This is a genomic window from Bacillus methanolicus, from assembly GCF_028888695.1.
Taxonomy (GTDB): Bacteria; Bacillota; Bacilli; order Bacillales; family Cytobacillaceae; genus Bacillus_Z; species Bacillus_Z methanolicus_B.
Map to the genome: position 1 here is coordinate 1,237,914 of NZ_PNFF01000001.1, position 57,671 is coordinate 1,295,584.

At 39.5% G+C, this 57,671-nt stretch carries 50 protein-coding genes, 1 pseudogene and 4 riboswitches (1 of these 55 only partly in view); of the genes and pseudogenes, 14 read left to right on the top strand and 37 right to left on the bottom strand.

Annotated elements, in window-relative coordinates:
* The 3 genes from C0966_RS06215 to C0966_RS06225 all read right to left on the bottom strand — a co-directional run.
* Positions 1-28: the 5' portion of an ABC transporter permease subunit gene (locus C0966_RS06215; protein WP_274854339.1), read on the bottom strand. 752 nt of this gene lie to the left of the window's left edge; only the first 28 of its 780 coding nucleotides appear in the window; it begins with the start codon at positions 26-28; the stop codon falls past the left edge of the window.
* Between the two features lie 175 nt (positions 29-203).
* The gene (locus C0966_RS06220; RefSeq protein ID WP_274854340.1) at positions 204-1,283 is read right to left on the bottom strand and encodes an acyl-CoA dehydrogenase family protein; all 1,080 of its coding nucleotides are present in this window, start codon (positions 1,281-1,283) and stop codon (positions 204-206) included.
* 186 nt (positions 1,284-1,469) lie between these two features.
* The gene (locus tag C0966_RS06225) at positions 1,470-2,003 is read right to left on the bottom strand and encodes a DUF4242 domain-containing protein (RefSeq protein WP_274854341.1); all 534 of its coding nucleotides are present in this window, start codon (positions 2,001-2,003) and stop codon (positions 1,470-1,472) included.
* 211 nt (positions 2,004-2,214) lie between these two features.
* Here C0966_RS06225 and C0966_RS06230 point away from each other — a divergent pair, with 211 nt between their 5' ends.
* On the top strand, positions 2,215-2,667 hold the full coding sequence (locus C0966_RS06230) for a winged helix-turn-helix transcriptional regulator (protein WP_274854342.1): 453 nt from the start codon (positions 2,215-2,217) through the stop codon (positions 2,665-2,667).
* A gap of 93 nt (positions 2,668-2,760) precedes the next feature.
* On the opposite strand, the gene C0966_RS06235 is transcribed toward C0966_RS06230, so the two are convergent.
* The 3 genes from C0966_RS06235 to C0966_RS06245 all read right to left on the bottom strand — a co-directional run bounded on the left by C0966_RS06235 (position 2,761) and on the right by C0966_RS06245 (position 5,413).
* Entirely contained in the window at positions 2,761-3,525 is a 765-nt protein-coding gene (locus C0966_RS06235) for an ABC transporter permease (RefSeq protein ID WP_274854344.1), read from the bottom strand.
* Between the two features lie 4 nt (positions 3,526-3,529).
* On the bottom strand, positions 3,530-4,504 hold the full coding sequence (locus tag C0966_RS06240; protein WP_274854345.1) for an ABC transporter substrate-binding protein: 975 nt from the start codon (positions 4,502-4,504) through the stop codon (positions 3,530-3,532).
* Positions 4,505-4,624: 120 nt separating this feature from the next.
* Positions 4,625-5,413, bottom strand: a complete 789-nt coding sequence (locus C0966_RS06245) for an ABC transporter ATP-binding protein (protein WP_274854348.1) — start codon at positions 5,411-5,413, stop codon at positions 4,625-4,627.
* Between the two features lie 209 nt (positions 5,414-5,622).
* A riboswitch (SAM riboswitch) is annotated at positions 5,623-5,739 on the top strand.
* Positions 5,740-5,821: 82 nt separating this feature from the next.
* Between C0966_RS06245 and C0966_RS06250 the strand changes: the two genes are divergently transcribed.
* The 5 genes from C0966_RS06250 to C0966_RS06270 all read left to right on the top strand — a co-directional run bounded on the left by C0966_RS06250 (position 5,822) and on the right by C0966_RS06270 (position 15,395).
* On the top strand, positions 5,822-6,934 hold the full coding sequence (locus C0966_RS06250) for a methionine biosynthesis PLP-dependent protein (protein WP_274854349.1): 1,113 nt from the start codon (positions 5,822-5,824) through the stop codon (positions 6,932-6,934).
* Positions 6,931-8,133 carry a cystathionine beta-lyase gene (gene metC / locus C0966_RS06255; RefSeq protein ID WP_274854350.1) on the top strand — a complete coding sequence of 401 codons (1,203 nt, stop codon included), beginning with the start codon at positions 6,931-6,933 and terminating at the stop codon, positions 8,131-8,133. Before C0966_RS06250 ends, metC begins: the two co-directional genes overlap by 4 nt.
* The gene (locus C0966_RS06260; RefSeq protein WP_274854351.1) at positions 8,130-9,995 is read left to right on the top strand and encodes a bifunctional homocysteine S-methyltransferase/methylenetetrahydrofolate reductase; all 1,866 of its coding nucleotides are present in this window, start codon (positions 8,130-8,132) and stop codon (positions 9,993-9,995) included. Before metC ends, C0966_RS06260 begins: the two co-directional genes overlap by 4 nt.
* Positions 9,973-13,428, top strand: coding sequence for a methionine synthase (gene metH / locus C0966_RS06265; RefSeq protein WP_274854352.1), 3,456 nt, complete (start codon positions 9,973-9,975; stop codon positions 13,426-13,428). Before C0966_RS06260 ends, metH begins: the two co-directional genes overlap by 23 nt.
* A gap of 224 nt (positions 13,429-13,652) precedes the next feature.
* The gene (locus C0966_RS06270; RefSeq protein ID WP_274854353.1) at positions 13,653-15,395 is read left to right on the top strand and encodes an AAA family ATPase; all 1,743 of its coding nucleotides are present in this window, start codon (positions 13,653-13,655) and stop codon (positions 15,393-15,395) included.
* 49 nt (positions 15,396-15,444) lie between these two features.
* Here the strand turns inward: C0966_RS06270 and C0966_RS06275 are convergent.
* The 8 genes and pseudogenes from C0966_RS06275 to C0966_RS06310 form a co-directional block, all read right to left on the bottom strand.
* Positions 15,445-15,903, bottom strand: a pseudogene (locus tag C0966_RS06275) (DsbA family oxidoreductase); the annotation flags it as partial.
* A complete protein-coding gene (locus C0966_RS06280) occupies positions 15,828-15,998 on the bottom strand; it encodes a hypothetical protein (RefSeq protein WP_274854355.1) in 171 nt (56 codons plus the stop codon). The gene C0966_RS06280 and the pseudogene C0966_RS06275, both read right to left, overlap by 76 nt.
* Positions 15,999-16,034: 36 nt before the next feature.
* Positions 16,035-16,547 (bottom strand): acyl-CoA thioesterase, encoded by a 513-nt coding sequence (locus tag C0966_RS06285; protein WP_274854356.1) that lies wholly within the window; start codon positions 16,545-16,547, stop codon positions 16,035-16,037.
* 93 nt (positions 16,548-16,640) lie between these two features.
* Complete coding sequence (locus C0966_RS06290) at positions 16,641-17,063, bottom strand: DUF1284 domain-containing protein (RefSeq protein ID WP_274854358.1); 423 nt, start codon at positions 17,061-17,063, stop codon at positions 16,641-16,643.
* Between the two features lie 191 nt (positions 17,064-17,254).
* On the bottom strand, positions 17,255-19,582 hold the full coding sequence (gene metE / locus C0966_RS06295) for a 5-methyltetrahydropteroyltriglutamate--homocysteine S-methyltransferase (protein ID WP_274854360.1): 2,328 nt from the start codon (positions 19,580-19,582) through the stop codon (positions 17,255-17,257).
* Between the two features lie 153 nt (positions 19,583-19,735).
* Positions 19,736-19,934: riboswitch (cobalamin riboswitch) on the bottom strand.
* A 237-nt stretch (positions 19,935-20,171) separates the two neighbouring features.
* Positions 20,172-21,017, bottom strand: coding sequence for an alpha/beta hydrolase family protein (locus C0966_RS06300; protein WP_274854361.1), 846 nt, complete (start codon positions 21,015-21,017; stop codon positions 20,172-20,174).
* Between the two features lie 92 nt (positions 21,018-21,109).
* Positions 21,110-21,277: a Fur-regulated basic protein FbpA gene (gene fbpA / locus C0966_RS06305; RefSeq protein ID WP_274854362.1), complete on the bottom strand. Its 168-nt coding sequence runs from the start codon at positions 21,275-21,277 to the stop codon at positions 21,110-21,112.
* 122 nt (positions 21,278-21,399) lie between these two features.
* Positions 21,400-21,508, bottom strand: a riboswitch (SAM riboswitch).
* 118 nt (positions 21,509-21,626) lie between these two features.
* The gene (locus tag C0966_RS06310) at positions 21,627-23,702 is read right to left on the bottom strand and encodes a peptidoglycan D,D-transpeptidase FtsI family protein (RefSeq protein WP_274854363.1); all 2,076 of its coding nucleotides are present in this window, start codon (positions 23,700-23,702) and stop codon (positions 21,627-21,629) included.
* 322 nt (positions 23,703-24,024) lie between these two features.
* On the opposite strand from C0966_RS06310, the gene C0966_RS06315 reads away from it, so the two are divergent.
* Positions 24,025-24,990: a nuclease-related domain-containing protein gene (locus tag C0966_RS06315; RefSeq protein ID WP_274854364.1), complete on the top strand. Its 966-nt coding sequence runs from the start codon at positions 24,025-24,027 to the stop codon at positions 24,988-24,990.
* Positions 24,991-25,130: 140 nt separating this feature from the next.
* Here C0966_RS06315 and C0966_RS06320 read toward each other — a convergent pair whose 3' ends face one another.
* The 4 genes from C0966_RS06320 to C0966_RS06335 all read right to left on the bottom strand — a co-directional run bounded on the left by C0966_RS06320 (position 25,131) and on the right by C0966_RS06335 (position 29,480).
* Positions 25,131-27,083, bottom strand: coding sequence for a DUF6449 domain-containing protein (locus C0966_RS06320; RefSeq protein WP_274854366.1), 1,953 nt, complete (start codon positions 27,081-27,083; stop codon positions 25,131-25,133).
* Complete coding sequence (locus tag C0966_RS06325) at positions 27,058-27,957, bottom strand: ABC transporter ATP-binding protein (RefSeq protein WP_274854367.1); 900 nt, start codon at positions 27,955-27,957, stop codon at positions 27,058-27,060. The genes C0966_RS06320 and C0966_RS06325 overlap by 26 nt, the downstream gene beginning before the upstream one ends.
* Positions 27,954-28,340 (bottom strand): GntR family transcriptional regulator, encoded by a 387-nt coding sequence (locus C0966_RS06330; protein ID WP_274854368.1) that lies wholly within the window; start codon positions 28,338-28,340, stop codon positions 27,954-27,956. The genes C0966_RS06325 and C0966_RS06330 overlap by 4 nt, the downstream gene beginning before the upstream one ends.
* Positions 28,341-28,511: 171 nt before the next feature.
* Positions 28,512-29,480: a DMT family transporter gene (locus C0966_RS06335; protein WP_274854370.1), complete on the bottom strand. Its 969-nt coding sequence runs from the start codon at positions 29,478-29,480 to the stop codon at positions 28,512-28,514.
* A gap of 242 nt (positions 29,481-29,722) precedes the next feature.
* On the opposite strand from C0966_RS06335, the gene chrA reads away from it, so the two are divergent.
* Complete coding sequence (gene chrA, locus C0966_RS06340) at positions 29,723-30,919, top strand: chromate efflux transporter (RefSeq protein WP_274854372.1); 1,197 nt, start codon at positions 29,723-29,725, stop codon at positions 30,917-30,919.
* 713 nt (positions 30,920-31,632) lie between these two features.
* On the opposite strand, the gene C0966_RS06345 is transcribed toward chrA, so the two are convergent.
* Complete coding sequence (locus tag C0966_RS06345) at positions 31,633-33,552, bottom strand: 3'-5' exonuclease (RefSeq protein ID WP_274854374.1); 1,920 nt, start codon at positions 33,550-33,552, stop codon at positions 31,633-31,635.
* 149 nt (positions 33,553-33,701) lie between these two features.
* On the opposite strand from C0966_RS06345, the gene gltP reads away from it, so the two are divergent.
* Complete coding sequence (gltP, locus tag C0966_RS06350; protein WP_274854376.1) at positions 33,702-34,958, top strand: glutamate/aspartate:proton symporter GltP; 1,257 nt, start codon at positions 33,702-33,704, stop codon at positions 34,956-34,958.
* A 109-nt stretch (positions 34,959-35,067) separates the two neighbouring features.
* On the opposite strand, the gene C0966_RS06355 is transcribed toward gltP, so the two are convergent.
* Positions 35,068-35,658, bottom strand: coding sequence for a DedA family protein (locus tag C0966_RS06355; protein WP_274854377.1), 591 nt, complete (start codon positions 35,656-35,658; stop codon positions 35,068-35,070).
* Between the two features lie 182 nt (positions 35,659-35,840).
* Positions 35,841-36,383, bottom strand: a complete 543-nt coding sequence (locus C0966_RS06360; protein WP_274854378.1) for a histidine phosphatase family protein — start codon at positions 36,381-36,383, stop codon at positions 35,841-35,843.
* A 226-nt stretch (positions 36,384-36,609) separates the two neighbouring features.
* Between C0966_RS06360 and C0966_RS06365 the strand changes: the two genes are divergently transcribed.
* Both C0966_RS06365 and C0966_RS06370 read left to right on the top strand, forming a co-directional pair.
* Positions 36,610-36,738, top strand: coding sequence for a hypothetical protein (locus C0966_RS06365; RefSeq protein ID WP_274854379.1), 129 nt, complete (start codon positions 36,610-36,612; stop codon positions 36,736-36,738).
* A gap of 160 nt (positions 36,739-36,898) precedes the next feature.
* Entirely contained in the window at positions 36,899-37,462 is a 564-nt protein-coding gene (locus tag C0966_RS06370; RefSeq protein ID WP_274854380.1) for an FAD-dependent oxidoreductase, read from the top strand.
* A gap of 119 nt (positions 37,463-37,581) precedes the next feature.
* Here C0966_RS06370 and C0966_RS06375 read toward each other — a convergent pair whose 3' ends face one another.
* Positions 37,582-39,930, bottom strand: a complete 2,349-nt coding sequence (locus tag C0966_RS06375) for an FdhF/YdeP family oxidoreductase (RefSeq protein WP_274854382.1) — start codon at positions 39,928-39,930, stop codon at positions 37,582-37,584.
* Positions 39,931-40,257: 327 nt separating this feature from the next.
* Here C0966_RS06375 and fdhD point away from each other — a divergent pair, with 327 nt between their 5' ends.
* Positions 40,258-41,064: a formate dehydrogenase accessory sulfurtransferase FdhD gene (gene fdhD, locus C0966_RS06380; protein WP_274854383.1), complete on the top strand. Its 807-nt coding sequence runs from the start codon at positions 40,258-40,260 to the stop codon at positions 41,062-41,064.
* Positions 41,065-41,151: 87 nt separating this feature from the next.
* On the opposite strand, the gene C0966_RS06385 is transcribed toward fdhD, so the two are convergent.
* The 5 genes from C0966_RS06385 to modA form a co-directional block, all read right to left on the bottom strand.
* A complete protein-coding gene (locus C0966_RS06385; RefSeq protein WP_274854384.1) occupies positions 41,152-41,991 on the bottom strand; it encodes a MetQ/NlpA family ABC transporter substrate-binding protein in 840 nt (279 codons plus the stop codon).
* A 25-nt stretch (positions 41,992-42,016) separates the two neighbouring features.
* Positions 42,017-42,682 carry a methionine ABC transporter permease gene (locus tag C0966_RS06390; RefSeq protein WP_274854385.1) on the bottom strand — a complete coding sequence of 222 codons (666 nt, stop codon included), beginning with the start codon at positions 42,680-42,682 and terminating at the stop codon, positions 42,017-42,019.
* Positions 42,672-43,685: a methionine ABC transporter ATP-binding protein gene (locus tag C0966_RS06395; protein ID WP_274854386.1), complete on the bottom strand. Its 1,014-nt coding sequence runs from the start codon at positions 43,683-43,685 to the stop codon at positions 42,672-42,674. The genes C0966_RS06390 and C0966_RS06395 overlap by 11 nt, the downstream gene beginning before the upstream one ends.
* 73 nt (positions 43,686-43,758) lie before the next feature.
* Positions 43,759-43,865: riboswitch (SAM riboswitch) on the bottom strand.
* A 198-nt stretch (positions 43,866-44,063) separates the two neighbouring features.
* Positions 44,064-44,675, bottom strand: a complete 612-nt coding sequence (locus tag C0966_RS06400) for a nitroreductase family protein (protein WP_274854387.1) — start codon at positions 44,673-44,675, stop codon at positions 44,064-44,066.
* A 380-nt stretch (positions 44,676-45,055) separates the two neighbouring features.
* On the bottom strand, positions 45,056-45,862 hold the full coding sequence (modA, locus tag C0966_RS06405; RefSeq protein ID WP_274854388.1) for a molybdate ABC transporter substrate-binding protein: 807 nt from the start codon (positions 45,860-45,862) through the stop codon (positions 45,056-45,058).
* Positions 45,863-46,007: 145 nt separating this feature from the next.
* Between modA and C0966_RS06410 the strand changes: the two genes are divergently transcribed.
* Entirely contained in the window at positions 46,008-46,196 is a 189-nt protein-coding gene (locus tag C0966_RS06410; protein ID WP_274854390.1) for a hypothetical protein, read from the top strand.
* 70 nt (positions 46,197-46,266) lie between these two features.
* Here the strand turns inward: C0966_RS06410 and C0966_RS06415 are convergent, their stop codons facing one another.
* Complete coding sequence (locus C0966_RS06415) at positions 46,267-46,887, bottom strand: NUDIX hydrolase (protein ID WP_274854394.1); 621 nt, start codon at positions 46,885-46,887, stop codon at positions 46,267-46,269.
* A gap of 248 nt (positions 46,888-47,135) precedes the next feature.
* On the opposite strand from C0966_RS06415, the gene C0966_RS06420 reads away from it, so the two are divergent.
* Positions 47,136-47,669, top strand: coding sequence for a YceI family protein (locus tag C0966_RS06420; RefSeq protein WP_274854395.1), 534 nt, complete (start codon positions 47,136-47,138; stop codon positions 47,667-47,669).
* Between the two features lie 165 nt (positions 47,670-47,834).
* Here the strand turns inward: C0966_RS06420 and C0966_RS06425 are convergent, their stop codons facing one another.
* The 9 genes from C0966_RS06425 to C0966_RS06465 all read right to left on the bottom strand — a co-directional run bounded on the left by C0966_RS06425 (position 47,835) and on the right by C0966_RS06465 (position 57,578).
* On the bottom strand, positions 47,835-48,845 hold the full coding sequence (locus C0966_RS06425) for an ABC transporter ATP-binding protein (protein WP_274854396.1): 1,011 nt from the start codon (positions 48,843-48,845) through the stop codon (positions 47,835-47,837).
* Between the two features lie 3 nt (positions 48,846-48,848).
* Positions 48,849-49,772, bottom strand: a complete 924-nt coding sequence (locus tag C0966_RS06430; RefSeq protein WP_274854397.1) for a C40 family peptidase — start codon at positions 49,770-49,772, stop codon at positions 48,849-48,851.
* Entirely contained in the window at positions 49,769-50,869 is a 1,101-nt protein-coding gene (locus C0966_RS06435; protein ID WP_274854398.1) for a mandelate racemase/muconate lactonizing enzyme family protein, read from the bottom strand. Before C0966_RS06435 ends, C0966_RS06430 begins: the two co-directional genes overlap by 4 nt.
* Positions 50,870-50,929: 60 nt before the next feature.
* Positions 50,930-51,853 (bottom strand): S66 peptidase family protein, encoded by a 924-nt coding sequence (locus tag C0966_RS06440; protein WP_274854399.1) that lies wholly within the window; start codon positions 51,851-51,853, stop codon positions 50,930-50,932.
* 283 nt (positions 51,854-52,136) lie between these two features.
* Entirely contained in the window at positions 52,137-53,771 is a 1,635-nt protein-coding gene (locus C0966_RS06445) for a peptide ABC transporter substrate-binding protein (protein ID WP_274854400.1), read from the bottom strand.
* Between the two features lie 75 nt (positions 53,772-53,846).
* Positions 53,847-54,848: an ABC transporter ATP-binding protein gene (locus C0966_RS06450; protein ID WP_274854401.1), complete on the bottom strand. Its 1,002-nt coding sequence runs from the start codon at positions 54,846-54,848 to the stop codon at positions 53,847-53,849.
* 5 nt (positions 54,849-54,853) lie between these two features.
* Positions 54,854-55,807, bottom strand: coding sequence for an ABC transporter permease (locus C0966_RS06455; RefSeq protein ID WP_274854402.1), 954 nt, complete (start codon positions 55,805-55,807; stop codon positions 54,854-54,856).
* Positions 55,807-56,739: an ABC transporter permease gene (locus C0966_RS06460; RefSeq protein ID WP_274854403.1), complete on the bottom strand. Its 933-nt coding sequence runs from the start codon at positions 56,737-56,739 to the stop codon at positions 55,807-55,809. The genes C0966_RS06455 and C0966_RS06460 overlap by 1 nt, the downstream gene beginning before the upstream one ends.
* 14 nt (positions 56,740-56,753) lie before the next feature.
* Complete coding sequence (locus C0966_RS06465) at positions 56,754-57,578, bottom strand: M55 family metallopeptidase (protein WP_274854404.1); 825 nt, start codon at positions 57,576-57,578, stop codon at positions 56,754-56,756.
* Positions 57,579-57,671: the final 93 nt, after the last annotated feature.

A 57,671-nucleotide genomic window follows, 5' to 3' on the forward strand; every position in this document is an offset into this window, starting at 1 on the left:
GATTGTTATTTTTTATCTTCTTCCACACAGAACTCTTTCTCCTTTCGCTGCCTTTTGATCTTTGTTTGCATTCTTTTTCATTGAGTTTTAAGACAAAGTAAATCGAGCGTTTTAATAAGTTTTAAAATAAAAAAATTTTGAAACAGTTTGTTGTTTTATAAAAGTTTTCAAGTCTATGGAATATTGAATGCAAACAAGCTAATTTAATTCACAGGGACAAAGCTCTGTATCATTTTTTCCAAGTGTTTTACGGTAGGAGTTAAATTAGCAAGGAAATATGATTCTCTTAATCTTCGGGATGGATCACTTTTTTGTAAATAACCTGCACCGCCATGATGCAGCATTCCGGCTTGAACAGCTTTTAAAGTTAAATAGACAACATCTAATCGAACCTGCAATAATTCTTTCCAATGTTTCGTCAGATCGGAAGATTCAGATAAATGATACACTTTTTCCCGAAGAGGTTTTAATTCACTCAATAACTCATCTGGTTGAATGGCTAAAAATTGATTGCATGCGCCTTGTTTGTTGTACACTTTTTCAATCGTCTGGATGGAAGCTTCTGTTACGCCAAGTCCTAAAGGAATTTGATAGAGAACAAAAACAGGACGGATTTTTTGGACAAATTCGTCTGCCTGTTGCGCAATAATCCATTCATCAGGGATAAACACATCATGAAATGAGCATGCGTAAGTAGCACTTCCATTCACTCCTAAATACTCGAGCTTTTCTTTTAACTTTAAACCTTCTGCATGACATGGAACATACGCCATGATCCGTTCTTGCTCATTAACCGATGCTATGATTCCGAACCAATGATCATGTCCTAAATTGGACACGGACGGCAATTGGCCGGAAACAATATAACCTCCGGCAGTACGTTTCGCTCTTAAATGAAGGGATTCAATGCCGGCATAGTATTTCATCGGGTTAGACAAACCAGTTCCTCCGAGCAATTCTCCGTTTTCAAGCGAAGGTAAGAGTTTATTTTTCAAAAAAGGATTGTCACTTTTCCGTATATAAGTTAAAGAAGCTAAGTGGCACCATAAATTAAACGCTGTCGTCATACATACTTTCGCGATCTCCTCGACTACACGCACTTCCCGGAAACGGATTTCTTTTTCACGCAATCCTTGTGAGTGAAAAAGACCGGATTTTCCAAGTGCTTTTAAGAAATCGCGAGGATAATAGGCTTCACAATCAACTTTTCTTACAAAAGGCTTCAATTGATTTGCGATTAAATCTTCCAAAACCTTTATTTCTTTCAATTCCTTTATTTCCAACTTTCAATCCTCCTCTCTAACACTTTATTGGATCACCTTCACAATAACATACTGGAGGTTTCATTTTATCAATGAAAACTCTAACCCCGATTGAAAGCTCCGGCAATGTGGTTCCGGAGCTTTCAGAACTCTCGCAATAACCTGCAGACTATAACCGACAGACCTTTTTTATGATTCCAAACTAACTTATTTTTGAGGCAAAATTTCTGTAATTGTATCGATTGGAGCTTTAACTGCTTCGCGCGCTTTTTTGACTGTTGTTTCATCGGGAGCATCGTAGAAGCATAGGCACTTTGTCATATCTTCGCATACATATGTTCTCGCGAATGAAACCTCAGGTACTTCAGCATAGTGTACGGAGTTCGTTTTCTTTCTGTCCAAATATTGATCCATTGTCAAATTTTCAGGAAGATTCCATTCTACAAGGTAATTCACTACATCTTTTTGTTTCTTTACTTCTTCTAAATCTTGGCCGACAAGTCGTACTTGTTTAATAAGAGTAATCGGAATCCCTAACTCTCTTAAACTATCATTGACAGTATTTCGATCTTCACTCTCGAAAATGAAAAAAGCTCTAGAAAAGTCTTTTGATACTTGGATTTCAATAATACTCGCATTTTTCTTGCTGACTGCTTCTTGAATGTCAGATACCTTTTTTTCAAAACTCTCCTTATCCTTTACTGCACCGTTTAAAATAGATTCCACTAAGTAAAGCGCCATTTTGATTTCCTCCTTTTCAAATCACATTTTGACCTTCCGATTAATCGATCGGGATTGTCCTAAGAGTTGTGTGGACTTCCTTACTTTTCCGACCGAATTAATGGAATTTTGTTATTGTTAGTAATTTTATTATACTAAGTTCAAAAAAACAACCTTTAAAATAAGAAATATGTTATTATTTTAAAAAATGCGATAATTGGAGGTTTTCTTTATGAAAAAAACGTATCATTTACCATGTAATATTGCCCAAACACTGAACATAATTGGTGATCGTTGGACTTTGTTAATTGTTCACGAAATATTATTGGGTCATACGACTTTTAACGAAATAAAAAAGTCATTGGACGGTATTTCCTCCAATCTTTTATCAGACCGTTTAAAATATTTGGAGGAAACCGGACTTGTCACTTCCACTCTTTACTCTGAACACCCGCCAAGATACAGTTACACATTGACAGAAAGCGGCAAGGATCTTGAGGATGTCTTTAACGCTTTGATTCTTTGGGGAAGAAACCATTTGAAAAAATGCTACAAGAAAATCGTGCACCAATCGTGCCAGCATGAAATAGAAATCGCCTATTATTGCCCGCATTGCGAAAAAAATGTGGACGATCTCTCTGTTGTCGAGATTGAATTCAATGATCGCAAGCCGCTTTCATCTTAAGAAAGGATTACGTGTATTTGGAACAAGCAAAATCGCTTGTTCCTTATTAGTGTTTAACTCATATCATTATTTAAAAAAACAGAGAGTATGCTATTAATGCGACGCCGAACTTGACCTTCCCCATTGCTTTTGGATCCATTTCTCAAATAATCCGATTCCCTTGTCCAGAATCAATCCGGAAACACCGATAAAGATAATACCTGCTAATACAAGATCCAGTCTTAAAGAATTTCTGGAATCAACAATCAGATAACCGAGCCCCGACTGTGCACCAACCATTTCTCCGGCAACAAGGAATATCCATGCTGTACCCACTGCAAGATGAAGACCATTCGCAATATACGGAAATGAAGCAGGAAAAATGATTTTTCTCAATAATTGAGATTGTTTAATTTCAAAATTTTGTGCAACTTTCAAATACATTTTATCTACTTTCCTGACAGCTGATACAGTCGAAAGCAAAACCGGAAAAAATGCGGCGATAAAGATGATGACAATTGCCGGGATATCACCGATTCCAAACCACAGAACAATAAACGGAGACCATGCAATCGGCGAAACAGGCCTCAATACTTGCGCAATCGGATCAAGGATATCCCACAATTTCGTTAACCGTCCTAAAATTAACCCTAATACAACTGCTGCAACAACAGCCAAAAGATATCCAATCAAAAATCTCATTAAACTAACTTTAAAATGAATGAAGATCGTTCCATCTTTAATGAGTGTCATAATGCCTTCCCATACTTTTAAAGGAGATGGAAAGAGAGCCTCGTCATATTTTCCAATAATAATTAACGATTGCCATACTGCGATTAACAAAACAAATCCTATTAGAACATTTGAAAATTTCTTCATTTGATCACATCGCTTTGTCAATTAATGAATTATCTACAAACTCCTCATAGGTTGGAGGATTTTCTGATAGCCCCATTTCAATCATGTACTGTCTCAATTCCTCATACGAGCTTTCGTTTAATCTTAATTCATCATATGAAATCCATTGAAATGACAGATCCATCACTTTTTTGTCCACTTTCATGTATTTTGAAGAAACTTGATGAGTGTGTTCATCTTTCAACTCTGCCATTTCTCCGCCTTTTACATATTCATTCACTAACTCTTGAGCAGCTTCATTCTCTTTTCGAATAAATTCATTTCTTAGAACGAGTGCGCAGCACACGGAATTTACCCATAGCTCTTCAGACTGGAATAATACTTTTCCTTTATCCATCGCAACGGACACAGCTCCAAAAGGCTCCGCCACCACATAGCCGGAAATTCTGCCTTCAGAAAGTGCTGCCGGCATTTCAGCAGGAGGAAGTTCAATCACATTCACATCATCATATGGAAGCCCTTCTTTTTTTAACATTTGATAAAGCAGCATATTATGAGTAGAAAATTTGTGTGGGATGGCAAAATTTTTCCCTTTTAAGGCCTCCACACGGTTTATTTCTTTTGAAGATACGATTACATTTCCATCTCGATGGCCTAATGCGACCGCTTTTAAATCGATTCCTTGTTCTTTTGCTTTCATAGCTAGTTGTACAAGGACGGAAGCTCCATCAATCCTTCCTGTATTGAGAGCGTCCATTAATTCAGGCCACGATCCAAATTTCACAAGTTCAAGCTTGATATTTTTAAAGTTTTTCTTGCCGATCTCTTCTTCTATGTACAATGGCACTGCATGAGTGATTGGCAAGTACCCTATTTTAATTGTGCGTTTTCCGCCTCCGCTGCTATGTGTAGATACTTGACTTGACCCGCAGGCTGAAAGAATAATAAGGTTCATTATGAGCAATGATAAAGTAAAAGCTCTCCTAATTTTTTTCCTCATTGAATTAACCCCCTAATTATTTTTAAAAAGATAAATAAATAAAATAACAGAAAAATTCAACTCGCAATAACTTTCTGTAAATTAAATTTATCTGTATGGCATATTTTCTTACTGAAAAAATTAAATACTGTATTCCATTGGCTGTGCTGGACGGTTAAAATGAAACTCTTCGAAGATAATTTTTCGGAAATGCTGAAAGTCTTGATGACTTCGATCTCTCGGTCTTGATGTGTTGATTTTTATTTCTTTGCGGATACGTCCCGGATTTGCGCTCATGATCAGAATCCGATCAGATAAATAGATTGCTTCATCAATATCATGCGTTACAAGAATAATGGTTGTTTTTTCTTTGTCCTGAAGACGTAATAGTTCATCTTGTAAATAATAACGGTTAAACGTATCCAAAGCTGCAAATGGTTCGTCCATTAAGATTAGCTCCGGTTGAATGACCAGCGCTCTGGCAAGCGCAACCCGCTGCTGCATCCCTCCAGACAACTGATGGGGAAAGAGATTGGCTTTATCATTTAGTCCGACTAATCTTAAATAATGAAAAGCCCGCTCTCTTCGTTCGTTTGCGGGTATATTTGCTTGATCTTCTAATCCTAACTCCACATTTTTAAGAACCGACCGCCAAGGCAGCAGTCCATAATTTTGAAATAACATCACACACCGCCTGCTTGGCCGCTCCACTATATGTCCATCCAAAAGAACCCTGCCGCTGTCAGCTTTTTCAAAACCTCCGATCACATTTAAAAGAGTGCTTTTTCCGCATCCGCTCTCACCGAGTATAGAAATAATCTCCCCCTTTTTTAATTCAAACGAGACTTTATGTAATACTTGTTCTGTTTGCCCTTTGTTCGAAAAACTTTTACTGACACGATCAACTTTAATAATTACAGAATGATCCAATTTTCGCTTAACCTTCCTTTCACCTCGGCTGATTAATTTCATTAAATTCCTATCAAATTAGTGTGATTAATTGGTTGTTAGTAAGTTTAATATACTTTGTTCAAAAATTCAACCTTATAAAATTAAAAAGTTTCGAAAATTATGCAAAAAAGGAATTGACAGAATACAATTTCGTATAGTAAGTTTAAATAAAATTTAATATTGATGATTTCTTATCAAGAGAGGTCGAGGGACTGGCCCGATGAAGCCTCAGCAACCTTCAATGTTTCTACAACATTGAAAAGGTGCTAATTCCAGCAAGTTCATTTGAACTTGAAAGATAAGAAGGCGCTTGTGTTCACTGATTACAAAAGTCTTCTTATCATAGAAGACTTTTTTTATTTTTCCTACATAAAAGGAGTGACGGTCATGTATAAAGTAGACACAAAACTTGCACAAATCGGCAATCGAAGTGAAAAAGCAACAGGAACCGTAAACCCGCCAGTTTATTTTTCTACAGCTTATCGGCACGAAGGCATTGGACAATCAACCGGATATGACTATATCCGCACAGGAAATCCGACAAGACAGATTCTTGAAAATGCAATTGCCGATTTAGAAAAAGGTGATCAAGGCTTTGCCTGCAGTTCCGGAATGGCAGCCATATTTACGATTTTGTCTTTATTTCAATCCGGTGATGAATGGATTGTGAGCAAAGATTTGTATGGAGGAACATACCGGCTATTGGAACAGGGCTTTAAAAAATGGGGATTAAGCTGCAAATATGTAAATACGTGTTGTCCGGAAGAGCTTGAGAGTCATATTACTCCTCAAACAAAAGCTATCTTCCTGGAAACTCCGACAAATCCCCTCATGGAACAAACCGATATTTCATCAGTTTCAAAGATTGCGAAAAAGCACGATTTATTGCTGATTGTGGACAATACGTTCTACACTCCGCTGCTGCAGCAGCCTTTAGCACTTGGTGCGGACATCGTCATTCACAGTGCGACAAAATACCTTGGAGGGCATAATGACGTACTTGCCGGACTCATTGTTGCAAAAGGAAAAGAACTGTGCGAATCCCTTGCACTTTATCATAACGCTGCAGGGGCTGTTCTTAGTCCATTCGATTCATGGCTGTTAATGCGCGGAATGAAAACCTTGTCTCTTCGGATGAAGAAACATGAAGAAAATGCGAAAGCAATTGTATCTTATCTTTCTGAACATGAAGCAGTCATTGACGTTCTTTATCCCGGAAAAGGCGGAATGGTTTCATTCCGATTGAAAGATGAATCATGGGTAAATCCTTTTTTGCAAAGTCTTTCCCTTATCACTTTTGCCGAAAGCCTCGGAGGAGTAGAAAGTTTTATCACCTACCCTGCCACGCAGACTCATGCAGATATTCCTGAAGAAATCCGGCTGGAAAACGGAGTCTGTAATCGTCTATTAAGGTTTTCGGTAGGAATTGAAGATGTTCACGATTTAATAGAAGATTTGGAGCAGGCATTTGTCCATGCCCGGAAGGTGGTTGCAGTATGAATGAACAAGGAACTTTTTCTTTTGAAACATTGCTTCTTCACAATCGGCAAAAAATCGATCCAGTGACAGGTGCGGTAAGTGTGCCTATTCAGCATGCATCTACTTTTCATCAGTTTCACATCGACCAGTTCGGAAAATATGATTACAGCCGCAGCTTAAATCCAACTCGCGAAGCGCTCGAGGAAGTCATTGCGGAATTGGAAGAAGGAACGAGAGGATTTGCTTTTTCATCGGGAATGGCAGCTATATCCACCGCTTTTCTCCTTCTTTCCAAAGGAGATCATGTCATCCTTTCTGAAGATGTATACGGGGGTACTTTCAGGGTCGTAACACAAGTCTTGACCAGATATGGAATCGAGCACACATTTGTCGATATGACGAATCTTTCAGCCGTGCGTCAAGCGGTACGCCCTAATACAAAAGTTTTTTATATTGAAACACCGTCAAATCCTCTGCTAAAAGTGACGGATATTAAAGCAATCAGTCAAATCGCGAAGGAAAATGATGCATTAACCTTTGTTGATAACACATTTTTAACCCCTGCCCTGCAAAAACCCCTTACATTAGGAGCAGATGTTGTACTCCACAGTGCAACCAAATTTTTGTCGGGGCATAGTGATGTCGTAGCAGGTTTAGCAGTGGTTAAAGATGAAATTCTGGCCGAAAAGCTTGCCTTTTTACAAAATTCATTTGGTGCAGTTCTCGGTGTTCAAGATGCATGGTTGGTTTTGCGTGGTTTAAAAACGCTTCATGTCCGCCTTGAACAATCCATCAAATCAGCAAAAAAGATTGCGTCATTTTTGGAAGATCAACCATTAGTGAAAAAGGTTTATTATCCCGGACTGAAAAACCACCCGCAATATGCTTTGCAAGCAGAGCAGGCAAAAGGGCCGGGAGCCGTTCTTTCCTTTGAATTAATCAATGAACAAGTGCTTCGTTCATTTTTATCAAAGGTTCATATCCCTGTATTCGCCGTAAGTCTCGGGGCGGTCGAATCAATTCTTTCCTATCCCGCGAAAATGTCTCATGCGGCAATGCCGCAAGATGAAAGAGAAAAACGGGGAATCAGCGATACTCTTCTTCGTTTATCAGTAGGGCTTGAAAACCCGGATGATCTAATTCATGACTTTACTGTTGCTTTAAATGAACATTGTTACGAAGAAAAGGAAATATACGTAAAACGAGGAGGAAGGAAATGAGCTTCCTGAAAAAACTAGAAGATCAAATATTAATCGCCGACGGTGCAATGGGAACTCTTCTTTATTCATATGGAACAGACTGCTGTTTCGAAGAGCTGAACCTTTCCCAGGCCGAGCAAATCACAAATATACACCAGGCTTATATTGATGCAGGCGCTGATGTGATTCAAACAAACACTTATGCAGCCAATTATTTAAAGCTGAAGCGATACGGTCTTGAGGATTTTGTAAAAGAAATCAACAGCGCTGCTGTAAAAAATGCCAAAAAAGCAGCACAAAACCGGGCTTACATACTTGGAACAATTGGAGGCAATCGCGGCATAAAACCTAATACTATACCAATAGAAGAAATAAAAAGAAGCTTTCGTGAACAATTATATTGCCTCTTGTTAGAAGGAGTCGATGGAATTTTACTAGAAACCTATTATGATCTTGAGGAATTAGAAACTGTTTTGCAGATTGCGAGAAAAGAAACGGACCTGCCGATTATCGCCCAGGTTTCCCTCCAAGAGGTTGGAATTATGCAGGACCGGACACCAATAACAGAAGCATTCAATCGATTAGAGGACTTAGGAGCAGATGTCATCGGGCTTAATTGCCGTCTTGGCCCTCATCATATGCTTGTAACTCTTGAAGAAGTCCCCCTTCCAAAGAGTGCTTTCTTGTCGGCATACCCAAACGCCAGCTTACCGACATATACTGATGGAAAATTCCATTATGAGGGGGATGCGGATTATTTTCAAAAATCGGCTCGATCTTTCAGAGAACAAGGAGTCAGATTGCTTGGAGGCTGCTGCGGAACAACACCTGAACATATCCGCGCCTTTGCAGCGGAACTTCACGATACTCCGCCTGTAACGGAAAAAGCAGTGAAACAGAAACCGAAGAAAATCATCATTCAGCCGGAAGAGGCAAAAAGAGAATATCCGCCCCTGCAGGATATCGTAAAGGAGAGAAAATCCATTATCGTTGAACTGGATCCGCCAAAAAAATTGGATGCGACAAAATTTTTTCAAGGGGCTAAGGCACTGAAAGAAACGGGCATAGACGCCATTACACTGGCTGACAACTCCCTTGCCTCTCCCCGCATCTCAAATTCTGCTTTAGGATATTTGACAAAAACACAAATCGGCTTGCGTTCGGTCATTCATATTACTTGCCGTGACCGGAATATTATCGGTCTGCAATCACATCTGATGGGACTGCATACATTGGGTTTGCATGATATCCTCGCTGTAACAGGGGATCCGGCACGGGTGGGTGATTTCCCGGGAGCATCGTCCGTTTATGATGTGTCTTCATTTGAATTAATTCAAATGATTAAACAATTGAATGAGGGATTGTCCATTTCCGGGAAGGACCTTGGCCAGAAGGCAGCTTTTTCGGTTGCTGCGGCTTTTAACCCGAATGTGCGGTCTTTGGAAAAAGCAGTAAACCGCCTTGAAAAGAAAATAAAGTTTGGAGCGGATTATTTTATTTCTCAGCCTATTTTTTCAGAAGAAAAACTAGTAGAAGTTTATGAAGCTACTAAACATATTAAGGCACCGATTTATGTTGGAATTATGCCGTTAATAAGCAGCAAAAATGCTGAATTCCTTCATCATGAAGTGCCCGGTATAAAAATAACTGATACGATAAGAGACAGGATGGCCAAATTCAAGGATGACCCTCAACAAGCTATCCTTGAAGGCCTTAAGATTGCAAAATCGCTGATCGATGCAGCGCTGGATCTTTTTAACGGAATCTATCTGATTACCCCATTTTTACGATATGAGCTGACTGTGGAGTTAGCGGAATATACCCGAAGTCAAAGTACAAATTTAGTCAGGAGGAACAACTATGTCCAAAGCATCTTTCACTGATCAATTAAATAAACGAATTCTTATCATGGACGGCGCTATGGGAACGATGCTGCAACAAGCCAACCTAACAGCAGATGACTTTGGCGGAGAGCTTTATGATGGTTGTAATGAACATCTCAATTTAACCGCTCCCGAAGTGATTGAATCCATTCATACAGAATATTTAAAAGCCGGAGCGGATATTATTGAAACAAACACATTTGGTGCCACAAGTATTGTACTTTCTGAATATCAACTTGAACATAAAGCCTATGAAATCAATAAAGCTGCCGCACGGATTGCACGGAAAGCAGCAGACCGGTTTTCAACTCCGGAATGGCCCCGCTTTGTTGCCGGCTCGATGGGCCCCACCACGAAGACATTGAGTGTGACAGGCGGTACGACTTTTGAAGCTCTTGCTGATTCATATGAAGAACAGGCGATCGGTTTAGTTGATGGAAATGTTGATTTATTATTATTGGAAACAAGCCAGGATTTGCTTAATGTAAAGGCGGGGTTTATCGGAATTCAAAGAGCTTTTGAAAAAACAGGAAAAATTCTCCCGTTAATGATTTCCGGAACGATTGAACCAATGGGTACAACCCTTGCCGGTCAGTCCATCGAGGCATTTTATATTTCAGTCGAGCATATGAAGCCTATAGCTGTCGGATTAAATTGTGCAACAGGACCAGAGTTTATGCAGGATCACATCCGTTCGTTGGCAAACCTTGCAACGACGGCTGTAAGTTGTTATCCGAATGCCGGATTGCCTGATGAAGAAGGACAATACCATGAAACTCCCGAAACATTAGCACAAAAATTGGCGGGATTTGCAGAACAGGGATGGCTGAACATTGTCGGCGGCTGCTGCGGAACAACTCCTGATCATATTCGAGCAATCGCGGATGTCATGAAAAACTATAAACCGCGATCGCTTAAAGAGGACAACACACACAAATTATCAGGAATTGAACCGTTTATTTACGACGATCCTTCCTTAAGACCGATTATGGTCGGTGAACGGACGAATGTGATCGGGTCGCGAAAGTTTAAACGTTTGATCAGAGAAGGCAAATATGAGGAAGCGGCCGAGATTGCGAGAGCGCAGGTAAAAAGTGGTGCCCATGTTATCGATATTTGTCTTGCAGATCCGGATCGGGATGAGCTTGCGGATATGGAAAATTTTATAAAGGAAGTTGTCAAGAAAGTCAAAGTTCCTCTCGTTATCGATTCAACCGATGAAAGGGTAATTGAGAAAGCACTAACTTATACGCAAGGAAAAACAATTATTAATTCAATAAACCTTGAAGACGGTGAGGAACGGTTTGAAGCAATTGCTCCACTCATCCATCGGTATGGTGCAGCCGTTGTCGTCGGAACGATTGATGAAAAAGGAATGGGTGTGACGGCTGAACGAAAGCTTGAAATTGCCAAACGTTCATACGAACTGCTAGTCAACAAATACAAAATTGCACCGCAAGATATTATTTTTGATCCCCTTGTCTTTCCGGTTGGCACTGGTGATGAGCAGTATATCGGTTCCGCTAAAGCAACCGTTGAAGGGATTCGATTGATTAAGGAGAATTTACCTGAAACACAAACAATTCTTGGGATCAGTAACGTATCGTTTGGCCTCCCCCCTGTCGGAAGAGAAATTTTAAACTCCGTGTTTCTCTATCATTGTACACAGGCGGGCTTGGACTATGCGATTGTCAATACGGAAAAACTTGAACGATTCGCTTCCATTTCAAAAGAAGAAGTAGCGATGGCAGAAAAGCTACTTTTTGAAACAACAGACGAGTCATTAGCAGCATTCACTGAATATTACCGTGACAAAAAGAAAGAAACAAAAAGTACTCTTCCCGACATGACACTTGAGGAGCGCCTTTCCTACTACATTGTTGAAGGAACGAAGGAAGGATTGCTTCCGGATTTGGAGCTGGCGCTTGATTCCTATCCATCCCCCCTCGACATTATCAATGGACCATTAATGGAAGGGATGAAGGAAGTCGGCAGGCTCTTTAATGACAACCAATTAATTGTTGCAGAGGTACTGCAAAGTGCAGAAGTTATGAAAACAGCAGTGTCTTTTTTAGAGCCTTTTATGGAGAAAAACACTTCTACTTCCACAAAAGGAAAAATTATTCTTGCTACGGTAAAAGGTGATGTTCATGACATCGGAAAAAACCTTGTGGACATAATCTTGAGCAATAACGGCTACAAGGTCATCGATCTTGGCATCAAAGTTGCACCGAACGAATTGATTGAAGCGATCAGAAACGAAAAGCCTGATATAGTTGGGCTATCGGGTCTCCTTGTGAAATCGGCGCAGCAAATGGTGATTACAGCCCATGATTTGAAAAAAGCAGGAATTTCCGTTCCAATTTTAGTAGGAGGAGCGGCTCTTTCAAGAAAATTTACAGAAACAAAAATTTCAAAAGAATATGATGGAATCGTATTGTATGCGAAAGATGCCATGAACGGTCTTTCTCTGGCTAACAAGCTCCAAAGCCCGGAAGAGTATGAAAAGCTTCTTGCAGAAAAACAAGAAAAAGCAGTTTCCAAGCCTTTGCAGTCGAGTTACCAAGAAAGGTCTGCTGTCGCAACAGCTGTCAAGACTTTTTCAGCCGTGTCAACGGAAGTTCCGGTATTTGTACCAAAAGATACAAAACGGCATTTATTAACATCTTATTCCCTTTCTCATATTGAGCCGTATATTAATCAGCAAATGCTACTGGGACACCATCTTGGCGTGAAAGGCAACATTGCAAAGCTTCTGGAAGCAGGTAATGAAAAAGCAATCAAGGTAAAAGAAATTGTCGATGGGTTGATTGTTGAAGCGAAGAAAAATCATTGGATAACTCCAGCTGCTGTTTATCAGTTTTTCCCTGCCCAGTCTGACGGCAATAAAATATATATTTACGATCCGGTTGAGCAAAATCAAATATTAGAAGTGTTTGAGTTTCCAAGGCAAGAATTTTCTCCGTTCCTTTGTTTGGCTGATTATTTAAAACCGGTCGATAGCGGACAAATGGACTATGTAGGCTTCTTTGCAGTTACAGCTGGACGGGGAATTCGCGAGGTGGCAGAACAATTAAAACAACAAGGCCGATTTTTAGAAAGCCATGCATTGCAGGCATTAGCGTTAGAAACAGCTGAAGGATTTGCCGAACTCATTCATCGGCAAATGCGGGACCGCTGGGGCTTTCCTGATCCAGTCAACATGACTATGAAAGACCGCTTTTCTGCCAAGTACCAAGGCCAGCGTTATTCGTTCGGATATCCGGCATGCCCGGATCTCGAGGACCAAAGCAAGCTATTCAAACTTATTCAGCCTGAGGACATTGGCATTTATTTAACCGACGGCTTTATGATGGATCCGGAGGCCTCGGTTTCAGCAATGGTATTCGCCCATCCGGAGGCAAGGTACTTTAATGTACTAAACAATAACTAAGATGGAAAGTGATATAGAAACAAACATAGATCAATAATTCTATAAAAGGCATGAGTGTTTGTCGCTCATGCCTTTTATTATCTTAAATTTGTTACTTTGTACCTATTTAAAAAACAACCCCTGGCTTTCCATAAACCACCACGTATTATTCCTTCTATTAATCTATTAATGCCCTTCTATCTTTTTTATAATGGAAGTAAGTCTAAATAAGGAGTTGTCGCTAATTGAAATTACGGTCAAAAAAGATTGCAAAGTTCATTCCGCTGATTGCGGCAATTGTTATCTTAATCTCAAGTTCCATCTTGTTAACGATAAATAGAAGCAGTGAAACAGTGATCCCCTTTTCATCACTGGAAGATATCCTCCAAAAACAAAACGGAAAACCTGTTACATTGAAGGAACAGAGTGATGGTACGATCTATGTTTCGACAAAAGACGGTATGTACGTTACCCATATACCCCCTGGCAGTCAAATGGCAGCTAAACTTGTGGAAACATATAATGTTCATTATTCTTATTCCAATAACAGCCAGTACGGAAAATGGTTATTAGGCGGAATCATAATAGTGCTTATAGCTTCGGCACTCTTAATTCAAAGAAAGACAAAGGGCGGAATTGGAATTACGAATTCAATGAAAAACAGCGTTTCGAAAGCAAAGTCGCTTCCTGATATCACTCTCAATGATGTAGGCGGACTGCCGGAAGAAATGAAGGAAGAAATTTTACAAACGTTGTCGATTCTCAAAGACCCTGAACGGTCGGAAAAAATGGGTTTGAAAGCACCGAAAGGAATTTTGCTGTACGGGCCGCCCGGTACCGGCAAGACCCTTCTTGCCCAGGCAATCGCCCATGAACTTGGAGCCAATTTCTTCTCTACAAGCGGTTCTTCGTTTAACGAATTATTTGTCGGAGTCGGAGCATCCCGTGTCCGGAGTTTATTTCAAAATGCCAGAAAACAAACCCCCGCTGTTATTTTTATCGATGAAGTAGATGCCTTGGCAGGAAAACGGAAACAATATGGCGGTGAAGAAGCTGAAAAAACTCTTACAGAACTTCTTGTTCAGCTTGATGGCGGCCATTCGAATGACGGTATCCTATTTATTGCAGCAACAAACCGGAAGGATATGCTTGATGAAGCATTTTTGCGCCCCGGGCGGATTGATTTCTCTTTCCATGTTCCTCTGCCGGATCGAAAAGGAAGAAGAGAAATCATTGACATTCATACAAAAGGAAAGCGCCTTGCAGCTGATGTATCCGCTTGTTTGGACGAGCTTTCGGAAAGCACATCCGGCTTTTCCGGCGCAGAAATTCAGTCACTTTTTGAAATAGCCAGCAGAAGAGCTCTTCGAAACGGACAGAACGTAATTCAAAAGAGTGACCTTGACTATGCGCTCGACCGAATCATTCTCGGCAGCACTTCCCGCAACCTTCAAGATCCTGCTACGAAACGAAGAGTAGCTATTCATGAAGCCGGGCACGCCCTTGTCGCGGCTGTAACAAAACCCGGTTCAGTAAGAAAAGCAACGATTATTCCGCGCGGCCAAGCTCTCGGTTATGTCGCACCTATTCCGAAAGAACTTCATTTATCAACAACAAGTGAGCTAATTGATCAAGTTTCGATGATCCTTGCCGGAGGCGTAGCAGAACGAATCATCCTTGGGGAACATAGCATCGGGGTCAGCGGCGATGTTATGCAAGCAAAACAAATTCTTGAGCAAATGGTTGACACCGGGCTTCTTCAAGATGGTTTTACATTAACATTTAATAAGACGGAAAAAGAAGCGAAAATGCAGGCTCTTTTTAATGAAGCATTGGAAAAATCGGAAACTTTGATTCGCACGTACCGAAAAGTATTTGAGCAGCTCGTTGAAGCTTTGCTGAAAAAAGAAACGCTTGAAGGCTGGGAAGTAGAAGCAATTGTCATGGAAAGAAATCCTAAAGATTCGAAAAATTTATTAATGACATAAAAAAATCGGCTTTTTTAGCCGATTTTTTTGCTTGACAAGGGGAAACGTGTTAGCAGCCATCTATTCCACAAGCCATTCCTTCCATGAACATATCAGACTTTTGTTTATTTAATTCCTCATCAATGATTTGTTCAAAAGTTTCTTTTGAGCGAACACCGACCACCTTTGTATCACCAATTACAAAAGTAGGAACTGCTTGAATTTTCGCTTCGTGATATGCATGATCTAATGCTTTTTTGTGAGCCTCTTTGTATTTGCGTGTTTCAAGAGCTTCCCGGTACTCTTTCTCATCCAAGCCGATTTCACCTGCTAATTTCGTTAAAACATCAAGATCTCCAATATCCTGTTCTTCTTGGAAGAAGGCTCTAAACATTCGATCATTATATTCGTTGCCTTTTCCTTTTTCTTTTGCATATTGATATCCTTCAAATGCTAAATGAGTATAAGGCTGTGGCGATACGTTCGGCAAGACGATATGAACACCCAATTGTTCTGCCATCGGATAGACGGAATTCGATGCCTTAATGGAAACGGAAAACGGCCCAGTTTTTCTTCTTCAAGCTTGTTCCATATTTGATGGCGGATTTCATCCTTTGTCATCATGATTATTCCCCCAAATACGACTCATCAGGAAAGCTATTACCACGGCAATTTAGTACCAAATCGACTCGCGACGATTTCGCTTTCAATTTTCCGTTTTTTTCGTATTTCCGCTCTTTCTTTTGCTGTCTCGAATAAGCTCTTTTCCTCTTCTGTTTCAGGAATAACTTGTGGTACAGGAGAAGGATTTCCATTTTCATCGACCGCAACTAGCGTTAAAAAGGATAGTGCACAAACATTTCGATCACCTGTGATCAAATCTTCGGCAATCACCTTTACAAACACTTCCATCGATGTTCGCCCGGTATAAGTGACAAACGCCTCCAGGCAGACAGCATTTCCTTCATAAATAGGATGCAAAAAGTCGATTGAATCGGTAGAAGCTGTTACTACTGGTTTGCGCGCATGGCGCATTGCAGCCATAGCGGCGATTTCATCTATGTAAGCCATCAACTTCCCCCCGAACATTGTCCCATAAGTATTTGTATCCGGAGGTAAGACAATGCTTGTTTTAACTACAAATGATTCTCTACAACACTTTGAATTTTCCATGATGTAAAATCTCCTTCTGTCTTGTATATTACTTCTATAGTTTATACCATATCGGGAAAAAACAAGCGAAGAAAGCTTTCGTGATTAACATTATCATTTACTTTTTTCTTTTAGATCTCTTATGCCTTCTTTGCACACTCCGTATGGAAGCCACGAACATCCTTTACATAAATAATCCAAGTCTTCAGGTTGTACTTTTGAGGCTGTTAAAGAAACTAACATTGATTTTGAATAGCTTTTTTCCTTCTCTATGCCTAAATGACGGATGACCTTTTCATCCATAGAAAGAACGTGTTCATTTGAATTTTCATCAGCTTCACACTTTATCATCCCTCGATGGGGACATGCCATACAGGCATCATCAAGTGCCGCAACTACTATTATTGAAAAATCTTTCTCTTCATTTCTTATATCTTTAACAATATCAGCCATTCTCTCGACAAATTCAGGGCTGTAGCCCATTCCGCGGAATCCGTGCACACACAAAAGATGATGCCCTCTCAATGTTTTGTCCATTCTTAGACCTCTTCTCTCTATTAATATATATGTACTATTTATATTCTATTGTAATTGAATGAAATTAAAAAAAGAACAAGCATGTTCGGACATTACCAAAAAACCAAAAACCCGATTTTCTACCACGTTGAGGGCAAATGATCGGGTTTTTGTAGTTAAATTTGATCGACGTCAGGTAAGGCTATGCAGGTTTACTTTTTCATTTTAATTTGTTTAATTCCGCTTTTAGGTGCAGGTATTAACTGTTCGCGGGCGATCGCAGCTGCGGCAACCATATTTTTCAGAGAAGCGATTGTTTCTTCAATGCCACGTGTTTTTAATCCACAATCCGGGTTAATCCAAAACAGAGTCGGTTCAAGCACTTTCAAACCACGTTCGATCATGCTTGTGATTTCCTCAATAGATGGAATTCGAGGACTGTGAATATCATATACACCAAGTCCGATTCCTTTATTATACGAATGATTTGTAAATGAAGAAACCAATTCTCCATGACTGCGCGATGTTTCAATCGAAATCACATCTGCATCCAAATCGCTAATCGAGTCCATAAATTCCTGGAACTCACAGTAACACATATGAGTATGAATTTGTGTCGTCTCTTTCACCGAAGAAGTCGTTAAGCGAAATGCCTTAACAGCCCAATCTAAATAGTCATTCCAAGCTGCTTTTTTAAGGGGCAATCCTTCACCGAGTGCCGGTTCGTCTACTTGAATCATTTTTATTCCTGCAGCCTCTAACGCTTCCACCTCTTTTCGTAATGCAAGAGCAATTTGATAGGCTACTTGCTGCCTTGATAAATCGTCGCGAACGAATGACCAGTTTAAAATGGTCACCGGGCCCGTAATCATTCCTTTCACAGGCTTATTTGTTAGTGATTGGGCATATACACTTTCCTTTACAGTCATGGGCTCAAGAAAATCTACATCACCATAAATAATTGGAGGTCTAACACATCGTGAGCCGTATGATTGAACCCATCCATTCTGTGTAAAAGCAAATCCCCCTAACTTTTCACCAAAAAACTCCACCATATCTGTCCGTTCAAATTCTCCATGGACAAAGACATCGAGACCAATCTCTTCTTGTATATGAATCCATTTTTTAATTTGCTCTTTGATAAACACATCATAGCGTTCTGTCGTCCACTCGCCTTTTTTCCACTTCAGTCTAGCTTGTCTCACTTCTGAAGTTTGCGGAAAGCTTCCTATTGTTGTAGTTGGCAATAAAGGCAATTCGAGCAATGATTGTTGTTTCTCGTATCGCTCTTTAAAAGGTGCATTTCGATGAAAATGATGTGCTTGGATTTGATTAACAGACCGATGGACTTCAGAACGATTTCTTGCTTTGGACTTATCTAAACGATTGAGAATTGTCTCATTGTTGGCAAACGTCTCTTTAACGTCGCTTTCACCATAATGAAAACCTTTGACTAAGGATATAATTTCATCTAACTTTTCATCTGCAAATGCTAAAGCATTTTTCAATTCTGGTTCCAGCTTCGTTTCATATTTTGTCGTAACAGGAACATGCAGTAAGCTGCAGGATGATTGAAGCCATAAACGATCTTGTGGAACAAAATTCGTGATGGTTTTTATTAGATCCAATTTTTCATATAAATTAGAACGCCATACATTCCGTCCATCAACAAGTCCAACACCAAGTATTTTATCATGAGGAAATCCGACCGTTTTAAGATGTTGCAGATTCTCCTCTAAGCCATGAACAAAATCTAATCCAATTCCTTGTACAGGAAGCTTCATCAACTCTGAGTACCATTCGACAGAATCAAAATAAGTTTGCAGCATGATACGAAGTTTTGGTGCTGCTTCGTGAAGTTGTTTATAAATGTAAGCGACTGTTTCCATCTCTTCTTTAGTGATTGAAGCAACTAGGATCGGTTCATCCAATTGGACCCATTCGACTCCTTCTTTCTCTAATTCTTGTAAAATTTGCACGTACAGTGGAACCAGCTGCAAAATAAAAGCAGGTAATTGCGTACGTGCATATCCTTTAGAAAGTTTAATAAACGTATAAGGTCCAACAAGAACAGGTTTTCCTTCAATTCCCAACATTTCTTTTGCCTCGCGATAAGCGTTAAGTGGTTTATTTTCTGTTAAGGTTAGTTTCGCTCCTTCATACTCCGGAACAATGTAGTGATAATTCGTGTTGAACCATTTTGTCATTTCACATGCTACCGCTGTTTGATTCCCTCTCGCCATTGAAAAATAAGTATGAAGTGGAACGACTCCACCTTTATAGTTGAAACGTTCGGGTATCATCCCAAACATAACAGCCGTATCCAACATATGATCATAAAATGAAAAATCGCCAACTGGAATGAGATCGATCCCTTTCTCTTTTTGTTTTTGTAAATGGGAAAGACGGATCTGCTCCATTTGATCAAGAAAGTCGGTTTCTCCTATTTTGCCTGCCCAAAAAGCTTCTAAAGCCTTTTTCCATTCACGCCTTTCACCTATGCGTGGATAACCTAAATGACTGCTTTTGATTCCACTCATCTCCATACCTCCAATATTGATATAAAAACACAAAAATAAAAAGGCATCTCTAACGACCAAATAGATAGTTAGAAATGCCTAAATAAGCAGGAGTAGACGATCAATTCTACTCTTGATCAAAATTTTGACACCTCCCTATCTCCCGTAGGTCCAGCAGTGTTGTTGAACCAGGCAGGTCTCCTGACTTAAGTCTCATCATCAGCAACATACCTTCCCAATCCTTATGGACCAGTGGCAATTCGTTGTGCTGACTCCTCTCTTACAGTGGCGGGACCGTGTCGGATTTTCACCGATCTTCCCTTTTAATCCTTGAATGCTTTTGATTCAAGGAACCTGATTCCTTCTTTATGGAGTTGTTATTTATGTAAAAGCCATTACTCCGGAAAGAGAAAAGCTTTTCATACGATACCTTTAGAAACAGTTTACTAGGAAATTTTCTAATCTATCAGAAATTCCTCAAATGACCAAAAAAGCTGCGTCCATCCTGTCCGCTAATAAAGAATAGTGGTCGTAATATTCTGAGAAAAAACCATTGTGCTAAGATTACCACTTCCGATTAGGTTCGTCAAATTCTATTTTCAAAGAATTTCTAAATGATTGATTCTTTAACAGATTTTGTTCTTGTATTTTGATAGGTTTTGACGGTAACGTTTTTTGTGATCCATTCAAGTGTTTTCGATATAAGGTCTTGAAAATGTTCCCCGCAAGAAAACGTATGATTGGCTCCGATAACTTCATTTCTTGTGCAAGTTCCCGTTTCTCTTCTAAGAAAAACTTGTTCAAAATCAGCGCTGTATTTTGCAGGAATTTCTTCATCATTTGTACCATGAATAAGCAAGACATCTTTTGAAAAATTTCGTGCAGCGATGAGAGGATGATATTTCTCGAGCGATTGAAAAAATTTCGCTGTAAACGAGTATCCTAAATGGTCTATTGCTGAAACTTTTTTCAAGTTCATCACTTTCTCTCTGCCTACGATCTTTCGAATGTCCTCGTATGGATGGGCTACAGCTGACCAAAGAATAAGTTTGTTTACACGTCCATCTTCAACTGCAGTCAGGAGAGCAGTTGCACCACCGAGACTGTGACCTAAAAGCACAACTTGGTTGTAGTCAATATTTTTTAACTTAATTCCAAAATCGATAACAGCTTTTGTTTGTTCAATTAATTCATCCAACCCACTGTTTCCATAAACGCCCGGACTCTCCCCGCATCCTTCATAATCGAATCTTACAACAACAAATCCGTCCAATGTTAATGCATGCGCCGTTTTTACAAATAGCCGGTCTACCCCAATGCGGCTGCTTGTAAATCCGTGGCAAATAATAACCAATGGATAAGCGCATTCCCCATTCGTTTTTTCATACATAGCCGGAAAATCAATCGTAGCTGCCAGAAATTGTTGTTTCCATGGAATCTTTACATATGTTCCCATATGCTGTTTCTCCTTTTCTTTGGTTTATAAATTTGTGCGTCCAGTTTCACAGTAAGCAAAACCGGAAACACGTAACTAAAATCAAAGAATTATTAATCTCTCGGTTTGTTTTTCGTTAACTTTTCGTACTCTTCCTCAAGTTCACGCAGTGAAAGTTCAAATAGTTGAAAATTCCCTTTTTTATAAACACCTGAAAGGATAAGAAAATCAATTATTTTCTCCTTTTTCTCTTCGAGATGTTTTAAACGGTCTAGATTCATAGCGTTCTCCTTTCTTTTTTTCAATTAAACCTATCATATTTATCGGATTTATAAAACTTAAAAACCCCTTCTTATCGTTTTCTTCCAACGACAAGAAGGGGTTGAATGATTAACATCCGCTCTTCTTATCTTTCAAGCAAAATTTTGCTTGTTGGAATTGGCACAGTTCTCACATGGAGTCTGTTGCCGAGGTTTCAATGGGCCAAGTCCCTCCACCTCTCTGGATAAGAATATTAATATATATTCAATTAGTTAACTTTAAATATAAGTGAATTTGACCGTTTTGTCAATTATTAATGTTCTTATGCAAAAGGCAACGTTTCAATTTCATTCCACTGCCTTCCACTGCTTATTGTTTTGAGCGCTGCTTTTTCAACTCAAAATACGTATCCAGCACTCTTCGTCCAATTTCATAATTTGCGGTATGTCCCGAATTGCCCTGATATGCCCACGGAACCACAACAGCCATCGCAATTTCCGGATTGTCATGTGGTGCATATGCAACCAAGCTTAAATTCATCACTTCAGGCGGCAGGTTATAATTTTTTCGTTGCGGACCATCGTAAAATGCTTGAGCAGTACCGGTTTTCCCTGCAGGAGAATATGGTGCATCTCCAAATCTTCTATAAGCTGTTCCTTCACTATGCTGCATAACCTGGCGGAAGCCTTCTTTCACTTGTCTTAACCAGTCTTCCTTTAAGTCGATCCTATTTAAAATTGCAGGATGAATTTCAGTTACTAACGGCCCGGGTTCACCGTTTGCGGATGGTTGGCGAATTTCTTTCACAAGATGGGGCTTTATCCTATAACCGCCATTGGCGATCGTGGACACATATTGGGCAAGCTGCATCGGTGTATACGTATCATACTGTCCGATTACAAGGTCAAGCAAAAATCCGCCAATTGTTTGCGGGCCTTTATACCCGATTTGTTCGTTCGGAAGGTCAATCCCTGTTCGCACTCCAAGTCCGAATTCGCTGAATGAGTCTCTTATTGTTTGAAATGCTTCCTTATTTTTTAATATTAGCGGCTGATTTGGTATATATGTTCCCTTGCCAATTTCAATCGCTGTTTTAAACATATAGACGTTTGAGGAAACTCTAAGTGCCCGTATATCATTAAGGTAAGCGTTAAAGTTTCTCCATGAACTTTTTTCCTTTGTGCCTTTAATATACAAAGGAGAGTCATAGAAAGTTGACCAAGGGTGGATCGCCCCCGTTTTATAGCCTGTTAATACTGTTGCACCTTTTACCGCAGACCCGACATTGTAAGATGAAGAAATATTCCCTAATGCGTAATCTTGAATAATTCGTTCGCCTGTCTTTTCATCTCTGGCAAAAACTTTCCCTGCCATTGTGAGCACTTCGCCCGTATTCGGATCCATTAAGACGACAAACGCCCGGTCCAACAATCCGGTTCTTGGCATCGATCTCGCTCTTAGCAATTCTTCTTCGATGATCTTTTCAACTGCAATTTGCAAATCCATATCTATTGTCAAAACAAGGTCATTTCCCGGCTTGCCTTCCGAGACAATTTCTGATTTCAATAGATTTCCAGCTTTGTCGGTAATGTTTTTTACTTTTTTCTTCTGTCCGTGAAGCACGTCTTCATATTGCATTTCGAGATAACTTTTTCCTACCCGGTCATTGCGGTTGTAGCCTCTTGATAAGTAGTAATCAAGCTGTTCTTTCGGAAGGCCTTCCTCAGAGGTCGTAATGTTTCCTAGAACGGTTTTAAGCGTATCGCCAAAAGTGTACGATCGATCCCAATCTGTAATCGTATCAACTCCCGGCAAATATTTCAGATTTTCATTCACTCTTGCGATTTCCTCGTCAGTTACATTTTCGTTTTTAACAATTTGAGGAGTAAACGCATAACCGCTGTTAAATTTTCGGTAAATTGCAAGAATCTCAAGATCTTTTTTCGTTAACTCGCTAAGTTCCTTTTCAGTAATCCTATCAAGCTTTAATTGATAAATTTGTTTGTCCGTAAGCTTTTTGTTCTTATAAAGATTCCATTCCTTTGCTGTTATTTTTTTATCAGCTCTTTTAGGATTGTTAATAATCCAATAGTCTTTTTTGTCTCTCTCAGGGATTTTATCATCTTTCATTTCGATTAGAGTTGACAGTTTTTTGGCAATGGTCATCATTTTATCCTGGTCATAGCCTTCGTTGATAAAGATAATTGCATTTTTTGGAGTATTATCAACAACGATTTTGCCGGTGCGGTCAAACATTTTTCCGCGTGGAACCGGATGGCTTACGGTAACATCTACCGTTCTTTCTATTTCTTTCTTATACTCATTTCCATAGACAATTTGCACAACACCGAGCCGCACAATAAGCAATGAAAATAGTAAAAAAACAAAAAAGAATAATAGATTGATCCTGAACTGCACGAACACTTTTTTCTTCTTTTTTTCCATTGATAACCCCTCTTCCTTATATACCTAATGATACCATTTTTGTTAACAAAATGGGGGTTATTTTTCTTTAAATTTAGATTTTTTTGGAAATTTTTGTGTGGGGAGATGCGAGTTGCTGTTATTTTGAAAAATCGCAGTAATATCGAAAAAATCGCTGTTATATTCAAAAAATCGCAATAATATCAAAAAAATCGCAATTATCTTAAAATAATCGCTGTTATCTAGAAATAATCGCAATAATAAAAAAAGTCCGCTAAGTTTAAAGGGATTTTGCAGATTAATAGAGAAATATGAAGTGAATTTATTGAAGGAGTGATATATGTTGATTGTTAAACCTCGAACAATTCCATTAAGAATTAGAAAATGTGAAGCAATTTTGAGACGCCTTCCTAAAAATCATCCAAAACAAGATGCCATTAAAGATGACTTGGCAAAAAGACGTGCAGGTTTTTACGGTGAGCAGGCACTTGACTACCATATTGGTTTCCTCGACGAAAAAATGTATTACATTTTTCATGATCTTCGCCTACCATTCGGTCAACAATATTTTCAAATTGATACTCTCATCCTCTCAACTCATTTCGCATTAATTCTTGAAGTTAAAAATATGGCCGGAACATTATTCTTCGACCCGTCTTTTCATCAGCTAATCCGTACCTATAATGATAAGGAAGAAGTTTTTCTGGATCCAATCATACAGGCAAGACGTCTTCAAATTCAATTTAGAAAATGGTTAAGTGTTCAACAATTTCCTGACATGCCGGTAGAATTTCTTGTCATCATACCCAATACCTCTACGTTTTTAAAAACGCCGCCGGAAAATCAAAACATCAATCAAAAGGTCATAAATGTTCACCGATTATTAGAAAAAATAGAAAACATTCAAGATAAATATAAAGTGGAAAAGATTTGCCCTAAAACGATGAAAAAATTGAACAAATGCCTATTGAAAAATCATACTCCCCCAAATTATGATCTTTTTCAAACATTCGAAATTTCAAGGTCTGAATTATTAACAGGCGTCAGTTGCCCAAATTGTTCCAGCATTCCAATGGCACGAATAAAAGGAAGATGGCAATGCCCGGTTTGTCATTGCGAGTCTAAAGATGCACATTTAGAAGCGATCGAAGATTATTTCCTCCTTTTTCAACCTTCAATTACAAATCCAGAACTTCGCAATTTTCTTCACCTATCCTCTTCTTTTACAGCAACCAGACTACTGAAAGCGATGAATTTGCCCTATTCCGGTTCCAAAAAAGGAAGAGTATATTATCCACATATTAACTAAGAAAAAGGACTGGCTCATAAGGGTCTGACATCCTCCGGAAATGACAATTGTTTTATCAGAGTTTGCCTATATATTGTATTGAAGGGGTCTGCCCCTTTGCTTTTTGAGCCGACCCCCACTTTCTCATTGCGTTTGGTCTATTATTTTTCGAAAAATTCTTTGATAACTTCAGGCACCTGTTGATCATATATATTGTGGATTTCTGGATACTGTTCGTTTTCAAAAAAGAAGGCAGCTACATATTCCCCTTTATCCAAACTCGTATTTTTGATGCACTCTTCTATTTGTTTTTTATCGGTGATCCTCAATGCTTCACCTTTTCTTTCCAATTTTCGTAAGAGTTCTTCAGTTTCCATATTATAGCTATCTGGTAGATCTTTCTGCTTTATCACGAGAATGTGAGATATTTCATCAGGCATGATTCTGGCATTCTCGAACAATCCTTTGTCTCGAAGCCATTTTTCAAAATCTTGATAGGATGGTTTCCACTCAAAATGGATCCTCTTATTGTCTTGCAGAAGAATCTCTATATCGGAAAAGGCTTCCTTGCTTGAATTGATTTCTTCATATGATTCTTGGACTATTTCTTTTTGTAGGATCCTTATCGCTTCATTCAAGTCAGCAGGATCTGTTATAACAGCACGTTTATTAACTAGTCCTTTCGGCATGATTGTTATTTTATCTGCGTCATTTTCATCTAATCGTAATAACTCATACGTTGCCATTTTATATTCTTCAGATTCCATGATCGGTTTCAAATACGCCGAGTAGTCTTCTTTTACGATTTCGTATTGGCGTATGAGTTTATCACCATTTTTCAATTCATACACAACAAAAATTGGTTCGGTCGTGTTGTTATCTGCGATCCTTTTTCGATTCTTCGTTATTTGTTCATGGAGAGTTCGGACAGCGTTCAAATTTGATCGGTCTTTTAAATAAAACTGGGAATGGTGGTTTTTATCTGTATACTGATAGACAAACGGACTAAAATGAACACGTTCGATCTCTTCAAGTTCAGGAACCGACTTCTCATAATTCGTAAAATCAAGCTGGAAGACAGCAATTATTAGAGCGGCTGCAGCTGCATAAAAGAAATATCCTTTGATGTTACCAAAAACCCTCCACGATTTTTGCAACACCATTTCTGCAACAAAATATCCAAAGATCGAACCAGCAGCATAACCGAACAAAACCCAGCCGAAATGGTGCTGGATCACACCAAAATATAATCCTCCGAGCAGCATAAAGCACGCTGTTGTTCCGTATTTAAAAATTGGAACTAGCTTTCGAAAAGCGATCGCCTGGGAGGCAGCTTCAAGTTTTCGCTTTTTATATACAAATAATGAAAGCCAATAAAGAAGAATGATAATCGCTATTAATACGGAAACAATGCGTGTACCTAACGGCGTGTAATTTAAATTTATCGCAATTAATAACGGCGAAATTTTTTCACTTAGTCTATTAAGAAAATATTCTGTCGGAAAACCAAACAGTAAGTATTTCAAGTTAAAAACAAGCAACACGGATATTCCTGCAGGAAACAATAAAAAGATGTATGTCAGCACTCCCTGCACGGCGGAAATCCCCGTAAACATCCCGACAAAAATTCCTGCTGTATAAAAAACAAAGTTTAGTAATACAGTTACACTAGTCCAGTAGGTAATTTCTTTCAATCCATATAAATGTTCCAAACCCATAACCTTTTGGATAATGAGGAGAACAACCGACGTCAAGACAACAGGTAGCAATAATAAAATGGCTCCTGTAAGGGCGTAATGGTGAAAAATCTTTTCCCTTTTTAATGGCAAACTATGAACAAAGTCAGTCGCCTGCTTTACTTGTAAGAAGCGGAATAAAAATACAGCCAGCAGCACAGGCAAAACAATCATTAAGATTAATTGGATATCGAAATAGAATTCAAATAAATTTTTAACCTTTGCGTAACTCAAATATTCGTCATTGCTCGCTCTCATCAAAATTTTAAGAGGAAGGGCAAACAATAGTGCCAAGAAATAAACTATTCCTATCCAGCCGATACTTCTTAAAATTTGAAAAACTAGTTCTCTATTAAACCAAAATATTTTTGATTGCATAGCCCGCATCCCCCATTTCATAAATAAAGATTTCTTCAAGTGTAAGAGGAAGCAAATCAAAAATAACCGGACTGAACTTTTCAATATGAGAGGCGATGTCTTCTTCTCTTCCTCTTACAATACATAACAGGACGCTTCCCCGTTTTTCTTTATGTAAGACGCTGATATCACGGAACAATCCTTTAGGAACATCATTCTTGAACGCAATTTGAATTTTGTGTATATCCGTTTTTAAATCATCCAGCTCTTTTTCAAGAAGCAGCGATCCGTTGTGAAGAATCCCGACATGGTCACAAATGTCCTCCACTTCCCGTAAATTATGGGAAGAAATTAAGACTGTCATTTCTCGGTCAGCTACATCCTGTATGATCAAGCTTTTGACCTTTTTTCGGATGACCGGATCCAGCCCGTCCATCGGTTCATCAAGGATAAGAATTTCCGGCATTGTCGAAAGCGCCAGCCAAAATGCAATCTGCCGCTGAACTCCTTTTGAAAATTTATGGATTTTTTTATTAATGTCCATTTCGAAAACATCAGCTAACTCGGAAAAACGGCTTTCGCTCCAATGGCTGTAAATGCTTTTATAAAAATCGGCCATTTGTTTCACCGTGTATTGATGGAAAAAGTAAGGAAAATCCGGAATAAAAAATAGTCTCTCTTTTATCCTTGGATTTTCAAAAACAGGTTCATCTTTGATCAAGACTTGGCCATGATCCTGTTTCATGATACCGGACAAAATTTTTAAAATGGTCGTTTTTCCGGCTCCGTTTGAACCTAGCAAACCGTATATGGATCCTTTCTGTACAGTGATATTAACACGGTGAATAGCTTCAGTGCCTTCAAATGATTTCGATACATTTTTTAATTGAATCATGAGGATTTACCTCCTCCTGTCGAAGTTTCAATTTCTTTTATCATTGAAAAGAGCTCATTTGATGTTATTCCTAAATACAGTGCTTCCGTTATTAGTTTCATAAGTTCTTTTTTTATACTTTTAATCTTTTCTGAGTTTTGTATATGACTTGAAGGGTTCACAAAGCTTCCTTTCCCTTTCACAGAGTAGATATATTTTTGGCTTTCCAGTTCCCTGTATGCCTTTTGTATCGTGTTTGGATTTATCATTAATTGCTGGGCTAACGTCCTGACTGACGGCAGCTGTTCATCAGGCTTTAACACTTCATTTATGATCAATTCTTTAAATTTATCCACGAGCTGTTCATAAATAGGTTTCCGGCTCCTTAGATCTAATTCGAACATAACTCCCCTCCTATCTGTATTAAGTGTACTATGAGTATTAATACAGTTAGATTATATTACATTCCTTTCCAAATGACTACATCTTTTTTATAAAAATTTTTAAAAAAACAGCCCTGCTTGATTAGCAGAACTGTGGATGATTTTGAACAGACTAATTAAATTTCTTTTCGTTCAAGCACTGGCAGCCTCGCTCTTTATACTTTCTTTTCTGGCCGAAATCCAGCTATGCAAGACCATCCCAATCATAACGAGCATCATTCCGGAAAGTGAGACAGCTGAAGGAAGTGGAGACGATAGAAAGATTACCTCGCCGGCAACAGCAAAAAGAACTTCCATCGATTGGGTCGCTTCAACAGCTCCTAATTTTTTCATATTACCTTTCACGAGATCCGTAGCAGCAAAAAATAAAACGGTTGCGCATACACCTGAAAAAACCGCAACTAAGCCTGATTGTACAACTTGCCCTCTACTTGGCAATCCTGAAGTCAAAAAACCGAAAATCGACAAAAGAAACCAAAATGGAAGGCTTGCTATCGTCATTCCTAGAACCCTTTGGTATGCATCCAGTTTGCCATTACAGACTTCCATCATTTTTCGGTTTCCTAACGGGTAAGCAAATGAAGCGATCAATATCGGTATAACACATAACAAAGCATCTTTGATGGAAAGTTTGGTAGCATGTTCCAATTGCATAATGGCAACGCCGATTAAAATAATGAACGACATTGCAAGGCCTTTATACGGAATTTGGCCTCTTACTCGGATCTGTCCATTTTCCGTTTGAATTGTTTCGTAGAATAATGGGACAAGGAGAGAACCGGAAATAATAGTCATTTGCCAAGTGCCTGCAATCAGCCAGCCAGGCCCATAAGCAGAAGCAAAACATAAAGGAGCATAAAACAGCACAAAGCCGATAAAACTCCATAAAAGCCAGTTATGAAATTCTTTTTTCATTTCTCGAAAAAGAGAAAACAAGCCTTTTCTCCATACAACGATGAATAAAAGTAGTGGAACCATAAAAAAATATCGGAGTGAAGCACTCCATATCCAGCTCCCGCCTGAAAGATCCATTGCCCGATTAAGAACAAAAGTAAACGCAAAAAAGAAAGCCGCACAAATTCCTAATAAAAATGGGCGCAAACGGCTTCACCTCACAATCATAAGCGATTTAAAACTTTTCCGTAAAACTGCCTTATGTCCATAAAACAAATATATTGCATTTATTTATTTACATCAATTATTTAGTAAATATTCTGTAATTTTAATTTTCGGAATTACTCTTTCCGATGTTAAATTTTAATTTTTTGTAAATATAGATCATTCCCTTTTATAGTTTGTTATCCTATTGCTGTAATAGTAAAGATTGGATTGGAGGATTGTTCTTGGCAAAAAAAATACAAAATAATAGATTCAAAACGTTATTGGAAATTTTGCTTGTTTCAACAAGGTTGGGAATGACTTCTTTCGGGGGGCCAATTGCCCATTTAGGATATTTTCATGAAGAGTATATCCGAAGAAGAAAATGGATGGATGAAAAAACATATGCAGATTTAGTTGCACTCTGCCAGTTTTTGCCCGGTCCGGCGAGCAGCCAGGTTGGAATTGGAATTGGTTTTATGCGCGGCGGATTATTAGGCGGCCTGTTGGCATTTTTGGGATTTACTTTTCCTTCTGTTATTGCACTCATACTATTTGCGCTTTTTATAAAAAACTATGATATCGTGAAAGCCGGTTGGATCCACGGTCTAAAAATTGTAGCTGTAGCGGTTGTGGCCCATGCAATTATCGGCATGGCGCAAAAGCTGACACCTGATTTACAACGAAAAACGATAGCTCTGTTTGCCGTTATCGCAAGCTTGATGTGGCAATCAACATTGACGCAGGTTGGAATTATCCTTCTCTCAGGACTGGTTGGACTTTTATTTTTTAAATCAGAAAAAGAAACAGAGGTTTCGAAAATAAATGTTCCGATTTCAAGAGGCTTTGCTGCCAGTTGCTTATTTTTGTTTTTTGCACTTTTAATCATCCTCCCTGTAATAAGAGAACTGGCACCTTTTCATTGGCTTGCAATGTTTGACAGTTTTTATCGCTCCGGTTCGTTAGTGTTTGGCGGGGGGCATGTTGTTTTGCCTTTACTGGAACGTGAATTTGTACCGACCGGATTTTTAAGCAAAGAATCGTTCCTTGCCGGGTACGGAGCAGCGCAGGCCGTTCCGGGACCACTGTTTACTTTTGCAGCTTACATCGGCGCAGCAGCAGACGGATGGCGGGGCGGCCTCGTCGCGACAATCGCTATTTTTCTGCCTGCCTTTTTATTAATAGCAGGAACACTTCCTTATTGGGATCAATTACGGAGAAATCCAAAAATGAAAGGGGCATTAATGGGTGTTAATGCAGCAGTCGTCGGCATTCTGATTGCCGCCTTTTATGAGCCGATTTGGACCAGTTCTATTCTTGCTCCTATTGATTTTTCTTTTGCCGCCGTTTTGTTCAGTATGTTAGCTTATTGGAAGGCTCCGCCATGGGTTGTTGTCTTGACCGGTGCCATCGGCGGTTCGATTCTGTCTATTATTGGGTAAGAAAAATCGGTTTACGCTTGCTTTTCAATCTATTTGAATGAAAGCTTATAAATGTGGTTGACTGCTCATAAATAGATTTATAGACTCATATATTTATACGAGGGCTCATATATCTGAATAACGGCTCATATGTTCGAACGAAGGCTCATTTTCAGAATTAAGGCTCATATGTTCGAACGAAGGCTCATTTTTCAGAATTAAGGCTCATATGTTCGAACGAAGGCTCATTTTTCAGAATTAAGGCTCATATATTCGTATGAAAGCTCATTTTTCAGAATATAGACTTATATATTTGTACGAATGCTCATTTATCAAATTAAAGTCTCATATGTTCGAACAACGGCTCATTTTTCAGATTAAAGGTTCAAATGTTCGAATGAAGGCTCATAAATTAAAAGTTCATAACTTTCTCTTGATCATGATTCAGAACAAGATTCCCCTTAATCCGTTACATGATCAAATTTTAATAAAGGCTGCCAAAAAGAGGCAGCTTTTTCGTTTCACTCGATTGATAGATTTAATTTAAAATAATAATATTATGTAAACAAAAACTCGTTTTTATAACTTAAAAATAAAATGGAACATATTTTTGTAAATCAGCACATTATTTCAGGTACCGGACTTTATATTAATCCAGGCAAACATCTAAAATAATGTGCTACTATCTTCTAAAACGGTCTTCCAAGTAGAAATATACCAATTTATGACACGAATCAATTTATCTTTTCAATCCCATTTTTCCTTTTTAATCGATCCATCAAAACTCGATCAAAATACTTTGTAAAGTCAGACTCTCCTGAATATGACAAACAGAGATATTCTTTCGCCCGTGTCATTCCAATATATAACAGCGAAACCTCCCTTTCCAAATCCTCTTCCAAAGGAAATGGCATCGATTCGACATTCACTATAAATACTGCCCGATAATCTAATCCTTTACTGCTGTCAATCGTGCTTATCTTAACTCGCCCATCTTCTTTTTCAAAAGAGCGTTTGGAATGTTCATTTTCAGTGATCCAGTAAAAATTTAAGCCGGCTTCGCTCAATGACCGTTTAATAATATCTATTATTGGATATTGATGTGTCCTTTTTACACGATAGAGGACCAGCATTTCATGAAGAGGAATTTTTTTCTCGATATGCAATTTCTTTATTTGCTTTGCAACAATCCTCATCTCTTCAAAGAAATTGGACGCTTTAATAATTCCCGGTTCTGGACCTTTCCGCTTAGTACTTTGCGGCGCGATAATTTCTCCTTCGAGATCACGGTTGACCACTTTGTTTTTAAACATTGAATGCTCACGATAAAAATCCCAGGCAAACTTAACAATTTGCGAAGTATTGCGATAATTGATCGATAAAACCTTGGATCTGCCTTGAAAACTTAACCCCGTATCCTGTAAATAAGAACGTTTCCTTTTGTAGATCGTTTGTGCTCGGTCTTCTACTAGCAATAACGATTGGGTATTCGAATTAATTAGTAAACTAACAAGCCGGAGCCAGTCTGCCTCAAAATCCTGGCCTTCATCAATTAGGACTGCATCATACGTAGGAAGAATAGCTTCGTTGTTTTCGATTTTTTGAATGATGTCCGGAATTTGGTGCTCTTTAATTTTCAAATCGTTTTTCAACCATGAATGAAAATTACGAACAAGTATATTCTGATTACGGACCGGACGTTCTGGGATTTCTCGAGAAAAATCAAAATCAAAAAGATCCTCCGGTTCATTCATCTTATGAGTGATCATTTGCTGAATCGCATTCGCTAAGGATATGTTGTAGCAAAGGATAAGAATCTTCCAATCGGGATGCTGCTTTGACAATAATTTTGCCCTGCTGGCAAGAATAATTGTTTTGCCGCTGCCGGCCACCCCTCGAATTAATCTATTCTTATCCCCGATTTGTTTGGCCAGATTCTCCTGATGAAGGTCCATTGTTTTAATATCATGCAGGGATAAAAGCAGCTGGTCTTGGTACGGAACGGGAGGCTTAAACTCGGCACTAATCCGCACCTCAGGAAACAAATGATAGCGGATGGCATTGATATCGTCCATCGTTAACGGTTCACGAAGTCGAAAAGGAACTACAAACATATTTAAGATTTTTTCTATCAAGATTTCTTCTGAAAATCCCTCTTTATCCGGATCAATTTCATCCCTTGTTAAACAAAGATTTGGTTCAATAACGGCATAAAGGCCATCTTTTACAAAGTCTTTCTTATATAATCTTGTAAAAACAACACCATAGCCATATGGAAATTTCAATTGAAACTTATATTTGCCTTCGAGTTGTATTAAATTCTTATCTTTTTTCAACACATCCACTACATGAAACATATTTTCCCGTGCCTGCTTCATTGGGCTTTTTATTACCGCTTGATCTCCAGAAGTCGTTACTATATGCCATTCATCATGATTGATTTGAAAAAGCGTGCTTTTTGTATAATCCTTTACTTCCAACACCACAATTCCAAGATCAGGGCCAATAATAATAAAATCAGGCCTTCTTCCCATAATTTCAGGTTCGTAGTAAACTATATAATCATCTGGAAGAAAAGTCTTTAATGTACGAAATAATAATCTTTCCCCGGCAGTTGCCGTTGATCGAATTGTTTCAGGTATCGTTATCGCCATAAAAACCTCTCCAAATTTTTCTTTTTCTCCCATTATACTACAAAATTCATGTATTTTATAAATTGACAAGCTATTAACACCACATTAATATATAAACTGTGACTTTTTTTGTCGATTCTTGTAGATTTTGAGCAGAAAGGGTGAGAATATTGAAAAAACTCGGATTGGCATGGCAAATACTCATCGGTCTTATTTCAGGTATTGCTGTTGGTGCCATCTTTTACGGTAATCCGCAAGTACAAACCTATTTACAGCCGATTGGCGATATATTTATAAGATTAATTAAAATGATTGTAATTCCAATTGTTATCTCAAGTATTGTCGTAGGTGTAGCAGGTGTCGGAGATATTAAAAAACTCGGTAAGCTCGGTGGAAAAACCATTCTTTATTTTGAAATAATTACAACAATTGCCATTGTTGTGGGGCTTCTTGCTGCCAATATATTCCGTCCTGGCGACGGTATTAATATGAATGCCTTAGAGAAAGGCAATATTGACTCTTACCTACACACAACAGAAGAAGTAAAAAGTCATAGCTTTGTTGATACTTTTGTCAATATTGTTCCATCTAACATATTTGAATCAATTGTCAAAGGCGATATGCTTGCAATTATTTTCTTTTCTGTTTTGTTCGGCCTCGGCGTTGCAGCCATCGGCGATCGTGGAAAACCGGTTCTTCGCTTCTTTCAGGGAACCTCTGAAGCCATGTTCTATGTTACCAATCTTGTAATGAAATTCGCTCCATTCGGTGTTTTTGCATTAATCGGGGTTACTGTATCGAAGTTTGGGGTAAGTTCATTAATCCCTCTAAGCAAACTAGTTCTTCTCGTATATGGAACAATGTTCTTTTTTGTCGTCGTTGTTTTAGGATTAACTGCAAGATTATTCGGAATTAATATTTTCGACTTGTTCCGCATATTAAAAGATGAATTGATACTTGCCTATTCGACAGCAAGCTCAGAAACAGTTTTACCTAAAATTATTGAAAAAATGGAACGGTTTGGATGTCCGAAGGCAATTACTTCATTTGTTATTCCAACCGGCTATTCCTTCAACCTGGACGGTTCAACCCTTTATCAGGCAATGGCTGCTCTGTTTATTGCACAGATGTACGGGATTGACCTCTCCATTGCTCAGCAACTTTCCTTGCTGCTTGTTCTTATGGTGACCTCTAAAGGAATTGCCGGTGTTCCAGGCGTGTCTTTTGTCGTGCTTCTCGCAACGCTCGGAACGGTAGGAATACCGGTAGAAGGTCTTGCGTTTATTGCAGGAATTGACCGTATACTTGATATGGCCCGAACTGCTGTAAACGTAGTTGGAAATTCCCTTGCTGCTGTTATCATCTCCAAATGGGAAAAACAATATAATTTGCAAGAAGGAGAGGCTTATCTGAAAGAAGTTTCTTAATCTCGGTTTCAAAAGGGCTTTGGCTCAAATGTTCACTGAGCAAAGCCTTTTTTATTTCCATTAATAAAAAAACACAGAGGTTAAAAACCCCTGTGTAATTAGAGCTATTTTATGAGCTTTTTCTTTTTTGTTTAATAAGAAAATAGATGACTGCTAATACGGTAGCAATGACAATCATCGGCAAAATATAAGGACCGGCAACTTCCTTAATTTTTGCCCAATTTTCACCAAGTATAAGGCCTAAATACAAAAAGAAAATAGTCCATGGGATAATGGCTGCAACAGTATAAATAATAAACTTGCTTGCAGGCATTTTCGCTATTCCCGCAGGTATGGAAATCGCATGCCTGACGACAGGGATGAATCTTGCGGTAAATATGACCCCATTTCCATATTTCTTAAACCAATCTTCCGCTACATCGAGATGTTTTTTTTGAATGAAAATAAATTTTCCGTACTTTTCTAAAAATGGCCTTCCTCCATAATATCCCGCCCAGTATAAAAACAATTGGGCTAAAGTACCGCCAATTGTGCCTGCAATGACAGCGCCGACGAAATTGATTGTACCTTGGGAGATCATGTATCCGCCGTATCCGAGCACGATTTCACTCGGTATGATTTCAATCATCAAGCCAAGTGCGATTCCTATGTATCCAAGATCTGCGAGCCAATACAATATTGAAAAAATAAATTCCTTCATTAAACCACCTTTATCTTTTTGCTTTAGAACATGAACTTATTATAATCATCATTCTTGCAAAAAGTAAATCATTTCTCAACCAAATCATTTTTACATCGTGTCAGTTTTAGTCTCATACACAAAATATACGCCATTTATTAAACTTGTTAGAGAACACCTGCTCATTAGTTGCAGAGGGTTTCTTAATTTTTTTCAAAGATATATAGTTTTCCATTTTCAGGTCTTGTTATTTTTTTCCCTTTAAACCCTCTTTTTAATAGCTCCTTGCTCATCATCATTAAAAAGGCGCCATGGCCTACAATCAAGATATTTTCATTTTGATTTTGCATTATTTGTTCAAGTACGGAATTTACTCTCTTTTCAACATCAACCTTGGTTTCCTGCTGTGATTTATGGTTAATAAGCCAGGCTGTCCGAACAAGAATGGCCCACATAAGAAAAGGCAATTTCATATTTCTCTTAAAAAGAGGGTACATAGGAATTTCCCGCAATTCTTTCATTTTGACAATCTCACCTGAATAAATTTGCTGTGCTGTTCTTACAGCTCGGTGTACATCACTAGTATAACACTTTGTCCATTCGATTCCGCCCAAATCCACTGTTCCATCCACAATATCGGATGTTTCGTATTCTTCTATCCATTGAAAAAGCTCTTTTTGTGAAATGATTTTTTTCTCAGGATACCCCCTTATCACTTTAAAATGCCTAACTAAACCTATTTTCATTCGATTAATCCTCCTTTTTATGACTTCCAATGGTAAAAATAAGCAATATCCTTCCTCTACAAGCCTATATTGTTTCAACATTAATGTTTTGAATTCCTTTTATAACTTAATTTGTTTTTCATTCCTAAAAAGGATATATAAATCAAGCTTTACCCTCATAAATCTATTCATCCTTACGAAGCATATGATAGATAATTTGAAGATCATGTAAGGAAGGATGTTCGATATGATGTTGGTAAATACTGATATTGACCAACTATTAGAAGCTACCATAAATATAGAAGAAGACGATTATTCTTTCAAATTGATTGAAATTGAAATTGATCAACTTCTGGAAAAAACGAAAGAATGGTAAGTTATTCAATATATATTTCATTTAAAGGGTCTGTCTCCCTCATTCGAGGGGTGTCGGCCCTTTACATTTTTTTGATTCTGTGAAGCAAATTATTTGTGATTTTTTCAAAAACATGATTTACTAAAATATGTAAAGTCGATCAAAGGAGGATGGTTTTATCATGTTTGATATTGCTGTAGTCGGAGCTGGACCGGCCGGGGCAAGCGCCGCCCTTTTTGCAGCGAAAGCAGGAAAAAATACGCTGCTCATTGATAATGGTCAAAGCATGACAAAAAAAGCGTGGATCGAAAACCATTATGGAGTTATGGAAATCACAGGTCCTGATCTTGTTGAACTTGGAAAAAAACAGGCGCAAAAATTTGGAGCAGAGTTAGTTGAAAGTAAAGCGTTAGATATTGAAAAAAGCAACGGTGGTTTTACCATTAAAACAGAAAATGGCGAATTTGAAGCGAAGCATATTATTCTTGCGACTGGATTATCCGTTGAGCTAGCCGAAAAAGCAGGAGTTAATACAAAGGAAGGCACGGAACCGAGAATCAAAAAAGTGATTGATGCAGATGCAACAGGCAAAACAAATGTTGAAGGGATCTGGGCAGCAGGCACTTGTGCAGGTGTAAGTGTTCACACGATTATTACTGCAGGTGACGGAGCAAAGGTTGCGATAAATGTGATCAGTGAACTGAATGGTGAGCGCTATGTTGACCATGATATTTTAAAATCATAATTAATATGGGAAATACATAGGAAGAGCAAATGCTCTTCCCTTTTTGATTATTATTAAACCTCGTTAATAATGCGGTCCAAAAACTGCGTAACAGCAGTATTCTTGGCCCGCTAAAAATATCATTCGATTGACATTTCCAACTCTTCTATTCTTTTTTCTACATATTTTTTGTCTTTTTGAGCGTGAAACGTTTCCGCTTTTTCAACGATCACACTTGTATTGTAATCAGGAATTTTTGCATGTTCTTCATAGATCCCTTTTGGCAGTAAAACATTTCCTTCCGGCCAGTATACTGCAATATTGCCTTGCTTCACATCCTCAAATTTTGCACGGCCCTGAAAAGTTCCATATTGATTATATACAACGATGGAATCTCCTTCACGAATTCCAAGTTTTGTTGCGTCATCTGCATTCATGGCAACATCATAGCGGTCTGCTCCATTAAACGGGTCTGTTTCACTGTAAATCATCGAGTTGAATTGTTTTCCCCTGCGGGACGTAACAAAAAAATGCCCTTCGGCTTTTCGAAGTTCAGGGATTTCAATTGGGATAAGGTTTCCTTTGCCATCCTCAGTCGGACAAACTCCGCCTTCGCACAGCCATGCGCCGCCCCATTGAAAAAAATCTCCCCGGTTTTTTAAATGCTGGATGCCATCATAATTTCGGTTGGCAACCGCGATTTCGTTGCGAATCTCCTGTGCACTATTAAAATAAATAAGTTCTTTCTTCTCAGGGTATACACGCGAAGCAAGATCTACATAAATTTCCCATTCCGGTCGTGCTTCTTCTATTCTTGGTCCCTCAATTTCCGGACTGAAGTACACCATTCTCTCGGTGCTCGTAGATGTTCCTCCGCCGGGCTGCTCATACCGGGTCATTGCCGGAAGAATGATAACTTCTTCTTTTGCATCAAGTAATGTTGACGTATTAAAAATAATATCCTGATGAACACGCATTTCAACATTTTCCAGAGCTTCCTTAATGAATTTAGGATTCGGCATCGTTTCAAGGAAGTTCCCGCCGCTTGTATAGAATACTTTTATTTTCCGCTCATGCCCCTCCGGAAGCATAATATTTTCGATCGATTGTCCGACCGTATCCCCCTGCCATCTCGGAATCTTAAATCCCCAGATTTCTTCAATCCGTCGGGCATTAATTTCATCAAAATCACTGCCGGGCAAAACGAAAGGGTCGGCACCCATTTCGCCTGAACCTTGCACACTGCTGTGGCCTCGGATCGGCATCAAACCGCAATGCTCTCTGCCAATAAAGCCGCGAAGCATTGCGAGGTTTGCTACTTGCGAGATATTATCGGTTGCAAAGCGGTGCTGCGTTAATCCCATGCTCCATACAAAGACACCGGTTTTGGAGTCGGCAAGCAGTTTTGCAAATTCATACATTCGTTCTTTTGTTAAACCGGAAGATTGCTCTAATAAAGCCCATTCCTGCTTTTGTATATGTGCTTTCAGTTCTTCAAAGCCGTTCGTATGCTCGCTGACAAAGCGGTGGTCAATTGCAGATCCGGGAGCTTTTTCTTCCATTTCAAACCAGTGTTTCATCACACCGTTCATGAAGGCGATGTCGCCGCCGATGTTCACTTGAAACACGTCATCAACAATTTTTGTCCCAAACAGCGCACTTTCCGGAATTGATGGAATCCAGTAATTCTCCATTGCCGGCTCGCGATACGGATTAATTGTAATAATTTTTGTACCAGCTTTTTTCGCTGCATACATGTATTTTGTTGAAACAGGCTGATTATTAGCGGCAACGGAGCCCCAGAAAACAAGGACATCGGTTCCAATCCAATCTTTATAGCTACAGCTTGATGCCCCAATTCCAAGGGAACGCTTCAGTGCAGTTTTACTTGGAGAATGGCAAATGCGCGAAGCGTTATCAATGTTGTTCGTACCGAGAAAACGGGCGGTTTTCGCTGCAGTATAATATACTTCATTTGTAATTCCTCTTGCCGTCAAGTAAAAAGCCAGTTGTTTCGGATCAATGCTTTTTATTTTCTCTGCGATACGGTTCAATGCCTCGTCCCATGAAATTCTCGTAAACTTCTTTTCTCCTTTCTTTCTGGAAAGAGGATAAGGAATCCTCCCAAGTTTACGAAGCTGTGTACTGTCAAGTTCTCTCATTTTTTCTACATCTTCGAGCCAATCCGGATCGATTGCCGGCATCGTGTTTAAACGGAGAACATTCAGACGAGTCGTACAAATGTGGGGACCGGTGAGCGTCCTGTCATATAACCCGGAAACACCAAGTGCACAACCGTCGCAAACACCTTGAGTTATGATCCGATAAGCATAAGGCAAATTATCTTTGTTTTCCCAGACGGCTTTCATTGTATCGCGAATGTGATGCGGTTTTACTTTTCCGAGGCCCATAGGTGCAAGGCTAACCCATAATGATGGACGGAGTCGTTTATCCAATTTAATAGGTCCAGTATGTTGTGTTTTTCCCATATCCAATCCTCCGCGTAAAAAATAATGGATAATAAAAAAACGTCAAACTGGCCGGGATCAAGGTACCGGATTCGATTGACGGTAAGTGCTGACAGAAGCGCTGCCATATACTAACAGTACCCGTTATCAAAAAAAATGTATCAATTTTAAAGCGTCAACAAAATCACGATCAAGTATGAAAAATTATTGTAAATTTATGAATTTTTTAAAATCGTATCATTTTTTTAATGTTTACACAAGCATTTCGCAAAATTTTTACTATTGCGATTTTTTTATTCTATGCTAATATTTTGAGTAATTCGGTATGTGTGGGATGGTGAAATGAGTATGGAGCACCAAATCAGCTACAGAAACAATATTTTCAAGTTTGAAAATGGAATTTTTCGTGAGCAATTAGATGAAATAGTCACGGAATTTCCATTGACCATTATTTTAAATGATGAAGAATTTGCAACAATGGTTTGTACTCCGACACATTTGGATGAACTTGTCATTGGTTTTTTGGCTTCTGAAGGTGTCATTCGATCAGAAAATGATATTGTCCGGCTTCAGATTGATGACAGCAAAGGATTTGCTTACGTGGATTTAGATGTAAAAGTAACAACAAGCCAGCAATTCTACTCGAAACGATTTATCGGCTCATGCTGCGGGAAAAGCCGGCAGTTTTATTTTCACAATGATGCACGAACAGCCAGAACGTCAACTTCGAAAATGACGATTAAACCAGATCAGTGTATTGCGCTTATGAAAGCGCTTCAGAACAGTAGTACTGTATTTAAAAATACGGGCGGAGTTCATAATGCCGCTCTTTGTTCCGAATCTGAAATGCTCATTGCAAGAACGGATATCGGACGTCATAACGCATTGGACAAAATCTTTGGCTACTGCATACAAAACCGTGTTCCGGTTCAAGACAAAATTATTGCCTTTAGCGGAAGAATTTCCTCAGAGGTTTTACTGAAAGCAGCGAAAATCGGTGTTGGGATAATTTTGTCAAAATCTGCACCGACAGACCTTGCGATCAAACTTGCACACGATTTAAATATTACGGCTGTCGGTTTCATCCGCGGCAACAGTTTTAACGTGTATTCCCATCCGGAAAGGATTACCGGAAAATTAGAAAAGCTGACTTGACAATTATGTCCAGTCAGCTTTTTGCGTTTTGCTTTCAAAGATTCCTTTTTACGGAAATTTGAATTTTTGCGGAAACTCTTCCAAAGATTAACGGTTTTTCATCCACTCCGGTTTGCCGAAACCTTTAAATTGTTCATCGATTACTTTTTCAAATGCTTCTGATTCAACAGCTTCTTTTATATCTTTTACAAACTGAGCATCTTTGTCTTTTGTATTAATTACGACACGATTGCGATATTGGTCAGGCATGTTTTCCAGTTGAAGTGCGTCTAATAGATCCATTTTTGCTGCTAAGGCAAAGTTCCCTGGTACTGCTGAAAGATCAACACTGTCAACTGCACGCGGAAGCTGGGCAGCTTCAAGCGGCTTAAATGTCAAGTTCTTAACGTTTTCTTTCACATCTTTCTCAGAAACCGTTAACGGGTTGGCATTTGGGTCAAGTTTAATAAGTCCGGCATCTTGTAAGATTAAGAAAGCGCGTGCCGCATTCGTCGGATCATTTGGGATAGCAATGGAAGCACCGTCCGTCACTTCATCAAGTGAAGAGAACTTCTTTGAATAAATGCCCATAGGTGCTGTCGGTACGACAATGACTTCAGAAAGATCAAGATTATGCTCTTTTGCAAATGTTTCCATGTAGATCTTATGCTGGAAAAGGTTTGCATCAAGATCACCTTGCGAAAGTGCAAGGTTTGGCTGAATATAGTCGCTGAACTCAACGACCTTCACTTCATATCCTTTTTCTTCAAGAATTGGTTTAATGGCTTTATTCACCATATCACTGTATGGACCTGATGTTGCACCGAAAGTGATTTGTTTTGTTTCACTCCGCTTTGTGTCACCTGATGATTTTTCACTTCCAGCACCGCATGCTGCAAGAATGCCAATTGAAAGCAAAAGGAAGAATGATAGAAATAATTTTTTCATAGTTGACCCCCACTTATGTTATTATTTATCTTTTATCAACTAATCTTGCTATTCTGTCGCCTGCAAATTGGATCAGCTGGACTAAGCAGATTAGGATGATAACAGTCGTAATCATGACCGTATTGTCATATCGATAGTATCCAAAGCGGATGGCAAGGTCCCCGACACCGCCGCCGCCAACAATGCCCGCCATTGCGGAATATGCAATTAAACTGATAACCGTTATAGTAACACCCTGAATTATCCCCGGTTTTGCTTCAGGAATAAGGACATCCTTAATGATCATCCAAGGTGACGCCCCCGCCGCAACTGCAGCTTCAATCACTCCCTTGTCAATCTCGCGAAGCGATTGTTCGACGATTCTAGCAAAAAACGGAATCGCTGCTACTGATAACGATACAGATGCAGCTGTCGGACCGATCGTTGTTCCCGCTATCAGTTTTGCTAACGGCAATAGTGCAATTAACAAAATAATGAACGGGATTGAGCGAATCATATTAACAATGAAACCAACAATGTTTTTAAAGATCGTATTTTCAAGAAATAATCCTCTGTCCGTTACGAATAAGAGCACTCCAGTGGGCAGGCCGACAATAATCGCTGCCAAAATGGAGATCCCAACCATGTAAATTGTTTCAAAGAACGCTTTGTTTAATTCCGGAATTAATCCTACTAAACTATCAAGCTGCATTTCGAATCACCTCCAAATGCTGAGTTCGTTCTGTGATATAACTGATTGCCCGTTCAACTTCATCGGGGTCGCCAGTTAATTCCATAATAAATATCCCTAAAGGTGTATCCTTGATATACTCGATTTTTCCATGCAAAATATTTCCTTTTACATAGAATTTCTGCAAAGCGTCGGAAATAACAGCCTCTTCGGCAATCGCTCCTTGAAAAAATACTTTGACAATTTTTCCGCGCCGATCTTGTAAAAGATTTTCAGGAAGATCGAATTGCAGAATGCTGTTGATAAAATCTTTTGTTAACTGTTCCTGCGGATTTGCAAATAAATCATAAACATTGCCTTCCTCAATGATTCTTCCATTTTGCATCACAGCCATCCTGTCGCATATGTCCTTCACAACTTCCATTTCATGTGTAATCAAGACAATAGTGATCCCTAACTCCCGGTTTATTTTTTTAAGCAATTCCAGAATTGACTTTGTTGTGCTCGGATCCAAAGCGGAAGTGGCTTCATCGCAAAGAAGAACGGAAGGATTATTTGCAAGTGCCCGGGCAATACCGACGCGCTGTTTTTGTCCTCCGCTTAATTGCGACGGATAGACATCACTTTTGTCAGACAGACCGACCATTTCGAGCAATTCTTTCACCCTTTTATCGATCTCGGCTTTTGATTTGTGTGCCGCTTTTAATGCAAAAGCAATATTTTCATAGACGGTTTTTGAGCTGACTAAATAAAAATGCTGAAAAATCATTCCTATTTTCAATCGGGCTTTCCTCAATTCTTTTTTCTTAAGAGAGGTCAACGACACACCGTCAATTATGATCTCACCGGATGTCGGTTTTTCTAAAAGATTCAGACAGCGCAGAAGCGAGCTTTTCCCTGCCCCGCTGTAACCGACAATTCCAAAGATTTCTCCTTTTTTTACAGTAAGTGAAACATGGTCAACACCGACAACTTTTCCTTTTTTTGTTTCATAGATTTTGACTAAATCCTTCACTTCGATCATATGTAACCCTCCTTTTGTAGAACGAATAAAAAAATACCTCTTTCATTCAGAAAGAGGTATCGCTTTTATGTACGACTTATCTTTCAGAATGAAATGTTCATTCTGCAGGATGTGGCACCTTTCCGTTAGGAGGTTGCCGGACGTCATAGGGCCTGGTCCCTCAGTCACTCTTGATAAGCAACTTATTCAATTTTATAAAAGAATCATAAAATTAAAAAATTCAGATGTCAACAGTTTTTTTCTTAATTAAGATGATAGAAAACGTTTACAATGTTGCTTTATCAACGCAACAATAAATATTGAAAATTTTTTCACTAAGCACCTATTACATATGTAATTGGAAAAAGAGAAAAAATGAATTAGGTGCTATGTATTCTTTTATTTCACCCATGTTATTAATTCTTCGATATTCAGGCGGTCAGACTGTCGACCCGGTTTTAATGCTTTTCCAATCGCAATGAGCATAACAGGGGTATATCGTTCATCTACGTTAAATTCTTTTATAAACTTTTCTTTATCAAACCCGACCATTGGACATGTATCCCAGCCCTTCCCTTTTGCTGCCAGCATAAGCTGCATGGCTGCCAATGATGCATTGCTGTGTGCCGCCGCCAGTGCATATGTTTTGTCTTGATACACTCGTTTGACTTGACTTGCTTTTCGATCCATTATCTCTTGGGTAATTCTTCCTGACTCTACTTGAGGACGATATACTGCCTCAATTTTTTTATCAGCTTGAAGGTCTCCAAGAACGGCAATAACGGCTGATGATTCAAAAGTATGTGATTGATTGTTTGCGATTGGCAATAATTTTTTTTGTATTTCTTTTCCATGAAAAACCATGAAATGCCAATGCTGAAGGTTCCATGCAGATGGTGCACGGCCAGCAAGTTCCAGAATTTCCATTAATTCATCACGCGAAATGCTTTGTTCCGGATCAAAATCTCTTACAGAACGTCTTTCCTCGATAATACCAAATATGTCGGTCACGATAATCCTCTCCTCTGATGTTTTTGTTGATAAATTTCATGTCAGCCCTGCCGTTTACAGTTCGGAATCATACATGATTTGCTTTTTAGATGCAAATTATTGGCACTGAACATACCTTTGTAGCTTTTGTTCACAATTTTGAAGATTTTCTGTATCGAATTTGTAAAATTATCATCAGAAAGAAAAGTCTTGTAAAGGTATAAAGTTCACTGTTTAAGAAGATTTTGAGAAAAGTTTGGTGATAAAATATACAGTAATCGACAGACAACAAGAACGATCCATTGTGGTTTATATTCCAATGGCACTTAGAAAATGAAAAAGGGCCGGCTAAAAGAACTAACAAGTCTTTTGGACGGCCACCTTCTCTTTTCCAAAATTCTCTATTTTTGATTCAAAGGGATGAAGCCATATTTCTCAAAAACATTCATTGCCTTATCGGTTTGTAAAAAATCATAAAACTTGATCGCTTCCTCTTTGTTTCCCGATTCTTTCATGACCCCAAGAGGATAAATAATCGGAGTATGCGATTTTTCTTCAACAACATCAACAATATCGATCTTGTTTGAAGCGAGTGCATCCGTTTTATAAACGATCCCTGCATCAACATTTCCGGTTTCCACATATGTCAATACTTGCCGTACATCTTTTGCATAAATGATTTTTTCTTGAATTTTTCCCCAAATTTTGTAATGCTCCAGGGATTCTTTCGCATATTTCCCTGCAGGAACGGTTTCGGGAATTCCGATTGCGATTTTCTTAATATCCTTATCTGCCAAACTGGTAAATCCATCAACTTTTTTCTGCGAATTTTTTGGCTGCACAAGCACTAGTTCATTGCCGACAATGTTTGTACGATATTTCTTGTCAATATGTCCGCTGTCCACTAATGCAGCAAATTTATCTTCAGCCGCCGATAAAAATAGATCAACGGGTGCGCCTTGAGAAATTTGCTGCTGCAATGCACCGGAAGCACCAAAATTAAAAAACAGTTTCACTTGTGGATATTCTTTTGCGTACAATTTTTGAATTTCTTCCAAAGCTTCTTTCATGCTTGCGGCAGCTGAAATGGTAAGCTCCGCATCTTTTTTGTCTTGATTAATAGTCTCCTTCTTAGGGCCACCGCACGCTCCTAACAGAAAAACTACTACCGACAGTACGAGAAAGAAAATTAAGTATTTTCTCATCATAACTCCTTACTTTTTATTCATTATTTTCAATTATAACAAATATCTGAATTATTTTTCTAGTTAGAATTTAACAAAAAATTACGTCGTAGGCATAAAACTAGCAAGACTAGTAAAAATAAATTAAAAAGGTAAAGGAGAGAATTCCATGCCTAGGAAACGCCCCGAATTTATGAATAGCCCTTATTTTGTCGATGAACCAGGAAACTGGCACTTAAAGCCGGGTGCACCTAAAGCCATGCAGCAAGAATTTTCTGCTTATATGCAGTCATTGGAAGATCCTTACGTTGCAGGAACGATAAATGGCATTCATATTGAATATCCTTACATGAAATAAATTTTTTGGACTGTCCATTAGGAAGACCTGACAATATGGTAGCCAGGTCTTTTGAACAATTAAAGGACAATTATTCATCTCTAATCACGTCTAAAAAATGCTTTAATACTTTGGCTGTCAATCCCCAGATTACTTTGCCGTCATACTGGTAAAACAATTCTTCCACTTGTTGCGTTTGCCAATTGTAATTCTCGCCTCCGGCTATAAGGTGAAAAGGAAAATTCTCTTCAGGCTTTACCTCAAGATGAACTTTATAACGATCGGGCTTAGTATTCAGAAGAAAAGAAATCGGAACGGTAAAAAATTCCGCTACCTCGGAAGGATTCGGCTTCATTGAGGCAGGGTCAAGAATGGTCCCGACAAATGGATAAATAATGGTTCCATATGGAGAAACCATAAAATCCAAAGGATAAACATTTTTTATATTATCTAAACGGATCCCCAGTTCTTCTGATGTTTCACGGATCGCTGTTTGCTGTTCATTTCTGTCAGTGCTTTCCATTTTCCCGCCAGGAAAACAAATCTCTCCAGGCTGTCTCCTCAAATCAAAAGCACGAACTTCAAACAGGACGTGAAGATCATCTTCTTTTTCAATTAATGGCAATAATACCGCAAACTTAGAATACCGATTTCCCCCTAAAATTCCCGGTGTTCGATTTTGCAATTTTTTTAGGACTAGCTCAAGATGCATATAATTTACCTCCACATCCTCATTCGATGGCATAATATCAAGACAAAATATTATATAACATAATAGTCTTACGTTTTCTTGTTTCACATAATAAAACTGATCGATAAAAACAGTAGACTTTTTAGATCTGTCAAAATATTTAAATTTGCGATTGACAATTTACACCAAAGCAAATATAATTATCTCGTATTAAAAAATCTTGAATTAAAGATATTTTAAATTATAACCTAAAAAAGGGGAAATGAACAATGGCAAAATCAAGATGGGCAATTGATACTGCTCACAGTAGTGTCGAATTTTCTGTAAGGCATATGATGATTGCAAAAGTTAAAGGGTCTTTCGATAATTTCTCAGCTTCCATTGAGGCAGATCCAACCGATTTAACAACAGCTGATATTGAATTCAATGTCGATGTTGCTAGCATAAATACGCGCAACAGTGACCGCGACGCTCACCTTCGTTCAGCAGATTTCTTTGATGCAGAAAACTATCCATCCTTAACTTTTAAATCTACTAAAATTGTGAAAAAAGATGACGATGAATATGAAGTAACAGGCGATTTAACAATTCGCGGAGTTACACGTCAGGAAACGTTTACTGTGACATTCGAAGGCCAAGGAAAAGATCCTTGGGGAAATGAAAAGGTCGGATTCAGTGCTGAAGGAAAAATCAACCGCAGTGATTACGGTTTAACTTGGAACGCAGCTTTAGAAACAGGCGGCGTCCTTATCGGAGACCAAATCAAAATTTCCCTTTCAATCGAAGCTGCAAAAGAAGCATAAACGAACCAATAAAATGCAGGGTGCCAAATGCCGCCCTGCATTTTTATTATCAAATGGCATCGCAATGCGGGTCTGCCCCTCAATGCTTTAACGCGTCACTGTAATGCGGGTCTGGCCCTCAATGCTTTAACGCGTCACTGTAATGCGGGTCTGCCCCTCAATGCTTTAACGGGTTACCGCAGTGGATTTCCCCATTCCTTTATCCGTTACGTTTCGGTCGTATAAATGGCAAGCGACGTAATGATTGGAGTCGACTTCAAGCCAGGTTGGTTTTTGACTTGCGCACACATCCATGGCATGTCGGCAACGGGTTCGAAACACACAACCGCTGGGCGGATTCACCGGGCTGGGCAGATCTCCTTTTAAAATAATGCGTTCTCTTCTGTCCTCAATATCCGGGTCGGGAATCGGAATAGCCGACAAAAGAGCCTGTGTATACGGATGGAGCGGATTTTTGTATAGCTGGCTGCTTTCTGTCAGTTCAACAAGGTGCCCTAAATACATAACGCCAATCCTGTTGCTGATTTGTTTTACCATTGAAAGATCGTGGGCAATAAATAAATATGTTAAGCCCTTCTCTTCCTGCAGCCGTTTCAAAAGATTGACAACCTGCGCTTGAACAGAGACATCCAATGCAGATATTGGCTCATCCGCAATAATAAATTCAGGGTCAAGTGCCAGGGCACGGGCAATTCCAATCCGCTGGCGCTGACCGCCGCTGAATTCATGCGGATACCTGTTTGCATGATCGCGATTCAGCCCAACATCTTCGAGCAATTGGTAGACCCTCTCCAACTGTTCATTTTTGTTTTTGTATATTCCATGAACCTCCATCGGTTCGGAAATGATCTCCCTGACAGTAGAACGCGGGTTTAACGATGCGTACGGGTCTTGAAAAATCATCTGCATTTGCCGCCTGAAAGAAAATTTTTCCTTATCCGTTAATTCGTGGACGTTTTTGCCTTTATAAAGAACTTCGCCGTCTGTCCGGTCGTATAAACCGATAATTGTTCTGCCTGCAGTGGATTTCCCGCATCCTGATTCGCCGACAATTCCGAACGTTTCACCCTTATAAATTTTAAACGTCACCCCGTCAACCGCTTTTAATATCTCACCTTTTCCAAGAAAAAAGTGCTTCTTTAAATTATTCACTTCTAAAAGTACTTCTTTTTCCATGCATTATTCCTCCGTATCCTGCCAGTAGCGTCGTGCTGCACATAGTTCTTTTTCGTAAATCGTTCCTTGAAGCGGAATAACCTCTATTGATTTTCCTGTTTTCGGTGAATGAAGCATTTTTCCATTTCCGTAATAAATTCCGACATGATGTATCCTTCCTTTTCCTTCTTCATAAGCAAAAAAGAGTAAGTCTCCGGGTTCAATCTTTTCGAGTTCCACCCGCTTGCCTGCTTTCGCCTGATCACTTGCATCACGCGGTATCGTATACCCATTCGCTTTACACATCGTATAGCTGAATCCGGAGCAGTCATATCCAAAACTGCTCATTCCACCCCATAAATATGGAAGCCCCAGAAAAGCTTCTCCGGCTAAAACAATGTCGTGCCCATTTCCTTTAGGAATTTCATCCTTCGATTGAAAAATTTTGACCCTTTCCGTACTGATCAACCCAAAACCTGATGGGGTTTTCACTTTGACCCAATGATCAAGTTCTTGAACGACTGGTAAAACGGTTTGATAGCTCAGCTCCATCAATGGCTCATCAGATTCGGAAAATAAGGTTGCACTTTTGGCAGTAATGACGGCAACAGGACCTTGGCTTATTTTCCAATCGTGTTGTCTTTGCAGTTGGTCTTTAGGAATCCATCCGGGATAACCCCGTTCATCCTTAGAAGAAGGCTGGTCCGGAATGATGACTTCGGCCCAACCGTCCTTTTCATTCGTAACAATTACTTCCTGTCCAAATAAAACCTGCGTTTGGACGAGATTTTGATTGTGTAAACCAAGTCGGGTCTCGTACGATAATCCATCAAGCCATTCATCAATTTCCACAGGATTGGAAATCGCCTTTTTATCTATTTCCCTTGGTGAATCATAAGACGTCCAGACGGTCGCAACCGAAACATTCACGATCCATTTTTCATTCATTGATCAGTAACACCTCCTTCGATGCGTACGTTTTGTATGCCGAGCCCTGGAGCTTCAGGAATCGTTATTTTCCGTCCGCTGTACTTAATTCCGCCTTCAACAATCTCTTTTGCAAGCATCAATGGTGCATCAAAATCAAACCGGGTAATATTTTTCTTGCTTGCGGCAAAATGGGCGGCAGCGGTAATTCCAACACGCGTTTCGATCATGCTGCCGACCATGCACTCCATTCCTGCGATCTCTGCAAGCCTGTTGATCATTTGCGCTTGAAAAATTCCCCCGGACTTCATGAGCTTAATATTGATCAAATCGGCACTTCTTGTTTTTATGACTTCAAACGCTTGCTTAGGAGTAAACACACTTTCATCAGCCATAATTAAAGTATCAACGGAATCTGTTACTTGCTTCAGTCCTTCAATATCTGCTGCTTTGACAGGCTGTTCAACTAATTCGATATCAAGCCCCTCGTCTTCCATTTTCCGAATGGCGCGGATTGCATCTTTCGGCTTCCAGCCCTGGTTGGCGTCAAGGCGAATTTTAACCTGGCTGCCAACCCGGTTTCGAATTTCGCGGATCCGTTCGATATCTTTTACATAATCGTCTTTTCCGACCTTAATCTTTAAAACATTAAACCCTTTTGCGACATATGCGGCGGCGTCATCCCCCATTTCTTTCGGGTCATTGACACTTACGGTAAAATCAGTTTCGATTTCATCCTTGTGGCCTCCGAGATATTGGTAGAGCGGCAATCGGCTGTGCTTCGCTAAGCAATCATACAGAGCCATATCAACCGCTGCTTTTGCACTCGAGTTGCCGGCTAGAATCGTGTTAAATCCCTGAAAAATTCCTTCATAGTTTAATAGATTTTTCTTGATCAAAAAAGGTTTTAAGACGTACTGAATCGCTGTTTCGATGCTTGAGAGCCCTTCCCCTGTGATGACATAGGTCGGCGGTGCTTCTCCCCAACCGGTAATTCCGTTATCGCACGTTATTTTCACAATAATCGATTCTGCAGTTTCTACAGTACGTAAAGCCGTTTTAAAAGGCTTTATAAGCGGAACAGCAATACGGTATGTCTCTATTCTTTCAATAATCACGCAGGATCCGCCTCCAAATCAGTTAGAATAATAGTGTTATTTCATAGAAAGTTTTGATCATTATTGGATTCCGCTGTCAACTATTAATTGTTTTTCAGCTGTATTCAGCTTTGCTGTTGTTCCAAGCGGAACTGAAATGTGCGGAGAGCAATGGCCAATCTTAAATCCTTTGATTGCCGGTTTACCGGCAAGCCGGGTATAATGCTCAATGACTTCATCCAGTGTAAGAGTTTTTTCCCTTTTTGGATCGCAATCGTGAAAATCACCGACAATAATACCGGCAGCATCTTGAAGTTTTCCGGCCATGTGCAACTGATTCAACATGCGATCAACAGAGCGCGGTTCTTCATTAATATCCTCTATAAGCAACAGTTTTCCTCTTGTGTCTATTTCATACGGTGTACCGAGCGTGCTCGTTAAAAGCGACAAATTACCCCCAACGAGAGAACCGATCGCTTCCCCTTCAACGAGAACTTCTAACGGAGAAATTTGTTCGGAATAAGTAATCTGTTGCGGTTCAAATAGTTGTTTGAAAAATTGTTTGGAAATCACGTCGGCACCCACTTTTCCGATATCGGACGCAAGCATTGGGCCGTGAAATGTAATGAGCCCCGTTTGTTGATGAATCGCTGTATGTAAAAATGTAATGTCGCTGTAACCCCAGAAGATTTTTGGATTGCTTTTAATAACTTCATAGTCAATCTCTGAGGCGATCCGCGCTGTACCATAGCCTCCGCACGCACATATGATCGCTTTTACATCCTTGTCGAGAAACATATTATGTAAATCTTCTAACCTCTCATTGTCTTTTCCAGCCAAGTACCCGTATTCTCTTTTGAGATGGAGGCCAAGTTTAACTCTCAGCCCCAATTCAACTTCTAAAAAACAGATGGCGCGCTGTAAATTTTCAAGATTTGGCGGACTTGCCGGAGCAATGATGCCGACTGTATCTCCTTTTTGAAGGCGCTGCGGTTTGATTGGCAATTTTGGTGCCTCCTTTGTCATTTTGTTGAACTTATATGAACTTAGATTAGTTGAAATGATTCTCTGCTGACTTGTTTTATATGGGATTGTTTTTGAGATAACTGCGATTTTTTCGTTTTAACAGCGATTTTTTAGAAATAACAGCGATTTTTTCGTTTTAACAGCGATTATTTGAATATAATAGCTATTTTTTCGTTTTAACAGCGATTTTTTCATTATTATTGCGATTCCAAAAAAATGAGATAAAAGGGATGTTCAAACGAACACCCCCTTCTCTAGGAACTTACTTCTTGTCGGCCCATTTTAATTCCAAATATCCTACAGGGTGACGCACAACGCCGGTGACTGCTTCATTCTGCAAGTATACATGGTTATAAAAATGGATTCCGAAAATCGGTGCTTCATCAAGTAAAATCTGTTCTGCTTTATACATTAATTCAAAACGTTTTGTTTCATCTGATTCTTTTTTCGCAGCTTGAATCAGTTTGTCGTACTCAGCATTGCTCCAACCTGTACGATTCATCGTATGTCCCGTCTGGAAGTTTTCAAGGAAGTTGATCGGGTCCGGATAGTCAGCTAAGAACGAACTGCGTGACAACTGCAGTTTCAATGCTTTTTGCTCTTCTACGAATACGTTCCATTCCATGTTCGCTAGTTTAACATCAACACCAAGATTTTCTTTCCACATTTGTTGAAGTGCTTCCGCAATTTTTTTGTGGGTATCGTCAGTGCTGTAAGTTAAAGTAATTTCCGGAAGCTTGTCATATCCTTCTTCTTCCATTCCTTTTTTCAAAAGTTCTTTTGCTTCTTTCACATTTGTTTTCAGGAGATCTCCGTTCTTTTCACGGAAGTCTTTGCCTGAAGGATCTTTAAATCCGTAAGAAACGAAGCCGTATGCAGGTTTTTCTTTATTTTTCGTTACAAAATCGACAATTTGCTTCTGGTCAACCGCCAATGCGAATGCTTTGCGGATATTTTTATTTTGGAATGGTTCTTTTGTTACATTAAAACGATAGAAATAGGTTCCTGCTTGGTCTTCAACTTTCGCTTTTCCTTCTGAGAACAGCTGCTCGCTCAAATCAGCCGGAACATCTGAAGAATCAAGCTCTCCATTTTGAAACATTTGATATTCTGTATTCGCATCATCAACGATGGCCCATTTTACTTTATCTAATTTTACTGTATCTTTATCCCAATATTGGTCGTTCTTTTTCATCACAAAATGACTGTCATGCTCCCATTCGCTCAATGTGAACGGTCCGTTTCCGACAAACGTATCCGCTTCGGCAAACCATTTTGGGTTTTCCTTTGCGACTTTTTCATTAATTGGGAAGAATGCAGGATTCGTTATGACACTTAAAAAGTAAGCCTGAGGGCTTGTCAAGGTAACTTCTAACGTTTTTTCATCAATAGCTTTTACTTTGACATCATCGGCAGTACCTTTGCCGGTGTTAAAAGCTTCTGCTCCTTCAATAAAATAACCTAAGAATGCGGCAGCTGACCCTGTTTTCGGATCAAGCAATCGTTTCCAAGCAAACTCGAAATCGTTCGCAGTGACCGGATCGCCATTAGACCATTTTGCATTTTCGCGAATATGGAATGTATACGTTTTTCCATCTTCGGAAACATCCCATTTTTCAGCTGTTGCCGGTTCCGGTTCATGGTCGGCATTTAAACGTGTTAAGCCTTCCATTAAGTTATTCAATGCATTCCATGAAGCCGAGTCAAACCCGATAGGCGGATCAAAAGATGTCGGCTCTTGGCCATTGTTCCAGTAGAGAACTTTTTCACCTGAAGATTGTTTGCCCCCGCCGTCGCTCTTTTCACTAGGTTCTTTTCCGGCATTCTCGTTTGCCGTACAGGCTGCAAGAACAAACATAAGAATGGCTGCAAGCAGCACATTAAGAAATTTCTTCATTTCTTTTCCCCCTCTTTTTGTTAAAAAATTTTTGTATCTTAAAACCGGCCGGTATAAAAGCAGCCGGCAGATACCCTATTTTGTTTTTGTTAAAAAAAGCTTTTGAGCCCTTTCGTCTTGGAGCCAGCAATCGACGTGGTGCTCCCGGCTTAAATGTGTGCGGAATGGATACACTCTGTCACACACTTCCATCGCAAACTCACAACGGGCGGCAAACGGACATCCGACCGGCGGAGAAAACAAATCTGGCGGTGATCCGCTGATCGGCACAAGTTCCGCTCCATCGACATCCAAACGGGGAACGGAATTTAAGAGACCCCTTGTATATGGATGCTGCGGATTATAAAAGATTTCTCTCCGTGATCCGGATTCCACTATTTTTCCGGCATACATGACAGCGATCCGGTCTGCAACTTGTGCAACAACACCCAGATCGTGAGTAATCAATATGATGGAAACGCCGGTTTTCTTTTGAATATCTTTAAACAATTCAAGTATTTGCGCCTGAATGGTTACATCTAAAGCAGTTGTCGGTTCATCAGCGATCAGCACCTCCGGCTGGCAAACAAGTGCCATCGCAATGACAATCCTTTGCCTCATTCCGCCGCTAAATTGATGCGGATACTGTTTAAACCGTAATTCCGGGCTTGGAATGCCGACTAAATCCATCATCTCAAGCGCTTTTTTCTTTGCCTGTTCTTTCGTAACGTTTTCGTGCTGAAGAATCCCTTCAATAATTTGGTCACCTATTGTTAATGTCGGATTTAACGCCGTCATCGGATCCTGGAAGATCATCGAGATATCAGATCCGCGGATTTTCCGCATTTCCGGTTCCTTTAATTTTGCTAAATCTCTTCCTTTAAATAGAATTTCACCCTTTGTAATTTTTCCGGGAGGATTTGGAATCAGACGCATAATACTTTGGGAAGTAACGCTTTTTCCGCATCCTGACTCTCCAACTATCGCCAGTGTTTCTCCTTTGTACAATTCAAAGGTTACTCCGCGAACAGCTTTTACTTCTCCTCCATAAGTTTTAAACGCAACGTGGAGGTCCTTGACTTCGAGTACTTTTTCCATGCTGATTACCTCCTTAACTTCGGGTCAAGAGCGTCTTGTAGTCCATCCCCTAAAACATTAAACGAAAACATTGTTAGTGAAATGAAGAATGCCGGGAAGAACAGACGCCACCAGTGTCCTGAGAGTATAACGGACAACCCGTCGCTTGCCATTGATCCCCAGCTGGCATATGGCGGCTGAATACCTAGTCCCAAGAAGCTTAAGAACGCTTCTGCAAAAATCGCAGAAGGAACGGTAAGCGTCATCTGCACAATAATTGGACCCATTGTATTCGGCAGAAGATTTTTGCGGATAATCCGCGACGTTTTCGTACCGAATGTTTTGGAGGCGAGTACAAATTCATAATTCTTTATTTGGAGAACTTGACCCCTTACAATCCTTGCCATTCCAACCCATCCTGTCACTGACAACGCAAAAATGATCGTAAATAATCCTGGTCCCATCACAACACTGATTAAAATAACTACGAGCAAATATGGCAGCCCGTATAAAATTTCTACAAAACGCATCATTACATTATCAATTCTGCCGCCCTTATAGCCGGCAATTCCGCCGTAAACGACACCGATGATAAAATCAATCAGTGCCGCAACAACTCCGACAAAAAGGGATACTCGTGCCCCGTGCCAAGTCCGGGCAAACACGTCACGGCCCAATTCATCGGTTCCAAACCAATATTCACTGGAGGGCGGCAAATTTTGCTTCGTCAGTGACTGTTCGCTCACATGATGCGGTGAAAGGGACGGTCCGAAGATTGCCATAAACGTCAGTATCAAAAGAAAGAACAACCCTAGCATCGCCAGTTTGTTTTTTAAGAGGCGCCGCCATGCATCTTGCCAGTAAGAAAGGCTGGGCCTGACCACTTCTTCTGCTTTTGCGAGGTCTTTTTGCAATGGTACGAACCATTCATCAGGAACATTGACTGCAAAATTTGGATCATGATGTTTTCGCAGTGCCACTAATTTCCCTCCTTTTTATGAAGCTTGATGCGCGGATCTAAAATGCCGTACGCGATATCGACCAGAAACAGCATGATAATCAAAATCGTACTGTAAAAAACGGTCGTCCCCATGATGACAGGGTAATCACGAGTATTTATGCTTTCTACGAAGTACTTTCCCATACCAGGTATTGCAAAAATTTTTTCAATGACGAACGTACCTGTCAAAATGCTGGCAGCTAATGAACCGAGCACTGTAACAACCGGAAGAAGTGCATTTTTTAAGGCATGTTTGAAAATGATTTTTACAGGAGACAGCCCCTTAGCTCTGGCAGTCCGAATATAATCCTGGGTAAGCACTTCAAGCATGCTGGACCGGGTTAATCGGGCAATAATTGCCATCGGCCCGGTTGCAAGGGCCAGCACCGGTAGAATCATATGCTTCCAGCTTGTCCAAGTAGCAACGGGCAATAACTTCCAATTTACCGCCACTTGCTGGATTAATAGTGTAGCCATAACAAAGTTTGGAATCGATATCCCCAAAACAGCGATGGTCATAGCTAAATAATCGATGATTCCGTTATGGCGCAAGGCAGCAATGACTCCAAGTGAAATTCCGGATATAGTTGCAACGATTAATGTGTACATTCCCAATTCAAATGAAACTGGAAAACCGCGTCCCAGAAGATCATTCACTGTATGGGAAGATTTTTTTATCGATGGTCCGAAATCAAAGGTTGCTACCGATTTTAAGTACATGAAATATTGGATATAAAGGGGTTCATCCAAATGATAGTGAGTTTCCAAATTTTTCTGTACGGCCTCATTTGTGCTGCGCTCGTCGTTAAATGGCGAACCCGGAATGGAATGCATCAAGAAAAATGTCAGCGTAATGATGAGCCACAATGTGACGATCATTGCGATGAGACGTTTTACAATATATGTATTCATCTAACTTCCACTTCCTAACAATATGTGGTTCTCATTGCCAATTCAGTCATAACAAGCATTGCTTGATAAGCTTCGAGAATATTTTTTGCCTGGTAGCGGACAATCGTTGTTCCCGGTTCAATTTCTGTGCCCGGCATTAAATTCGCCCACTCTGCCTGTCCATAGTTCGCAAATTCGATTCTTAGCAGCGGTTTGTCCGGCGGTGTAAGCGGTTTAACAGCATCTCTGTTTTGCAGGGCAATAACCGTTTTTTCCTTGAGAAGCTGTCCTGCCTTCGCCGGAGTTAATGACTTTGCCGAAGAACGCGAAATAGCCTCTTTTACAACGGCGGTTGTCACATTCGGTATGAGCTTTTCCGCCTCTAATGCGGTCTGGTCATCACCGGCTACCATAATGACCGGCACTCCATAAAACCCCGCAACATAGGCATTGAATCCTAATTCTCCTATAGCAACATCATTAATATACATATGGCGGACTCCAAAGATCATCGAGTGCGTCATGACTCCTTTCATCGAAGCACGGGCATGATATCCGACAAAAATTGCTCCGGAAAAACTGTCATCAAGCCCTTGGACCATAGAAAACGGTTTCACATCTCCGGTTATTAGCTGTGTTTCTGGATGGAGCTTTTCCACCAGAAGATTGTTCATTTTCGAGTGGCTGTCATTGACTATGACTTCCGAACATCCATTTTCAAAAGCAGCTGTGATAACATGGTTCGCTTCTTCAGTCATAATGAGACGGCTCCGCTCATAATTATGTTTCGATGAATCGACTTGAGTATGGTCAACAAGACCGGTGATTCCTTCCATGTCAACAGAAAGATACAATTTCATGTGTTTTCCCCCTCAGATGCCTATAATTTTCTTAATATAAAAAATAATACCATAATTTAATTTTATATAAAACTTCCAGAAAAAATTGCAAAA

Coding starts and splice junctions, on each gene's coding strand:
- C0966_RS06225 (WP_274854341.1), bottom strand. CDS start 2,003: ATGGCGCTTTACTTAGTGGAATCTATTTTAAACGGTGCAGTAAAGGAT.
- C0966_RS06230 (WP_274854342.1), top strand. CDS start 2,215: ATGAAAAAAACGTATCATTTACCATGTAATATTGCCCAAACACTGAAC.
- C0966_RS06235 (WP_274854344.1), bottom strand. CDS start 3,525: ATGAAGAAATTTTCAAATGTTCTAATAGGATTTGTTTTGTTAATCGCA.
- C0966_RS06240 (WP_274854345.1), bottom strand. CDS start 4,504: ATGAGGAAAAAAATTAGGAGAGCTTTTACTTTATCATTGCTCATAATG.
- C0966_RS06250 (WP_274854349.1), top strand. CDS start 5,822: ATGTATAAAGTAGACACAAAACTTGCACAAATCGGCAATCGAAGTGAA.
- metC (WP_274854350.1), top strand. CDS start 6,931: ATGAATGAACAAGGAACTTTTTCTTTTGAAACATTGCTTCTTCACAAT.
- C0966_RS06260 (WP_274854351.1), top strand. CDS start 8,130: ATGAGCTTCCTGAAAAAACTAGAAGATCAAATATTAATCGCCGACGGT.
- metH (WP_274854352.1), top strand. CDS start 9,973: ATGTCCAAAGCATCTTTCACTGATCAATTAAATAAACGAATTCTTATC.
- C0966_RS06280 (WP_274854355.1), bottom strand. CDS start 15,998: ATGATGACAAAGGATGAAATCCGCCATCAAATATGGAACAAGCTTGAA.
- C0966_RS06285 (WP_274854356.1), bottom strand. CDS start 16,547: ATGGAAAATTCAAAGTGTTGTAGAGAATCATTTGTAGTTAAAACAAGC.
- C0966_RS06290 (WP_274854358.1), bottom strand. CDS start 17,063: ATGGACAAAACATTGAGAGGGCATCATCTTTTGTGTGTGCACGGATTC.
- metE (WP_274854360.1), bottom strand. CDS start 19,582: ATGAGTGGAATCAAAAGCAGTCATTTAGGTTATCCACGCATAGGTGAA.
- C0966_RS06300 (WP_274854361.1), bottom strand. CDS start 21,017: ATGGGAACATATGTAAAGATTCCATGGAAACAACAATTTCTGGCAGCT.
- fbpA (WP_274854362.1), bottom strand. CDS start 21,277: ATGAATCTAGACCGTTTAAAACATCTCGAAGAGAAAAAGGAGAAAATA.
- C0966_RS06310 (WP_274854363.1), bottom strand. CDS start 23,702: ATGGAAAAAAAGAAGAAAAAAGTGTTCGTGCAGTTCAGGATCAATCTA.
- C0966_RS06320 (WP_274854366.1), bottom strand. CDS start 27,083: ATGCAATCAAAAATATTTTGGTTTAATAGAGAACTAGTTTTTCAAATT.
- C0966_RS06325 (WP_274854367.1), bottom strand. CDS start 27,957: ATGATTCAATTAAAAAATGTATCGAAATCATTTGAAGGCACTGAAGCT.
- C0966_RS06330 (WP_274854368.1), bottom strand. CDS start 28,340: ATGTTCGAATTAGATCTAAGGAGCCGGAAACCTATTTATGAACAGCTC.
- C0966_RS06345 (WP_274854374.1), bottom strand. CDS start 33,552: ATGGCGATAACGATACCTGAAACAATTCGATCAACGGCAACTGCCGGG.
- C0966_RS06355 (WP_274854377.1), bottom strand. CDS start 35,658: ATGAAGGAATTTATTTTTTCAATATTGTATTGGCTCGCAGATCTTGGA.
- C0966_RS06360 (WP_274854378.1), bottom strand. CDS start 36,383: ATGAAAATAGGTTTAGTTAGGCATTTTAAAGTGATAAGGGGGTATCCT.
- C0966_RS06365 (WP_274854379.1), top strand. CDS start 36,610: ATGATGTTGGTAAATACTGATATTGACCAACTATTAGAAGCTACCATA.
- C0966_RS06370 (WP_274854380.1), top strand. CDS start 36,899: ATGTTTGATATTGCTGTAGTCGGAGCTGGACCGGCCGGGGCAAGCGCC.
- C0966_RS06375 (WP_274854382.1), bottom strand. CDS start 39,930: ATGGGAAAAACACAACATACTGGACCTATTAAATTGGATAAACGACTC.
- fdhD (WP_274854383.1), top strand. CDS start 40,258: ATGGAGCACCAAATCAGCTACAGAAACAATATTTTCAAGTTTGAAAAT.
- C0966_RS06385 (WP_274854384.1), bottom strand. CDS start 41,991: ATGAAAAAATTATTTCTATCATTCTTCCTTTTGCTTTCAATTGGCATT.
- C0966_RS06390 (WP_274854385.1), bottom strand. CDS start 42,682: ATGCAGCTTGATAGTTTAGTAGGATTAATTCCGGAATTAAACAAAGCG.
- C0966_RS06395 (WP_274854386.1), bottom strand. CDS start 43,685: ATGATCGAAGTGAAGGATTTAGTCAAAATCTATGAAACAAAAAAAGGA.
- modA (WP_274854388.1), bottom strand. CDS start 45,862: ATGATGAGAAAATACTTAATTTTCTTTCTCGTACTGTCGGTAGTAGTT.
- C0966_RS06410 (WP_274854390.1), top strand. CDS start 46,008: ATGCCTAGGAAACGCCCCGAATTTATGAATAGCCCTTATTTTGTCGAT.
- C0966_RS06415 (WP_274854394.1), bottom strand. CDS start 46,887: ATGCATCTTGAGCTAGTCCTAAAAAAATTGCAAAATCGAACACCGGGA.
- C0966_RS06420 (WP_274854395.1), top strand. CDS start 47,136: ATGGCAAAATCAAGATGGGCAATTGATACTGCTCACAGTAGTGTCGAA.
- C0966_RS06425 (WP_274854396.1), bottom strand. CDS start 48,845: ATGGAAAAAGAAGTACTTTTAGAAGTGAATAATTTAAAGAAGCACTTT.
- C0966_RS06430 (WP_274854397.1), bottom strand. CDS start 49,772: ATGAATGAAAAATGGATCGTGAATGTTTCGGTTGCGACCGTCTGGACG.
- C0966_RS06445 (WP_274854400.1), bottom strand. CDS start 53,771: ATGAAGAAATTTCTTAATGTGCTGCTTGCAGCCATTCTTATGTTTGTT.
- C0966_RS06450 (WP_274854401.1), bottom strand. CDS start 54,848: ATGGAAAAAGTACTCGAAGTCAAGGACCTCCACGTTGCGTTTAAAACT.
- C0966_RS06460 (WP_274854403.1), bottom strand. CDS start 56,739: ATGAATACATATATTGTAAAACGTCTCATCGCAATGATCGTCACATTG.
- C0966_RS06465 (WP_274854404.1), bottom strand. CDS start 57,578: ATGAAATTGTATCTTTCTGTTGACATGGAAGGAATCACCGGTCTTGTT.